43 protein-coding genes and 5 tRNA genes (2 of these 48 running past the window's edge) are annotated in these 57,671 nt (G+C 70.9%); 25 read left to right on the top strand and 23 right to left on the bottom strand.

Features of this window, described 5'->3' with window-relative positions; genetic code table 11:
* The 3 genes in view from ABZU91_RS04610 to bioB are tightly spaced (at most 5 nt apart) and all read right to left on the bottom strand, a layout consistent with a single transcriptional unit that may run on beyond the window.
* Positions 1–423, bottom strand: partial view of a GNAT family protein gene (locus ABZU91_RS04610; RefSeq protein WP_355233878.1) — the 5' portion only. 84 nt of this gene lie to the left of the window's left edge; the window shows 423 of its 507 coding nt (coding positions 1–423); the start codon lies at positions 421–423; its stop codon lies beyond the left edge, outside the window.
* A 4-nt stretch (positions 424–427) separates the two neighbouring features.
* Positions 428–664, bottom strand: coding sequence for a hypothetical protein (locus tag ABZU91_RS04605; RefSeq protein ID WP_355233876.1), 237 nt, complete (start codon positions 662–664; stop codon positions 428–430).
* Between the two features lie 5 nt (positions 665–669).
* Positions 670–1,665 (bottom strand): biotin synthase BioB, encoded by a 996-nt coding sequence (gene bioB, locus ABZU91_RS04600; RefSeq protein ID WP_355233874.1) that lies wholly within the window; start codon positions 1,663–1,665, stop codon positions 670–672.
* A gap of 290 nt (positions 1,666–1,955) precedes the next feature.
* Here bioB and ABZU91_RS04595 point away from each other — a divergent pair, with 290 nt between their 5' ends.
* From ABZU91_RS04595 to ABZU91_RS04580, 4 genes are read left to right on the top strand one after another with little or no spacing between them, the layout of a single operon-like run.
* The gene (locus ABZU91_RS04595; protein WP_355234795.1) at positions 1,956–3,092 is read left to right on the top strand and encodes an 8-amino-7-oxononanoate synthase; all 1,137 of its coding nucleotides are present in this window, start codon (positions 1,956–1,958) and stop codon (positions 3,090–3,092) included.
* Positions 3,080–3,820: a dethiobiotin synthase gene (bioD, locus tag ABZU91_RS04590; protein ID WP_355233872.1), complete on the top strand. Its 741-nt coding sequence runs from the start codon at positions 3,080–3,082 to the stop codon at positions 3,818–3,820. Before ABZU91_RS04595 ends, bioD begins: the two co-directional genes overlap by 13 nt.
* 60 nt (positions 3,821–3,880) lie before the next feature.
* Positions 3,881–5,449 (top strand): histidine kinase, encoded by a 1,569-nt coding sequence (locus tag ABZU91_RS04585; RefSeq protein ID WP_355234793.1) that lies wholly within the window; start codon positions 3,881–3,883, stop codon positions 5,447–5,449.
* Positions 5,449–6,126 (top strand): response regulator transcription factor, encoded by a 678-nt coding sequence (locus ABZU91_RS04580; protein ID WP_355233870.1) that lies wholly within the window; start codon positions 5,449–5,451, stop codon positions 6,124–6,126. Before ABZU91_RS04585 ends, ABZU91_RS04580 begins: the two co-directional genes overlap by 1 nt.
* 31 nt (positions 6,127–6,157) lie before the next feature.
* On the opposite strand, the gene ABZU91_RS04575 is transcribed toward ABZU91_RS04580, so the two are convergent.
* The 5 genes from ABZU91_RS04575 to ABZU91_RS04555 form a co-directional block, all read right to left on the bottom strand.
* Positions 6,158–6,979 (bottom strand): ABC transporter permease, encoded by an 822-nt coding sequence (locus tag ABZU91_RS04575; RefSeq protein WP_355233868.1) that lies wholly within the window; start codon positions 6,977–6,979, stop codon positions 6,158–6,160.
* The gene (locus ABZU91_RS04570) at positions 6,976–7,908 is read right to left on the bottom strand and encodes an ATP-binding cassette domain-containing protein (protein WP_355233866.1); all 933 of its coding nucleotides are present in this window, start codon (positions 7,906–7,908) and stop codon (positions 6,976–6,978) included. The genes ABZU91_RS04575 and ABZU91_RS04570 overlap by 4 nt, the downstream gene beginning before the upstream one ends.
* Positions 7,909–7,990: 82 nt before the next feature.
* Positions 7,991–8,830 (bottom strand): polysaccharide deacetylase family protein, encoded by an 840-nt coding sequence (locus tag ABZU91_RS04565; RefSeq protein ID WP_355233864.1) that lies wholly within the window; start codon positions 8,828–8,830, stop codon positions 7,991–7,993.
* A 35-nt stretch (positions 8,831–8,865) separates the two neighbouring features.
* The gene (locus tag ABZU91_RS04560) at positions 8,866–9,987 is read right to left on the bottom strand and encodes a cytochrome P450 (RefSeq protein ID WP_355234790.1); all 1,122 of its coding nucleotides are present in this window, start codon (positions 9,985–9,987) and stop codon (positions 8,866–8,868) included.
* A 66-nt stretch (positions 9,988–10,053) separates the two neighbouring features.
* Positions 10,054–10,722, bottom strand: coding sequence for a 50S ribosomal protein L11 methyltransferase (locus ABZU91_RS04555; RefSeq protein WP_355233862.1), 669 nt, complete (start codon positions 10,720–10,722; stop codon positions 10,054–10,056).
* Positions 10,723–10,908: 186 nt separating this feature from the next.
* On the opposite strand from ABZU91_RS04555, the gene ABZU91_RS04550 reads away from it, so the two are divergent.
* Entirely contained in the window at positions 10,909–11,757 is an 849-nt protein-coding gene (locus ABZU91_RS04550; protein ID WP_355234787.1) for a hypothetical protein, read from the top strand.
* Between the two features lie 46 nt (positions 11,758–11,803).
* Here the strand turns inward: ABZU91_RS04550 and ABZU91_RS04545 are convergent, their stop codons facing one another.
* Complete coding sequence (locus ABZU91_RS04545; RefSeq protein ID WP_355233860.1) at positions 11,804–14,725, bottom strand: M36 family metallopeptidase; 2,922 nt, start codon at positions 14,723–14,725, stop codon at positions 11,804–11,806.
* A 223-nt stretch (positions 14,726–14,948) separates the two neighbouring features.
* On the opposite strand from ABZU91_RS04545, the gene ABZU91_RS04540 reads away from it, so the two are divergent.
* Entirely contained in the window at positions 14,949–16,079 is a 1,131-nt protein-coding gene (locus ABZU91_RS04540) for an alkane 1-monooxygenase (RefSeq protein WP_355233858.1), read from the top strand.
* 4 nt (positions 16,080–16,083) lie between these two features.
* Here the strand turns inward: ABZU91_RS04540 and ABZU91_RS04535 are convergent, their stop codons facing one another.
* Both ABZU91_RS04535 and ABZU91_RS04530 read right to left on the bottom strand, forming a co-directional pair.
* A complete protein-coding gene (locus tag ABZU91_RS04535; RefSeq protein WP_355233856.1) occupies positions 16,084–16,665 on the bottom strand; it encodes a TIGR03086 family metal-binding protein in 582 nt (193 codons plus the stop codon).
* 80 nt (positions 16,666–16,745) lie between these two features.
* Positions 16,746–17,348 (bottom strand): TetR/AcrR family transcriptional regulator, encoded by a 603-nt coding sequence (locus tag ABZU91_RS04530; RefSeq protein WP_355233854.1) that lies wholly within the window; start codon positions 17,346–17,348, stop codon positions 16,746–16,748.
* Between the two features lie 431 nt (positions 17,349–17,779).
* On the opposite strand from ABZU91_RS04530, the gene ABZU91_RS04525 reads away from it, so the two are divergent.
* The 3 genes from ABZU91_RS04525 to ABZU91_RS04515 all read left to right on the top strand — a co-directional run bounded on the left by ABZU91_RS04525 (position 17,780) and on the right by ABZU91_RS04515 (position 18,048).
* Positions 17,780–17,852 (top strand) — tRNA-Gly (locus ABZU91_RS04525).
* A gap of 34 nt (positions 17,853–17,886) precedes the next feature.
* Positions 17,887–17,957, top strand: a tRNA-Cys gene (locus ABZU91_RS04520).
* Between the two features lie 16 nt (positions 17,958–17,973).
* Positions 17,974–18,048, top strand: a tRNA-Val gene (locus ABZU91_RS04515).
* A gap of 68 nt (positions 18,049–18,116) precedes the next feature.
* On the opposite strand, the gene ABZU91_RS04510 is transcribed toward ABZU91_RS04515, so the two are convergent.
* From ABZU91_RS04510 to ABZU91_RS04490, 5 genes are all read right to left on the bottom strand, one after another.
* Positions 18,117–20,879, bottom strand: coding sequence for an FtsX-like permease family protein (locus ABZU91_RS04510; protein ID WP_355233852.1), 2,763 nt, complete (start codon positions 20,877–20,879; stop codon positions 18,117–18,119).
* Positions 20,876–24,043 (bottom strand): FtsX-like permease family protein, encoded by a 3,168-nt coding sequence (locus ABZU91_RS04505; RefSeq protein ID WP_355233850.1) that lies wholly within the window; start codon positions 24,041–24,043, stop codon positions 20,876–20,878. The genes ABZU91_RS04510 and ABZU91_RS04505 overlap by 4 nt, the downstream gene beginning before the upstream one ends.
* Positions 24,044–24,050: 7 nt before the next feature.
* Entirely contained in the window at positions 24,051–24,773 is a 723-nt protein-coding gene (locus ABZU91_RS04500; RefSeq protein ID WP_355233848.1) for an ABC transporter ATP-binding protein, read from the bottom strand.
* Positions 24,770–25,702 carry an ABC transporter ATP-binding protein gene (locus ABZU91_RS04495; protein ID WP_355233846.1) on the bottom strand — a complete coding sequence of 311 codons (933 nt, stop codon included), beginning with the start codon at positions 25,700–25,702 and terminating at the stop codon, positions 24,770–24,772. The genes ABZU91_RS04500 and ABZU91_RS04495 overlap by 4 nt, the downstream gene beginning before the upstream one ends.
* A gap of 193 nt (positions 25,703–25,895) precedes the next feature.
* Positions 25,896–26,141, bottom strand: a complete 246-nt coding sequence (locus ABZU91_RS04490) for a DUF6458 family protein (protein WP_355233844.1) — start codon at positions 26,139–26,141, stop codon at positions 25,896–25,898.
* A gap of 149 nt (positions 26,142–26,290) precedes the next feature.
* Here ABZU91_RS04490 and ABZU91_RS04485 point away from each other — a divergent pair.
* A tRNA-Gly gene (locus ABZU91_RS04485) sits at positions 26,291–26,363 on the top strand.
* Between the two features lie 46 nt (positions 26,364–26,409).
* Positions 26,410–26,484 (top strand) — tRNA-Val (locus tag ABZU91_RS04480).
* A 259-nt stretch (positions 26,485–26,743) separates the two neighbouring features.
* Here the strand turns inward: ABZU91_RS04480 and ABZU91_RS04475 are convergent.
* From ABZU91_RS04475 to ABZU91_RS04455, 5 genes are all read right to left on the bottom strand, one after another.
* Positions 26,744–27,085 (bottom strand): hypothetical protein, encoded by a 342-nt coding sequence (locus ABZU91_RS04475; RefSeq protein WP_355233842.1) that lies wholly within the window; start codon positions 27,083–27,085, stop codon positions 26,744–26,746.
* A gap of 357 nt (positions 27,086–27,442) precedes the next feature.
* Complete coding sequence (locus ABZU91_RS04470) at positions 27,443–27,721, bottom strand: hypothetical protein (RefSeq protein WP_355234785.1); 279 nt, start codon at positions 27,719–27,721, stop codon at positions 27,443–27,445.
* Positions 27,722–28,197: 476 nt separating this feature from the next.
* Positions 28,198–29,052, bottom strand: coding sequence for a helix-turn-helix transcriptional regulator (locus tag ABZU91_RS04465; protein ID WP_355233840.1), 855 nt, complete (start codon positions 29,050–29,052; stop codon positions 28,198–28,200).
* Positions 29,033–29,551: a DUF6879 family protein gene (locus ABZU91_RS04460; RefSeq protein ID WP_355233838.1), complete on the bottom strand. Its 519-nt coding sequence runs from the start codon at positions 29,549–29,551 to the stop codon at positions 29,033–29,035. Before ABZU91_RS04460 ends, ABZU91_RS04465 begins: the two co-directional genes overlap by 20 nt.
* Positions 29,535–29,753: a hypothetical protein gene (locus tag ABZU91_RS04455; protein ID WP_355233836.1), complete on the bottom strand. Its 219-nt coding sequence runs from the start codon at positions 29,751–29,753 to the stop codon at positions 29,535–29,537. Before ABZU91_RS04455 ends, ABZU91_RS04460 begins: the two co-directional genes overlap by 17 nt.
* 578 nt (positions 29,754–30,331) lie before the next feature.
* Here ABZU91_RS04455 and ABZU91_RS04450 point away from each other — a divergent pair.
* On the top strand, positions 30,332–30,823 hold the full coding sequence (locus ABZU91_RS04450) for a hypothetical protein (RefSeq protein WP_355233834.1): 492 nt from the start codon (positions 30,332–30,334) through the stop codon (positions 30,821–30,823).
* Between the two features lie 223 nt (positions 30,824–31,046).
* On the opposite strand, the gene ABZU91_RS04445 is transcribed toward ABZU91_RS04450, so the two are convergent.
* Positions 31,047–31,748, bottom strand: coding sequence for a helix-turn-helix domain-containing protein (locus ABZU91_RS04445; RefSeq protein WP_355233832.1), 702 nt, complete (start codon positions 31,746–31,748; stop codon positions 31,047–31,049).
* A gap of 358 nt (positions 31,749–32,106) precedes the next feature.
* On the opposite strand from ABZU91_RS04445, the gene ABZU91_RS04440 reads away from it, so the two are divergent.
* From ABZU91_RS04440 to ABZU91_RS04380, 13 genes are all read left to right on the top strand, one after another.
* Positions 32,107–35,292 (top strand): sugar-binding protein, encoded by a 3,186-nt coding sequence (locus tag ABZU91_RS04440; RefSeq protein WP_355233830.1) that lies wholly within the window; start codon positions 32,107–32,109, stop codon positions 35,290–35,292.
* On the top strand, positions 35,289–36,185 hold the full coding sequence (locus ABZU91_RS04435) for an NAD(P)-dependent oxidoreductase (RefSeq protein WP_355233828.1): 897 nt from the start codon (positions 35,289–35,291) through the stop codon (positions 36,183–36,185). The genes ABZU91_RS04440 and ABZU91_RS04435 overlap by 4 nt, the downstream gene beginning before the upstream one ends.
* Complete coding sequence (locus tag ABZU91_RS04430; protein WP_355233826.1) at positions 36,182–37,492, top strand: extracellular solute-binding protein; 1,311 nt, start codon at positions 36,182–36,184, stop codon at positions 37,490–37,492. The genes ABZU91_RS04435 and ABZU91_RS04430 overlap by 4 nt, the downstream gene beginning before the upstream one ends.
* Positions 37,493–37,498: 6 nt before the next feature.
* Positions 37,499–38,446 carry a sugar ABC transporter permease gene (locus ABZU91_RS04425; RefSeq protein WP_355233824.1) on the top strand — a complete coding sequence of 316 codons (948 nt, stop codon included), beginning with the start codon at positions 37,499–37,501 and terminating at the stop codon, positions 38,444–38,446.
* Positions 38,443–39,282 carry a carbohydrate ABC transporter permease gene (locus ABZU91_RS04420; protein WP_355233822.1) on the top strand — a complete coding sequence of 280 codons (840 nt, stop codon included), beginning with the start codon at positions 38,443–38,445 and terminating at the stop codon, positions 39,280–39,282. Before ABZU91_RS04425 ends, ABZU91_RS04420 begins: the two co-directional genes overlap by 4 nt.
* Positions 39,283–39,303: 21 nt before the next feature.
* Entirely contained in the window at positions 39,304–41,526 is a 2,223-nt protein-coding gene (locus ABZU91_RS04415) for an FAD-dependent oxidoreductase (RefSeq protein ID WP_355233820.1), read from the top strand.
* Positions 41,519–42,847: an enolase C-terminal domain-like protein gene (locus ABZU91_RS04410; protein ID WP_355233818.1), complete on the top strand. Its 1,329-nt coding sequence runs from the start codon at positions 41,519–41,521 to the stop codon at positions 42,845–42,847. The genes ABZU91_RS04415 and ABZU91_RS04410 overlap by 8 nt, the downstream gene beginning before the upstream one ends.
* Entirely contained in the window at positions 42,844–43,989 is a 1,146-nt protein-coding gene (gene dgoD, locus ABZU91_RS04405) for a galactonate dehydratase (RefSeq protein ID WP_355233816.1), read from the top strand. The genes ABZU91_RS04410 and dgoD overlap by 4 nt, the downstream gene beginning before the upstream one ends.
* Positions 43,990–44,032: 43 nt before the next feature.
* Positions 44,033–45,004: an acetylxylan esterase gene (locus tag ABZU91_RS04400; RefSeq protein ID WP_355233814.1), complete on the top strand. Its 972-nt coding sequence runs from the start codon at positions 44,033–44,035 to the stop codon at positions 45,002–45,004.
* A 112-nt stretch (positions 45,005–45,116) separates the two neighbouring features.
* Positions 45,117–45,767 (top strand): ATP-dependent endonuclease, encoded by a 651-nt coding sequence (locus ABZU91_RS04395; RefSeq protein ID WP_355233812.1) that lies wholly within the window; start codon positions 45,117–45,119, stop codon positions 45,765–45,767.
* A gap of 184 nt (positions 45,768–45,951) precedes the next feature.
* A complete protein-coding gene (locus ABZU91_RS04390; protein ID WP_355233810.1) occupies positions 45,952–49,662 on the top strand; it encodes a LamG domain-containing protein in 3,711 nt (1,236 codons plus the stop codon).
* Positions 49,663–49,811: 149 nt separating this feature from the next.
* Positions 49,812–56,642, top strand: coding sequence for a polymorphic toxin-type HINT domain-containing protein (locus ABZU91_RS04385; protein WP_355233808.1), 6,831 nt, complete (start codon positions 49,812–49,814; stop codon positions 56,640–56,642).
* Between the two features lie 9 nt (positions 56,643–56,651).
* On the top strand, positions 56,652–56,912 hold the full coding sequence (locus tag ABZU91_RS04380) for a MafI family immunity protein (RefSeq protein ID WP_355233806.1): 261 nt from the start codon (positions 56,652–56,654) through the stop codon (positions 56,910–56,912).
* A gap of 371 nt (positions 56,913–57,283) precedes the next feature.
* On the opposite strand, the gene ABZU91_RS04375 is transcribed toward ABZU91_RS04380, so the two are convergent.
* A protein-coding gene (locus ABZU91_RS04375) for a universal stress protein (protein ID WP_355233804.1) crosses the window boundary here: on the bottom strand, positions 57,284–57,671 show its final stretch. The gene runs 458 nt beyond the window's last position; 388 of the gene's 846 nt are visible here — the last part of the coding sequence; its start codon lies beyond the right edge, outside the window; the stop codon is at positions 57,284–57,286.

Here is a 57,671-nt window from a genome sequence, read left to right as displayed (position 1 = left end):
GATGCCCACCGGACGAAAGCCCACCTTCGCGTACGCCCGGATGGCCGCGCTGTTCGCCGCCGCCGGGTCAATCGTGAACCGGTGGTGGCCGTACTCGTCGATCAGGTGCCGGGCCAGGGTGCGGATGGCGTCGACGCCGAGACCTGCACCGCGTGACTCGGGAGCGAGGAACACGTCCAGGCTGGCGTGGCGGTAATCCGGGTCCGGCTCGGAGTGCCACTGGATCGCGCCGATCACCCTGCCGTCGTGCTCGATGGCGTACAGGGCGAGGTCGTCGTCGTTCAGGTCGGCCTGGATGGACGCGGCCAGGTCGTCGCCGCCGCGCCACCACCGGCGTACCTCCGGCTGTGCCCGGATGGCCGCGAGGGCCGGCACGTCCGCGACCGTCGCCGGTCGCAGGGTCACCGCCCGCCCGTGCAGCATCGGCTCAGCCCCGGATCTCGCCGTGCTCGACGCAGATCGCCGACCAGCCGACCGGCAGCACCTGCACCTTCATCCGACGCCGGCAGTGCGCGCAGTAGCGCGGCGGCTCCAACTGGCGGGCCGTCGCGCAGCCCGGGTGGGGGCCGGCTGCCGCCGCCTCGCCGCACCTGTCGCACCAGAGCACGGCAGCCGTGGCCGACCGACCCTCGCGGGTCGGTTCGGCGTCGGAGGTCGTCGTCATGGTCGTCACAGCGTGGCGGAGAGGGCCTTGACCGGCATCTTCAGCTCGTCCAGCAGGTCGAGGTCGGCGGTCGCCGGTCGACCCAGCGTGGTCAGGTAGTTGCCGACGATCACCGCGTTGATGCCGCCCAGCAGGCCGTCGCGGGTGCCCAGGTCACCGAGGGTGATCTCGCGGCCGCCCGCGTACCGCAGGATGGTGCGCGGCATGGCCAGCCGGAACGCGGCGATGGCCCGCAGCGCGTCCTTGCCCTCGACCACCGGACGGTCGCCGAGCGGGGTGCCGGGGCGCGGGTTGAGGAAGTTCAGCGGCACCTCGTGCGGGTTGAGCTCGGCGAGCTGCGCGGCGAACTCCGCCCGCTGCTCGACGGTCTCGCCGAGGCCGAGGATGCCGCCGCAGCACACCTCCATGCCCGAGTCGCGGACCATGCGCAGCGTCTCCCACCGCTCCTCCCACGAGTGGGTGGTGACCACGTTCGGGAAGTACGACCGGCAGGTCTCCAGGTTGTGGTTGTAGCGGTGCACACCCATGTCGACCAGGTCGTCGACCTGCTCCTGGGAAAGCATGCCCAGCGACGCGGCGACCTGGATGTCGACCTCGGCCTTGATGGCGGCGACGCCTTCGCGCATCTGCTTCATCAGCCGCTCGTCGGGGCCGCGCACGGCGGCCACGATGCAGAACTCGGTGGCCCCGGTCTTCGCGGTCTGCTTCGCGGCCTCGACAAGCGACGGGATGTCCAGCCAGACCGAGCGCACCGGGGAGGTGAACAGACCGGACTGCGAGCAGAAGTGGCAGTCCTCCGGACAGCCGCCGGTCTTCAGCGAGACGATGCCCTCGACCTCGACCTCGGGGCCGCACCACCGCATCCGCACGTCGTGCGCGAGTTGGAGGGCGGCGGGCAGGTGCTCGTCGGGCAGGTTCAGCACGGCGAGGACGCCAGCCTGGTCGAGGCCGACGCCGTCACCCAGGACCTGGGTACGGGCCTGGTCGAGGATCTCTGGCATGGCTCGTACCCTACAAGGCCCCGGCTCCACCCGGTATGACCTGCCGGCGGCGTAGACGGACGCCGGGCCGCGCCCGGCGGACGACCGCGCAGGTCAGGCCGCGCGTCACCCGCACGGCGACCAGGAGTGACGATCTTTTGACGGTACGTGGTGGCCGATGTCGTCGGGTCGACGTTCGACGCCGCTGCGCGTCGCGTACCGAGTGGATTCGTCGAGTCGCGGGCGGCGGGTGGTAATTTCGCCCGGCGGACGTCGGCGTGACCGGCGCGGACGGCGGTGAAGGGGTGACGGTGGCGGACTGGCTGGCGGCGCTCGATCGTCGCGCGCAGTTGAGGGCGAAGGCCGGGTTGACCCGGCGACTGCTCCCGCGTCCCGCCGACGACCGGATGACCGACCTCGCCGGCAACGACTACCTCGGCCTGGCCACCCACCCGGAGGTCACCGCCGCGGCCACGGCGGCACTCTCGGCGTACGGGTTGGGCGCGACCGGGTCACGCCTGGTGCGCGGCTCGACCGACGCGCACCACGCCCTGGAGGACGAGCTGGCGCAGTGGCTGGGCACCGACCAGGCTCTCGTGTTCTCCTCCGGCTACCTGGCGAACATCGGCGCGTTGCGGGCTCTCGTGCAGCCCCGGACCCTGCTCGTCTCGGACGCGCACAACCACGCGTCGCTGATCGACGGCTGCCGGATCTCGGGCGCCGAGACGGTGGTCAGCGCGCACGCCGACGTGACGGCGGTGGCGGCCGCCCTGGCCGTGGCGCCGGGACGCCCGGCGGTCGTGGTCACCGAGTCGGTCTTCTCGGTCGACGGTGACCTCGCACCGCTGGCCGATCTGCACGCGGTCGCCCGCCGCTACGGCGCGCTGCTGCTCGTCGACGACGCGCACGCGCTCGGCGTGACCGGCCCGTCCGGTGCGGGCGCGGTGGCGGCCGCCGGTCTGGCCGGCGAACCGGACGTGGTGGTCACCGCCACCCTGTCCAAGGCGCTCGGCGGGGCGGGTGGCGTCGTCGCCGGTCCGGCCGAGTTCGTCCGGCACCTGGTCGAGACCGGTCGTACGTTCATCTTCGACACCGCGCTGCCGCCGGCCGTGGCGGCCGGGGTGCACGCCGCGCTGCGGCTGGCCCGGGCCGGCGACGACCTGCGCGCCGAGGTTGCCGACCGGGTGGCGCTGGCGGTCGGTCGACTGCGCGCGGCCGGGCTGGCCGTCTCCGCGCCGGACGCGGCGGTGATCTCGGTGGCGGCGCCCGGTCCGGAGGCCGCGACGACCTGGGCGGCCGACTGCCGGGACCGCGGTGTCGCGGTGGGCTGCTTCCGGCCGCCGTCGACCCCGGACAGCCGCTCCCGGCTGCGCCTGACCGTCAGCGCCGGGGTGCCGCGGGCCGACTTCGAGCGGGCGCTGGACGTCATCGTGGATTGTGCGCCATGAGTGATACGGCGTGGGAGGGGCCGGTGCTGGTCACCGGTACCGACACCGAGGTGGGCAAGACCGTGGTCACGGCGGCCATCGCGGCGGCCGCGCAGGCCGCCGGCCTCCGGGTGGCGGTGGTCAAACCCGGCCAGACCGGCACGGCCGGCGGTGAGCCGGGTGACGTGGACGTGGTCAATCGGCTGGCCGCGCCGCTGACCGGTCGTACCCTGGCGAGTTTTCCGGACCCGCTCGCCCCGTTGGCCGCGGCCCGGGTCGCGGACCTGCCGCCGCTGGAGCTGTACGCGGCGGTGGACGCGGTCCGCGAGGAGGCGGACAAGCACGACCTGGTTCTCGTCGAGGGCGCCGGTGGTCTGCTGGTGCCGATGGGCCTACGGCCGTCGGGTGAGCCGTGGACGATGGCCGACCTGGCGGTGTCCCTCGGCGCGCCCGCGGTGGTGGTGGCCCGTGCCGGGTTGGGCACGCTCAACCACACGGCGCTGACCCTGGAGGCGCTGGACCGTCGGGCGGTACCGGCCGGCGTGGTGATCGGCGCCTGGCCGGCGTCGCCGGAGCTGGTGCACTGGACGAACCTGACCGACCTGGTGCCGAACCTGCTGGGCGCGGTGCCGGCGGGCGCGGGCGCGATCGATCCGGGGGTGTTCCGGCGTTCGGCGCCGGGGTGGCTCACCCCGGCGTTGCACGGGGTGCTCGACGACTGGCGCGTCTGGGCCGAGGAGAGCAGCTGAACACCTGACTTTCGTCGGTGTCCGTGCAGGTCGAGCGTGGGTAGCCTGGCCGCCGTGAGGATGCTGGAGCCGTCGGTGCCCGGGGCGTCCCGGTGGCGGCGTCCGCTGCTGGACGTGTCGCTCTGGGCGGTGGTGGCCGCGCCGATCGTGGTCGCGCGGGTGACTCCGCCGTACCCGCGTTTCGGTGTGGCGCTGCTGCTCGGCTCGCTGGCGCTGCTGGCGGTCGCCGTGGCGTCGGCGCGACGGTGGCCGTTGGTGGGGTTGCTGCTGGTGGTGCTCGGCTCGCTGGTGGACGGCAACTTCGTCTTCGCCATCCCGGTGTTCAGCTACCTGAGCGGTCGACGCAGCGCGACCGCGATGCCGGCGGCCATGCTGTTCGGCGTCATCGCCCTCGGCGGCACGGTGCTGAACCTCGGGTTGCTCGGCACCGGGGCGGCGACCTGGTTCCTGCTGGCGTCGGTGCTGCTGTTCGCCGGGGTGTTTCCGTGGCTGGTGGGTCGGTATCGGCGGCAGCAGCAGGCGCTGACCGACGCCGGCCGCCGCCACGTCGAGGCGGTGGCGCGGGAGCGGCGTGGCGTCGCGGAGCGGATCCGGCTTCGGGAGCGGGCCCGCATCGCCGAGGAGATGCACGACTCGCTCGGTCACGATCTCAGCCTGATCGCGGTGCGGGCCGCCGCGTTGGAGCTGGCCGACGACCTTGCGCCGGCCCACCGGGAGGCCGTGGGGGAGCTGCGGGCCAGCGTCGCGGCGGCCACCGGACGGCTGCACGACATCATCGGCGTGCTGCGTGAGGAGGGCGACCCGGCCGGTGTCCGGCCGGTGGGGGAGACCGTCGTGGACCTGGTGTCCGGGGCCCGTGAGGCCGGGATGGCGGTACGGCTGGACGCGCCGCCCGACACCGTGCGACTGCCCGGCATGACCGGGTCCGCTGCCCACCAGGTGGTGCGGGAGGCGCTCACCAACGCGGCCCGGTACGCACCGGGCGCCCCGGTGGCCGTGACCCTGGCGACCGACCTGGACGGGGTCGACGTGCGGGTGCGCAACGCGGCGGCCCCGGCCGGTCCGCTGCCCCGACCGGCCTCCTCGGGGAGCGGCCTGCTCGCCCTCGCCGAGCGGGTACGGCTGGCCGGTGGTGTGCTGGAGGCCGGCCCGAGCCCCGACGGCGGGTTTGCGGTGCGCGCCCGGCTGCCGCTGTCGGCCGAACCGCTTTCCGGCGCGGGGTTGCCGGCTCTTTCCGCACCCGGGTTCGACGGCGGCCCTGCGCCCGACGGCGCCCCGGAACGCCCCGACGACGCCGAACGCCGGCTGCGCGAGGCCCGCCGTCGGGCGCGCAGGAGCCTGCTGACGGCGCTCGCCGCCCCGGCGGCGTTCGCGTCGGCCCTGTCGCTGGTCTACTACCCGTTCGCCACGGCCGGCACGGTGCTCGACGAGTCGACGTACGACCAGATGCGCCCCGGTACCGCGCGCGCCGACCTGCCCGGGCTGCCCCGCCGGCAGCTCGCCCCGCCGGTCGGTGTGTCGGCTGCGGGCTGCGAGTACTACACCGACGGCAACTTCCCCCTCGCCGAGGCGACGTGGCGGCTCTGCTTCACCGACGGCCGACTGGTCAGCAAGGAGCGCATCGCGTAGTGGACATCGACACGGTCCCGACCACGCCCGTCCGGGTGGTCCTGGCCGACGACGAGGCGATGATCCGGGCCGGAGTCCGGGCGATCCTCGCCACCGATCCCGATATCGAGGTGGTCGCCGAGGCCGGCGACGGGCGGGCGGCGGTGGAGCTGGTCCGCGCGCACCGACCGCGGGTGGCGTTGCTCGACATCCGGATGCCCCGCCTGGACGGCCTGGCCGCGGCGGCCGAGATCCGCCGGTTGGCGCCGGCCACGGCGACGGTCATGCTGACCACCTTCGGTGAGGACGACCACGTGGCTCGGGCTCTGGGGCACGGCGCGAGCGGTTTCCTGCTCAAGGCCGGCGATCCGCGTGAGTTGATCGCCGGCGTGCACGCCGTCGCCGACGGCGGGGCGTACCTGTCGCCGCAGGTGGCACGTCGGGTGATCGAGCTGGGCGCCGGGCGGTTGGCGCGGCGTCCCGCCGCCCGGGATCGGACGGCCGGGTTGACCGAGCGGGAACGCGAGGTGCTGGCGCTGGTCGGCGCGGGTCTGTCCAACGCGGAGATCGCTCGCCGGCTGCATCTGGTGGAGGGCACCGTGAAGAGCTATCTGACCAGCATCTTCACCCGGTTGGAGGTGCGCAACCGGGTGCAGGCGGCGATCCTCGCGTACGAGGCGGGGCTGGTCGAGCGGTGAGCGGGGGCCGCGAGAGCCCCCGCCCACCGCTTCAGGCGTCGCGACGGCGTAGGGCGGCGCGGCCGAGCAGCAGCGCGGCGCCGGCCCACCCGGCGAGCAGCAGCAATCCGACCCCACTGGGGTACGGGTCGGTGTCCCCGGCGAGGAAGTGTCCACCGGCGACGCCGGGGAACACGTCGGCGATCCGGTTCAGGACGGTGATGTCCGGCTCCTGGAGCGACAGCGGGACGATCATCAGGGTGGCGAAGAGCACGATGATCGTGAGCACCGCGCTGCGCAGTGCCGCGCCGAGGCCGAGCGCGAGGACGCTGATCAGGGCCAGGTAGGTCGCCACCGCCGCGATGTCGCCGATCGTGCCGGTGATCGGCGCGCTGCCCCAGTCGCCGAGAACCGGGCGGGCGACGAGGGCGCCGACACCGCCGAGCAGCAAGCCGAGGGCGAAGGTGACGGCGCCGGCCACCACGGCCTTGGCCAGGAGCACCCGACCGCGTGCCGGCGTGGACTGCAGGGTGGTCCGGATGGTGCCGCTGGTGAACTCGGTGGTGATGGCGAGCAGCCCCAGCGCCAGCACGGCGTACTGGGTCAGCTCGACGGAATCGATCAGCACGCTGCCGACGGTGACGATTCCCCTGTCGTCGAGCGGGTCGTCGTTGGTGTTGTCGTTGGCCGCGTAGATGGCGAGCTGGCCGGCGCTCGCGGCCATCAGGAGCAGCCCGGCCAGCATCGTCCACCAGGTGCTGCGCACCGAGACCAGCTTGGTCCACTCCGCCGCCATGGTGGCCCGGAAGGCGGCCGGGGCGCTGACGGCCGGTGCGGCGGTGGGACTGCTGGTCACCATTGTCTGCGTGCTCATCGGGTGCCACCTCCGGTCGAACCGCCGGCGTACTCGACGCTCTCGGCGGTCAGCTCCATGTACGCCTGCTCCAGTGACGCGCCGTGCGGGCTCAGCTCGTGCAACCGCACCCCCAGCTCGTACGCCAGGTCGCCGATCCGGTCCACCGTGGTGCCGGTGACGCTCAGCTCGTCGGGTCCGGCCTCCTCGACGGTCACGCCGGTCGCGGCGAGACGGGCGGCGAGCGTGTCGAGCCCTTCGCGGTGCGGGCTGCGGACCCGTACGACGACCGCGCTGCCCGCGATGACGTCGGTGACCGGGGCGTCGGCGAGCAGTCGTCCACGGCCGATCACCACGAGCTGGTCGGCGGTGAGCTGCATCTCGCTCATCAGGTGGCTGGAGACGAAGATCGTGCGGCCCTCCTCGGCGAGCGAGCGCATGAGCTGTCGCACCCAGCGAACCCCGTCCGGGTCGAGGCCGTTCACCGGCTCGTCGAACATCAGCACGGGCGGGTCGCCGAGCAGCGCGCCGGCGATGCCGAGCCGCTGCCCCATGCCCAGGGAGAGGGTACGGCCCGGTTTGGCGGCCGCACGCCCGTCGAGCCCCACGGTGTCGAGCACCTCGTCGACCCGGCGGGCGGGGATGCCGTTGCTGCGGGCCATCGCCAGCAGGTGGGCACGCCCGGACCGGGTCGGGTGGATGGCCCGGGCATCGAGCAGGGCGCCCACCTCGTGCAGCGGTCGCCGCAGCTCCCGGTACGACCGGCCGGCGACGAGCGCCTGTCCGGCGGTGGGACGGTCCAGGCCGAGGATCATCCGCATGGTGGTGGACTTGCCGGCCCCGTTGGGGCCGAGGAAGCCGGTGACCCGGCCGGGTGCGATGTCGACGGTCAGGGCGTCGACCGCGACGGTCGCCCCGAACCGTTTCGTCAACCCACGTAAAGTGATCATGCGTTGACGCTAGGCGTCCGCCGCCTCGGCCCACCGCGCCCGAACGGCACCGACCAGCACTGACTTTCGTCAGGTCATCCGGTCAGCGGATGTAGTCCTGTAGCAGCGCCGGGGTGAGCCCGGCCCGGTGGATGGCCTTCAACGCGGCGAGGAGGTCGTCCATCAGCGCCGGCCGGAAGTGCATCAGCAGCACGTCGCCGGGTCGGATCACCTTCTCCGGGGTCTGGTAGCGCACCTTGCCCTCGTGCACCGTCTCGGACCAGTGCAGGACCGCCTTCGCGCCGCAGTCCCGCGCGGCTTCGAGCGTGGTGCTGTCGTACTCGCCGAACGGTGGGCGGAACAGGGTCGGCCGCTTGCCGAACAGCGTCTCCAGCTTGTCCGCCGACCCGCAGATCTCCTGCTTCTGGTAGTCGTACGAGCGGCCGGCCAGCGAGGTGTGCCGGATGGTGTGGTTCTCGACGATCCCACCGGACGCCTGGATCTGGCGGAAGTAGTCGCCGTACTCCTCGGCGGCCGGGGAGTTCAGGAACATCGTGACGGGGATGCGCGCGCGCCAGATGAAGTCGGGCACCGCGGGCGGGCGGGCCAATCCACCGTCGTCGATGGTGATGAAGGCGACCTTCTGGTCGATCGGCAGGCGGTACCAGAACGGGATCGGGCCGGTCGCCGGCAGCGGTACGGGTTGCGGTGGCGGCGCCTCGGGAAAGGTCGGCACTTGGGACACGTACCAGTCCAGGCTCCCGGGCGTCGGCCGAGGCGTCGGGGACGGTGACGCCGACGGGGTGGGCGCCGGCGTGGACGGGGTCGGCTGGGCCGCGATCTGCCGGGCGTGGAACGCGGGTCCGGCTGCGCAGGCACTCAGCGTCAGCAGGGCCACAAGCGTTGTGGCGGCGATGATCCGACGGGTGGGGGTGGCGGACACGCCCGGAAACATACCGGGCGAATGTCAGGATCCGGTCAGCCCGGTGAGCCTGCCGGTCGTCGCACCACGAAGGCGTCCGGCATCCGGAAGGTGAGGTTGTCCGGGCACCAGGGCGGACGGACCACCGTCACCCCGTCGAGCAGTGACGTCGCCTCGGCCACCACGACGGCGGCCTCCATCCGGGCCAGCACGTCACCGACGCAGCGGTGCGCCCCCGCCCCGAACGCCAGGTGCCGCCGCGATCCACGCTGCCCCGGAAGGAACTCGTCCGGCGAGCTGACGACCGCCGGGTCCCGGCCGGCACGAGCCAGCCACAGCACGATGCTGGTGCCCGCCGGCACGGCCGTGTCGCCGAGTGTGCCGTCGGCCGCCGCCACGCGCCGCCAGGTGACGATCGGCGGTTCGAGGCGGAGACCCTCCTCCACGACGTCGGTCACCGTGACGTCGCCGGAGCGCAGCCCTGCGCGTACCGCGGGTTCGCCGGCCAGCCGGTGCAGCAGCAGGGTGAGGAACTGCGAGGTGGTCTCCTGGCCGGCGACCAGCAGGAAGAAGAGCGCGCCGACCACCACGTCGGGAGGGTGCCCGGCCGCGCGCAACTCGGCGGCCAGGCCGCCGCCGGTGGTCGCGAACTCCCGGAGTACGCGGTGGAAGCGGCCCACCTCGGCGGCGAGCGCCACCTGCCGGTCGGCGTCCAGGGGTGCCCAGAACAGCTCCAGCGCCGCCCGGGCGAACTCCTTCACCGCGCCGACCGGGGCGTCCGGCAGGTCGACCAGCCGGGCCAGCACCAGCAGGGGCAGGTCGGCGGCGAGGCCCGCGTACAGGTCGACAGGTGCGCCGGCATCGAGCGTGGCGCGCAGCCGGGTCACCCGTTCCCGGACCAGCGCCGTCAGCCACGGGCGCTGCGCGGCCACTCGCGTCGGGTGCAGTGCCTCCGCGACGATGGCCCGGATCTGCGGGTGGCTGGCGGTGGAGTTGTTCGCCAGGGTCGGCGGCAGCCGGAACCGGTGCCCGGCGAGCACCCGCAGCGCGGTCACCGGCATCGGGGTCACCGCGTCCAGGGCGTTGTCCGGCCGGTAACGCTCCGGATCGGCGAGGACCTGGCGGACCAGCGCGTGCCGGGTGACGACGAGGTGGCGTACGCCGACGTGGTCGGTCACCTCGGCGACGTCCGGCCAGGGTGCCTCGACCGCGGACGTCCAGCCGGAGAAGAGCACGCCGACACGCTAGCCGGCGGCTCCTGGCAGGCCGGGGCGCAGCTGCCAGACGGTGGTGCGCTTCACCCGGACGCTCTCCAGAGCCTCCGGCACCGGCACGTCGTAACTGGCCAGCTCGTCGAAACGCTCCCGGGGCAGGAACGCCCGGCCGGGATCACCGACCAGCGCCCGCGCTCCGGCCCGGGTGGCGCGCAGCAGGAACCGCAGCACCCGTCGTGCCATCGCGTCGCTGTAGAAGACGTCCCCGGCGAGCACCACCTCGGCGTCGCCCGCGTCGCCGTCGAGGATGTCGCCGAACTCGGCGTCGACGCGTACCCCGTTGGCCTCGGCATTGAGCGCGACGGCCGCGACGGCCAGTTCGTCGACCTCGACCGCCCGCACGGACGCCGCGCCGGCCCGGGCGGCGGCGATGGCCACCAGGCCGGAGCCGGAGGCGAGGTCGAGCACCCGCCGGCCGGTGACCAGCTCCGGGTGGTCGGTGACGTAGCGGGCGAGCGCCTGACCGCCGGCCCAGGCGAAGGCCCAGAACGGCGGCGGCCGGTCGCTGGAGAACTGGCCCTCGGTCAGCTCCCAGAGCCCGATCGGCTCGTCCGCCTGGTGCAGGCGCACCTCGGGGACGAAGGGAACCGGGGCCAGCCGGGCGTGCAGCCGGACGAACGTGCTGGAGAGCTCGGACACCTGCCCGATTGTTCCAGCGACCCGACGCCCGGCGTGTCGCGGGGGAGTGGTCACCGGTTCACCACTGTCGGTGAAAACACGCCCTCTGCTTGCCGTCCGGTGCGAACACACCCGTCTGTCGGCGGCGGTGTCCCGCTCCTAGCGTTGCGAGGTGGAGACGACCGAACGGAGGCGGCGGTGGTGGTGATGGTGTGGCGGTACGCGCTGCGGCTCGGGGCGTTGGTTGCCGGCGTTGCCGGGGTGACGCTGACCCTGGCGGCACCGGCGCAGGCGGCGTTCGCCACCGAGATGGGCGGCCTGCCGGCCCGGTTCACGGCCGGCGAGCAGGTGCGCACGATCTCCGCGGTGGTCTCGCAGACCGACCGGCGTGGCGGATGCGCGAAGGTGCGCTGGTCGATGGTGCTCCGGGTGCAGGGCATCCGGCTCGACCAGGTGAAGATGGACCGGGTGGAGGAGAACGGCGACTTCCCCGTGGAGGTCCGGACCGAGGGTGACGTGGCCCGGTTGACCGACCGGCAACTCGACCCCGGCACCCTCTGCCCGGGCCGTACGGTGACCGCCCGCTACCGGGTGGCCTTCGACGAGGACGTCACCGAGGGGCGGGTCACCCTCGCCGCCGAGGCGTACGACGCCAACCTGCGCCTGCTGGCCCGACAGACCGCCACCCGCTCGGTGGTGGGGGCGGGTGCCACCACATCCCGTACGCCGACGCCGAGCCCGACTCCGGCGAAGCCGAGCGATCCGCCGAGCGAACCGGCGCAGGAAGAGAGCACCCCGGCGGACGAAACGATCGCGGACCAGCCGGTCGACGCGGCGCCGCCGCCGGCTGGCCGTCCGGTCTCGCAGACCGGCGGGTTCGGCGTGGTGCAGGCGGCGTTCCTGCTCGGCGGGTTGCTGCTCTCGCTCGGGGTGGGCCTGCTGCTGCGACTGCGTCACCTGACCAGAGCCGCGAAGAACGAGGCCGAGGACCCGCCGGTGGACCGGCTGTGGGAGCGGCCCGCGTCGACCGGTCGCTGGCACCCGGCACGCCGCTGACCGGAGGGTTGCCGGGGCCGGCGGTCTCCCGCCGGCCCCGACGGTGTCACTTCGTGAACGCCTGGAACTCGGCGATCCTGACCTGCGTCCGGGCCGGGCTGGCCGTGGCGCAGTCCGTCGTCGTGGCCGGGTCGTCGTCCTGCTCACCGGCGTACTGCGGGCCGCCGGTGCACTGGCTGGCCAGCACCTCCAGCCGCAGGTGGGTGGCGGGGGTGGCGGGCACCGCGAACGTCCGGAGGTTGATGTCGCGGCTGTACGCCCGGTACGCCCCGCCGGGGAACGCGTCGGCCGCGCTGGTGTAGATGCGCCGCCAGCGCGCCGGATCGGCGCAGTCCGTGGTGGTCGCGTCGCAGGCGGACACCGCGAACGAGCGCAGCGCGGTGAGCGCGTTCTGACTGCCGGTGTCGGCGTCCCCGACGATCGCGGGTCGCAACATCGCGCTGACGTTCACGCGCTTGACCACCTGCGGGGCGTCACCGGCCAGCGCCACCGTGAGCTGCCGGCCGGCCACCCCGTCCAGCGAGGCCCAGTTCGTCGCCTCGGTGTCGTCGGCCACCCGGTCCAGGTTGACCCCGTCGCCGCTGATCGTGGCACCGGAGGCCGTGGACGCGAGGTTGCGGCTCAACCGCAGGTCCACGAAGCCGGTCCGGTCGGCGTCGGCGACGCCGCTGAGCCGCTGGTGCCCGAAGCCGGGCGCGACGGCCAGCAGGTCGTACGTGCCGGCGACCATCTCCACCGTGTCCGGGATCGGCGTCGCCGGGTCGGTGTCCGCGATCGGTACGGCCCGTGCCTCGTACGCCCCGACGTACACCCGGATCGGCGCGTCGGCGCTGTCTCCGCGCGGGCGCAGGGTGAGCGTCGCGTTGCCGCCCCGCGGGGAGGCGAAGCTCGGGGTCGGGTCGGTGTCCGCGGCGCCGTTGGTGACGGCGTCCCGGCCCATCCCGGAGCGGGCGAACTCGGCCCAGATCAGGTCCTGGTTGGCGCCCCCGAAGCGCAGCAGGTCGGCGGTGAGCATGTTGTCCCGCATGTCGAGCATGCTGACCTGGCTGGCGGCCTGGAGCAGGAACGAGTCGAAGACCAGTTGCGACCAGCGCCGGTTGCCCGGGCACCTGTCGGCGGGCACCGTGCCCTGCGCGCACTCCCGCTGCCGCTGCGGGGTGCCCAGGCCGTACCGCTTGACCAGCGCGGCGCGTACCCGATAGTTGGTGGCGCCCCAGATCTCGCCGTCGGCGTGCACGGCCGGACCGGCCGTGTTGTAGCCGATGTCGGAGTAGTTCAACGGACTGCGGCTCAGGTCGTAGTTGCGGATGCCGCTGACCAGGTTGCCGGTGACGTAGCCGCCGGTGACGAACGGCGTCTCGCCGGGGGCCCGCAGCCCGTTCTGGTAGAGGTACTCGGCGGCCATCAGGTCGCCCCACGACTCGCCCATCGACCCGCCCTGGTGGCCGCTGATTCCGGCGTCCGGGCCGGCGATCATCCGGTTGGTGATCGCGTGGGTGTACTCGTGGCCGATCACCGTCATGTCGTAGTCGCCGTCCACGCACGGCGGGTACGGCCCGCCGGCCTGCGGCTGCCACAGGTACATGTTGGTGGTCGGCGGTAGCCCGTCGCGCGGGGTGCCCTGGTTGGCGTTGTTCCGGTTGCCGGTCAGCGCGCCCTGCTGGGCGCGGCCCTGCTCGGCGTCACCGCCCAACCCGGACGGGGTGAGGTTGACCGCCTGGAGGTTCCACGCCGACTCGGTGAAGCCCAGTTGGTACGCCCAGTCGTGCATGCGGTTGTGCATGACGAAGAGGTTGGCGATCGCCGCGTCCGCGTCGTTGCGCTGCGCGGACGTGAACACCTCCGGGTTGCACCTGGCCTGGTGCCACTGGTCGGTGAACGGGTACTCGTAGCGGCGTTCCGCGCTGGGCGTGGCCGGGACGACCGGGGTGTTGTTGCCCCACGAGAGCACCGTGTTGGCCGAGTTGCCGCGTGAGGTGAAGGTGGGCGTGCCGGTGGCCGCGTCGACGTCCCAGGGCTGCCCGGTGGCCGGGTCACGGAAGGCGGCCTGGCAGTCGGGTGCCGGGTCGCCGCACCAGCGCACCCGGGGGTCCTGGCCGGCGGCGAGGTCCCGGGGTGGGGTGGCCGGGAAGACCGCCCAGCTCGGGTTGTCCGAGTCGAAGTCGACGAGGTCCTCGCGGACCAGCACCTTGCCCGTGCTGCCGTCCACGTAGCTGGTGAACGCCGCCGGGTGGTCGGCGTCCGCGCCGATCATGGTCACCTCGTAGGCGGCCCGGGGCCCGTCCAGCGGGGTGGGTACGGCCACGGCCCGCACGGTGTGGCTGGCCACCGTCGACGGGCTCAGCCCGGCGTCGGCGAGCGCGTCCGCGTACGCCTGCTCGGCCGTACGGGTGGCCGGCGTGGGCACGCTGGTGTCGCGGGCCAGCGAGGAGTTGACGGCGAGCACCGAGCCTCCCTGGACCGCGATGGTGACCAGGCCGTCAGGCCCGGCCGGCAGGTCGCCGAAGCGCTGCCGCAGGGTCACCACCGCGCCGCTGCCGATCGGCCTGACGAGCACCCGGTCCAGGCCGGCGACCGTCGCGGCGTCCATGCCGTACAGGTCGCGGTTGGCGGTTAGGTAGGCGCGCGCGGCGGCCTCCGGGTCGGACGGCAGACCGGTGGCGAGCGGGGTACGACCGGGGCCGAGCGCCTGCGGCGTGCCGAGCCGGTTCCACCGCACGTCGGGGTCGGCGGCGCGGGCCAGGCCACGCTGGCGGGCGTCGGGTGCCGCCGTACCGATGCGGTTGTCGAGGTCGGCGGGCTGGTGCCCCTCGGCGAACGGCCCGGACGAGCGCTCGGTGGACGCGGCGGGTGCGGCGTTGCTCGTGCCGGTGGGCAGCAGCGCGGCGACTGTCGCCGTCGTCGCCAGGACGGCGATGAGCCGGCGTCGACGCCGGCTCATCGGGGGTGACCACTGCGGTTGTGGCACGGAACCTCCTCGTGGGAGCGGGATGGCCGGCGGCTGCCGACCCTCGCGTGCGCGGTAACGCATGTGCATCTGTGGATATCAGCCGCTCGAAGACACGGCAAGGTCCACGACCGCCGACGCGCCGTTTGATCGAGATAAGTCGACTTTACAAAAGCTGCCCTCTTGTAAAAGAGCATGACGGCTGTCACTGTCGATGCCAGGACGCGAGACCCGGAGGTCCGCCATGGCTGTCGATGCCGATCCGACCGAGGCCGTTGTCTGGCGGGATGCTCGCAAACCCCTCTGGCCGCTGGCGCTGCTGGTGCCGGCGCTGCCCTTCGTCGGCCTCGCGCTGTGGCGGACCGGCGCCGGCGCCTGGGCGTGGTGGCTCACCCCCGTCGTCGTCTTCGGCCTGATCCCGGTGATCGACCTGCTGCTCGGCGACGACCGGCGCAACCCTCCCGAGGAGGTGGTGCCCCGGCTGGCCGCCGACGGTTACTACCGCTGGCTGACCTATCTCTATCTGCCGGCGCAGTACGCGGCCCTGGTGGTGTGCTGCGCCGTGTGGACCCGTGACGGTCTCTCCGTCGCGGGCGCGGCCGGCCTGGTCGCCACCGTGGGAGTGGTCAACGGCATCGCCATCAACACCGCCCACGAGCTGGGCCACAAGCGCGAGCGGGTCGAGCGGTGGCTGTCCAAGGTGGCCCTGGCGCCGGCCGCCTACGGGCACTTCCACGTCGAGCACAACCGCGGTCACCACGTACGGGTCGCCACGCCGGAGGATCCGGCCAGTTCGCGGCTGGGGGAGAGCTTCTGGGCGTTCTGGCCGCGTACCGTCCTCGGCAGCCTGCGATCGGCCTGGCGGCTGGAGACCGGTCGGTTCCGCGTCCGGGGTCGGTCCCCCTGGACGTACCGCAACGACGTGCTCAACGCCTGGGCGATGACCGTGGCGCTGTACGCGGCGCTGGCCGTGCTCTTCGGCCCTGCGGTGCTGCCGTTCCTTGTCCTGCAGGCGGTGGTCGGCTTCTCCCTGCTGGAGGTCGTCAACTACCTGGAGCACTACGGGCTGGCCCGGCAGCGCAGCACGGCCGGGCGCTACGAGAAGGTCGACGCCCGGCACAGCTGGAACAGCGACCGCACGGTCACCAACGTCTTCCTCTTCCAGCTCCAGCGGCACAGCGACCATCACGCGAACCCGTTGCGCCGCTACCAGACGTTGCGCAGCTTCGACAGCTCACCGCAGTTGCCCGCCGGGTACGCGACGATGGTGGTCGTGGCGCTGCTCCCGCCACTGTGGCGACGGGTGATGGACCACCGGGTGCTCGCCCACTACGGCGGCGATCGGGCACTGGCCAACACGCGGCCCCGGCGGTGACGGCTCAGTCGCCCGGTGCCCAGTCCGGGTCGCGGCCGAAGGCGGCCAACAGATGATCCTGCTCGTCGGCGTCGGCGGGCACCGGCGTGGTGTCACGAACCAGCTTGTCGCGCCGGTAGTCGTCGACCCGCCCGGAGAACCACCGGGCGCACACGTGCACCGCGTCCGGGTCCATCCGTGGGTCGGCGCCGATCGCCACCGCCAGGTCCCAGCCGTGCACCAGGTGTTCGGCGAGGAGCTGCTGGACGTACTCGGCGGCCGGAGTCGGACCGGCCGACAGGTGCACGGTGCGGTCGATCGTGCCGGGATGGGTGACGGCGATCTCGGCCTGCGCGGCGGCCTCCCGCGCCGTCGTGATCGGGTCGGCACCGAGCACGTCACCGTCGAAGCGGTCGCCGACCTCGTCGAGGGTGCGGCCGGCGAGCAGGGGGACGCTCCACCGGTCCTCGCCGACCACGTGGTTGACCAGGGTGCGCACGTCCCAGTCCGGGCAGGGTGTCTCCTCGGACCACTGGTCGGGCCCGATCTGGTCCACCCGGTCGACGAACTCGGCCAGGCTCCGGCGGTACGCGTCGAGCAGATCCATGCCGTCGATTGTTCACTTCGGCGCGCTGATTCGAGCCGTTTTGCCCTGGCTGGGCGTCCGGCGTCGGCGGCGGCCGTCGCTCAGTCCAGGTCGGCCGGAGCCAAGCCCAGCTCCCGAGCCGTGACCAGGCGTACCCATTCCCCGAACTGCCGGCGGGAGATGACCCGCTCGTGCACCGCGAGCTGCACGGCGAGGCCGTCCATGACGGCGCTGATCCGCCAGGCGGCCCCGTCCGGGTCGGCGCACTGGAAGGTGCCGTCGGCGACCCCGGCGGAGATCACGGCGGCGAGGTCCTGCCGCCAGCGCAGGTCGAGCCGGCGGGACACCTTCTCCAACTCGGGGGTACGCAGCGACTCGGACCACCCGTCGATCCACATCGACCAGGAGGTCGCCCGCCCGGCCGGCGTGTAGAGCTTGAGAATCCGGCGGAGCTTCGTCAGCGGCGGGGCGGAGGAGCGGATGACCGCGTCCAGGCGGGCCAGGTCCTGCTCGACGGCGTACGCGAAGGCCTGCGCGAGCAACCGCTCTTTCGTGGCGAAGTGGTAGAACACAAGTGCCTGGCTCACCCCGGCGGCCTGTGCCACGTCGGCCGTCCGGGTGTTGGCCAGACCACGTTCCACGATCACGTCGCAGGCCGTGCGCAGCAGGGCATCCAGGCGGATCTCGGCCGCACGTCTCGTCACGACCGTTACCGTAGCCCATCCACCCGAACACGAACAGTTACCGCCACCGTCCGATTCGTGGGGCAAGAGTCGGAAGTTGGACAATTCCGGGGGGTGTCATGGCTCGTTTGCCTAGCGGCATTCGTCGAGGTCGGCGGCTCGCTCTCCAGGCGCGTCGACCCCTGGCGGAGGGTGCCTCACATGCATCGATATCGACCGCTGGATGATGCCGGAGTGTGACGAGCGAAAGTCAATTGAGAAATCGGGCCAGCTTACTAGGAAGCCCGCGCCCGGTGTCCCTGACCTCCCGGTCGGTGGCTTCTGCGCCGTCTCGGAATGCCCGCCCGGTGCCAGGCCGGGCGGATGGGACGCGCCGACACGGACCCCGAGTTGGCAGTCGATCGCCAGCTCGGCTAAAGTTCTCATCCGTCACCCGGGAAAGCCGGGGACGTGCGGACGTAGCGCAGCTGGTAGCGCATCACCTTGCCAAGGTGAGGGTCGCGGGTTCGAATCCCGTCGTCCGCTCGGAGCTGCCGCCACGCATGACGGGGGCAACCTCGGTGGGGTGGCCGAGAGGCGAGGCAACGGCCTGCAAAGCCGTGTACGCGGGTTCAAATCCCGTCCCCACCTCGGCAATAAAGAGCACGGGCGATTGGCGCAGTGGGAGCGCGCTTCCTTGACACGGAAGAGGTCACTGGTTCAAACCCAGTATCGCCCACCAGGTGTAGAAGCGAATCGTCGAGGCCCGTTACCGGATGTCCGGTAACGGGCCTCGACGATTCCGCCCACCTACTCGCCGGCGCGGAGCACCTCGCTCAGCCGGTCGCGCCGCCGCAGCGCCGACTCGACAGGCACGATCAGGGCGGCCGCCGCCAGCAACGCCACGCTCACCAGGCCGAGCAGCCACCACGGCAGGACCGCCGCCGGGTCGGCGGCCTGACCGGTGATCAGCCGCAGGTCGAGCGGGCCGATCGTCAGGCGTGTGAGCAGGACCCCGAGGAGCGGTCCGCAGACCGCGGCGACCACCGCCGGCGGCAACACTTCACCAGCCGCCACCCAACGGGCGTCGCGTGGCCGCAGGCCGAGGGTCCGCAGCCGGGTCAGGGTCTGCCACCGCTCCGACGCGCTCGCGGCGGCGGCGAGCGCGAGGCCGAGCAGCCCCAGCGCCAGCAGCACCGCGGCGGCCGTCCACGCCAGCCTTAGCAGCCCCGCGGTCAGCGGCGCGACCCGCTGCGCCCGGAGGGCGTCCGCGCGCAGCACGACGTCGGCGGTCACGCCGCTTGCCGACAACGCCCGCGCCGCACCGGGGCCGGTCACCCAGACGGTGTTCGGGACGGCGGGCAGCCCGGCGGCGGCGAGGGCCCCGGCGTCCACGATGACGACGTCACCGGCACCGTCGACGGACGGCGCGGTACCGACGGCGGTGAGACGGATCGCCGGGGCGTCGTCCCGGGACAGCTGCAACCGCATCCCGGTCCGCAGGTCGCCGTTGCCCGACCGGACCAGCGCCGGGACGTCACCGCCGCCAGGACCGGGCACCGTGAGCCGGGCCAGTGCCGGCGCGTCCGGCAGCGGGGTGCTGGCCAGCAGACGCTGGAACGCGTCGGCATCCACGACTACCAGGCGTGGGGTGAACAGCGTCGACTCGGCGAAGACGTGCGCCGAGTCGGTCACCTGCGCGACGACCACCTGCTCCACCCCCGGTGCGGCGGCGACGCGTTCGGCGACGCCGGCCGTGGCGGCCTCGGCTTCGGCGCCGACGTCGAGGCGGGCGTCCGCACCGACGGTGCTCCACGCGCCGTCGGCCAGGCCCCGGCTGACCGTGGACCCGAGGATGAGCGCGAACGACGCGAGCGCCGTGGCACTCACCAGCACCAGCAGCGGCAGCGCGCGACCGGCCGTGGTGGTCGCCCGAGCGGCACCGAACACGGCCAGCGGGCGGCGCGAGCGCAGGGCCCGTCGAAGCGCCAACCGTGCCCCGACGGGCAGCAGGCGAAGCAGGACGAGCGCGCCGACGAGCACGCCCAGGGAGAGGGCGCTGATCGGCAGGATGAGGTCGCCCGTCAGCTCGCCGGTGCCGCTGCTGCCGGAGGCGACAGGCAGGAGACCGCCCTGGTGCAGCGTGACGAAGGCGGCGACTGCGGCGATCAGGACCGCGGCCTCCACGGCGAAGCGGCGCAGCTCGCCGGTGGCCCGGACCCAGCGCCGAGCGGCCGGGTTGGCGGGTTGACGCCGGTCCCGGCTGGCGCGGCCGGCGGCGAGGATGCCGAACGCCGGCGCGGCCACGGCCCCGGCCAGGACCACGGGAACAGCCCAGGGCCAGGAGACGTCCGGTGCCGCCACACGGGCGAGCGCGAGCCCGACCGCGGCGGCGGACAGGGAGACCGCGGTGGACTCCATGGCCAGTTCCGCACCGAGGTCGGGTAACGCCGCCCCACGCTGTCGGGCGACGCTCAGCGCCGGGCCACGGCGGGCGACCAGCAGGGCGGCGGCGAGCAGCAGGAGCAGTACCGTGGCGGTCAGCACGCCGGTGAGCAGGACGGCGGCCTGTGCCCAGGCGGCGCTGATCCGCCCACGGGCGTCGCGCAGGGCGGTGTCGAGCTGGGACTCCCACTTGAGGGAGTCGTCACGGGCGCCCGACGAGCCGGAGGTCGCCTTGAGTTCGACCACCCGGCTGGCGAGCGTCGCGGTGGTGTCCCAGGTGAGCGCGTCGGGTTCGGGCGTGAACTGGACGGTGCGCCGCAGTTGGTCCTGGTCGACGGCGAGTCGGGCGTCCGGCAACGACTCGCGCGACAACAGGCCGGCGAACCGGGTAATCCCCATGCCGTCGATGCCGGGCACGGGACGCAGGAGCGCCGGGGCGAGCAGCCAGGCGGGGTCGGCGCTGTCCGCGGGTCGGTAGATTCCGCTGATCCGGACGTCCTTCCCGCGACCGCGGCCGTCCTTGAGCGGGATCCGATCACCGGGGCCGAGGTCGAGCGCGGCGGCGTCCACTTCGGAGAGGCCGACCTGCACCGGCCAGGGCGGTCCGTTGTAGGGGGCTTCGACGAACTCGCCAGGGACGGCGGGGCCGGGCGCGCTCCCGGCGACCCAGGTCACGTCCGGGCCGTCGGCGTCACCGGCCAGGTAGGTGAACTGGAAGGTACGCGGCGCGTTGCCCTCGGTGACGTTGAGGATCGGACCGCTGACGACGGCGATGGGCGGCAGCAGTGCCGCGTCGAGGTCGGGCCCGAGCGCCCGTTTCGCCCGTACCCGGAAATTGTCGACGTCCTCGGCGAGGCCCGCAGTCCGGACCCGACCGCCGGTCGGGCCGTCGTCGCGTTCCCAGGCGGCGTGTGCGAGGACGTTCGAGTCCTGGCCGGCGCGGCGGACCGTGTCCCGGACGGCCTCGTCGGCGGCGGTGCGGAGCAGCACCGGCACCGCCCCGGCGAGCAGCGCGACGGCCGCGATGACGGCGGCGGTGAGCAGCAGCGGTCCGGCGTCGGCCCGGCCACGGCCACGGATGCTGGGCCAGTGCGGCGCGAGCCACCGGCGGGTCAGCCGCCGGTTCACGGCGCCACCCGCAGGTGCGCGGCGTCCGCCCGGCGGACCTGGACGGTGACCACGACCGCGACCGCCAGCAGACATCCGGCCAGCAGCACGGCGAGCAGTGCGGCCTCGGCCGACCACGGCCAGTGTGACTGGGCGACCGGGACGGGTGCGGCGCCGGTGTCGGAGCGGACGAGCAGGGGAGCGACAACGCGGGTGGCGAGCGCGCCGACGACCGTGCCCGCCGCGAGCAGGGGCAGCAGTACGCCGGCATGCTGGCCGAGCAGCACGGTCCGGATGCCGCGCCGGGACATCCCCAGGCCGCGCAGCCGAGCCACCTCGACGGCGCGGGCCTGCAGATCGCAGGTGACGTGCAGGACGACTCCGGCGAGCAGCAGCAGAGCCGCGGCCGGGACGATGAGCCGGAGCGCGCCCGGCAGCCCGGCCCGCAGCGGGCCGCCGGTGAGGCGGGCGGTCTCCGCCTCGCGGGTCGCGACGGTGCCCAGGTGCAGGGCGGCGGTCCGCTCGGCGGCGTCGGGGCCGGCGGGGTTGCCGACCCACCAGGCGTCGACCGGGAACGCCAGATCGCCGACGACGACACGTGCGCGGGACAGCGTGTCCAGGTCGGCCAGGACGGCGACGGCGCCGGGAGCGGACGGCACGGTCGGCACGACCTCGGTGACGACGATCGGGACGGGCGTGATGCCGACCATGACGCTGAGCTGGCTGCCGTTGTCGGCGCCGACCTCGTCGGCGAAGCGGGCGGAGACGGCGACGGGCACCGGGCCGGGGTCCGTGAAGGCGCTGGCGACGAGGGTTCGGGCGGCGTCCTCGGCGCCCCCGAGCTCGACGGTCGCGGCCATCCGCAGCGCGGTTCCCGTGGGCGTGCTGGAGAGCGTGACGCTCGGGTTGCCCACCTTGCTCGGGATCGGCGGCGCGGACGTGGCGGTCCAGGGTGATGCGTCGGTGGTCCTCTCCGTCGAGCCGGGTGCGGGCACGGTGAGCGTGACGGCTACGGCTACGGGTTCGCCGACCGTGTCGGCGGTGACCGGCAGGGCGACCGCGACGAGGCGTAACCCGTCAGCCGTCGCGCAGGCGGGCAGTCGAACCTCCCGACCGTCCAGCGGTACGACGGGACCGGTGCAGGACGTGCGGAGGCCTGTCGCGTCCTGCAACAGCACCCGGGGCGTCACGGCGAGCGGGACGTCACCGACCGCCGTACCGCTCAGGACGAGTGACGCCCCGGCCGCAGCGGCGATGCCGGTGACCCGGGTACGTGGCGCCAGCGTGGCGGCGACGTCCGCCCATCCCCGGTCGCCGTCCACCCGCCCGCGCAGCAGTGCCTCGGCGCGGGTGGTGTCGACGGCGACCAGGCGCGGCGCCTCGCCGTCGGTGCCGAGCCACTGACCGACGGTCGTGCCACGGTCGAGGGCCGGACTCACCGCCCCCGCGGTGGCCGCGCTGACCAGCCCGCCGTCTCCGGCCGCCGGCGCGGTACCGAGGGTGAGTGCGAGATCGGTGCCGACGGAGAGCGCGGCCTGGTCGCGCTGCGACTGGTGCCACGTCGTGTCGAAGGCGAGGCCGAAGGTCGCGGCAGCGCAGGCCAGCCCGACGAGCAGCCCGGCGGCGACCGCCTGGGGCCGGCGGGCGGCCTCGGCGACCGCCAGCGGCAGCGCCAGCCCGCGGGCGCGGTACGCCAGCCGGTCGACGCCGCGCAGTGCGGGCAGTACCACCCGGAGCGCCAGGGCGGCACCTGCGGTGAGCAGCAGCGCCGGCGCGAGCACCCGGACCGCGTCGGCGCGTGGACTGGCGGCGCTGGGCTGCGCGTACAGCTGCCACCATCCGATGGCGGCGAACACCGTGAGCATCAGGTCTGCGCCCGACCGGGCCAGCAGTTCGCGGCGGGTGCCCCGGTCGCCTGCCGTCGGGACGGCCCGGATCGCCAGGACGGTGAGCACGGCGGCGAGCACCAGCGCGCCGCCGACGACCGCGAGGACCTGGACGCCGACGATGGCCGGCCGGACGGTGAGGCCGGCGTGGTCCAGCGGCGGCAGGTGGGTCAGGCCGGCGTGCAGAGCCGACGAGGCCGGTATCGCCAGCGCGGCAGCGACGGCGGCGAGGAGCCCGGCCTCGAGTGTCGCGGTGGCGGCGAGTTGGCGACCGCTGGTGCCCACGGCGGACCGCAGGGCGGTCTCGTCGGCCCGTATGCCCGCCGTCAGCCGGCCGGCGAGGACGAGTGCCGTCGCGGCCAGGAAACCGCCGAGGACGGCGATGGCGAGCACGACGGCTGCGGTGACGTGCCGCTGGTCGTCGGCGGCCCGCAGGGTCAGCGGCAGGTCGGAGGCGACACGTGCGAGCGTGACCCGGTCGCCGAGGGTGCCGGCCAGCCGTCGGTCGGCCTCGCGGACGCCCCCGGCCACGGTCTCCAGGTCGCGGCGGTTCGTGTGGGACAGGTCCGGATGAGCGGTGATCTCCATCCGGTCGACGGTGGCGCCGGTGGTGAGCAGGTCGGCGAGGTCCATCAGGAAGGGGCCGTAGGCGTTTACCGGCTGGAGGAAACGGCCGTCCCGATAGCCGGTGGCGGAGCCGGCCGCGGCGAGGGGGTCACGGTCCCAGCCGCGCCCCGGCAGCGGGCGTACGACCCCGACGACTGTCACGTCGATGGCCGGGACGGGCGGGTGGGCCAACTCGGCACCGAGGTGCACCCGGCTACCGGGGATGAGGTCGAGCAGTTGGGCCGTGGACTCCAGCAGCACCGCGTCGCCGGGGTGCTGTGGCCAGCGTCCGGTGACCAGTTCGGCGCGGGCCGGCAGGTCGTCCAACCCCGACAGGTACGCCTGGGCTCCGACGGAGGTGCCCGGGGCGAGCGCGGGCGGCAGGGCCCGCAGCACCGTGGACGCCCGTGCGGTCGTCGTCACCGGTAGCGGTGCGAGCGCGGAGGTCACCACGCTGCGGGTGTCGGCGGCCACGGCCGGCACGTCCGGACCCTCGACGGCGCCGGTGTAGACGGTCGCGTCGACGGCGGCGGGGGCGGCGCGGGCCATGGCGACCTCCAGCGCCCGCTCGGCGGTGCGGGTGATCAGGAGGGTGCAGGTGCCGAGCAGGGTGGCGCCGATCGTGACGACCCCGAGGAGGGCTGCCAGCAGCGGCCACTGCGCGCGGGCGCGCCGGCTGACCAGCCTCAGCATCGTCGCGTCACCCGGCGTTCGGTGCGGACGTGGACGGTTGCCCGGTCGCCTGGTCGTCGAGGTGCCCGTCCTGGATGCGGATGACCCGGTCGGCCAGGGCCATCATCACCGCGTCGTGGGTCGACACCAGCACGGTGACGCCTTCGGACTCCGCGACCCCACGCAGCAGTGCCATCACCGACAGGCCCGTCTCGGCGTCCAGTTGCCCGGTGGGCTCGTCGGCGAGCAGGAGCCGGGGCGAGGCGGCCAGCGCGCGGGCGATCGCCACCCGCTGCTGTTGGCCGCCGGACAGCTCGGTCGGGCGCTGCTGGGCGTGGTCGGCCAGGCCGACCAGTTCCAGCAGCAACGCGACCCGCCGCTCGCGCTCGGCCGGGGCGACGCGGGCCAGCCGCAGCGGCGCGGCGACGTTCTCGGTGGCGGACAGCACCGGGATCAGCCCGAAGCTCTGGAAGACGTACGACACCTTCTCCCGCCGCAGCCGGGACAGGCCATCCTCGTCGAGCGCGGTGACGTCGGTCCCGTCGATGTGCACGGTGCCGGCGTCCGGGCGGTCCAGGCCGCCGATGACGTTGAGCAGGGTGGTCTTGCCCGAGCCGGACCGGCCGACGAGCGCCACCATCGAACCGGCGGTCACGTCGAACGACACGCCGCGCAGGGCGTGGACGACGGTCGGCCCGCTGCGGAAGCGTCGGTGCAGGTCGCGCACGCGCAGCAGCGGCTCGGTGCTCATTCGCCGCTTCGCGAGTCGGAGTGGATCGTGATGTGGTCGGGTTCCAGGGCCAGCCGGACCCGTCGGGTCAGCGCCAGCGCCTGGCGGAACTCGCGGGGCACCTGAACGCGTCCGGCCCGGTCCATCACGGCGTACTCCTCGGCGATCATGTGCGTGTCGCCCTCCGCGTCGGTGGTGGTGCGGCGCAGCACCTCGCTGCTGGTGCGACCGTCCCGGATCGCGACGGTCCGTTCTACCTGGCTGCTGACCTCCGGGTCGTGGGTCACCACGACGACGGTGACGCCGTACCGCCGGTTGACGTCCCGCAGCACACCGAAGACCTCCGCGGAGGTGGCCGCGTCCAACTCGCCGGTCGGTTCGTCGGCGAGCAGGACCCGCGGTTGGTTGGCCAGCGCCACGGCGATCGCGACCCGCATCTGCTGTCCTCCGGAGAGTTGTCCGGGGCGCCGCTCGGCGCAGTCGGCGACACCGAGGCTGTCCAGCAGTTCGGCGGCGCGCTCCCGGCGTTCCTTCTTCGCGGTGCGGGCCGCCGTCATCGGCAGGTCCACCATCTCCCGTGCGGTGAGGTAGGGGATCAGGTTGCTCGCCGTCTGCTGCCGTACGAAGCCGACGGTACGCCGTCGGTAGTCGACCCGGTCGGCGCGGGACATCGACAGCAGATTCCACTGTGCGACCCGGACCCGGCCGGCGGTGGGGGCGTCGATGCCGGCCAGGATGGAGAGCAGCGTCGACTTGCCCGATCCCGAGGCGCCGACGACGGCGATCAGCTCACCGCTCTCGACGGCCAGGTCCAGTCCCTGCAGGGCCTGGACCTCGATCGAACCGGTCTGGTAGATCCGGACCAGGTTCTCGCAGACGATGAGCGCGTCCCGGCCGAACTCGGGCGCCCGGGCGGACGGCTGCGGCAGGGAGAGCGGGGTGCTGGACATTGCCAGCAGTTTCGCAATCGGCGGCGTCGTTGACCATGCCCCCGGGCGGCTTTTCTGCGGTGGCGGCGAGGAATCTTCGCCGAAGGGCTGCGTACCCACGAAGTGGAGGGCGAGCCTGTCGGTGGTCTCCACCTGCGAAAACGGGACGGGCCGGCATCCTCGGGGAGGTCGCCGGCCCGTACACCGGATCGCGTCACAGCGGCGGGGCGATGTCCCGCCGCTCCTCGACCCGGCGGTACTCGACCGGCTGCTCGGTGGTGGTCACGACGGCGGTACGGCGGCGCTGGAAGATCAACGCAGTCATGATCAGCCCGAGCACGCCGGCGCCCATCAGGATCCAGCCGACCACGTCGAGGTTGATGCCGCCGACGCTCGCGTCGAGCGCGAAGGTGAGAATCGCGCCGAGCGCGATCAGGAAGATGCTGGTGCCGATACCCACGACAGCCTCCTTAGGGGGTGTGGTGTGCTGTCGAGGTTCATCAGTACCCCGCCGTCGAGCAGCGCAATCGCCGTCGTCCGAGGGTGCCGCGTCCACCGATCTTGGCATCGGGTAGAGTTCGCTTCGTCGCCGGCGCTTGTCGGCGGCGTGCGGACGTAGCGCAGCTGGTAGCGCATCACCTTGCCAAGGTGAGGGTCGCGGGTTCGAATCCCGTCGTCCGCTCGCGATCCGTCTCGACGGGCCCAGCGGCCAGGTCGAGCGGCAACACGGGCGATTGGCGCAGTGGGAGCGCGCTTCCCTGACACGGAAGAGGTCACTGGTTCAAACCCAGTATCGCCCACCAGCTCAGAGGCTACATCCCATCGATGGATGTGGCCTCTTGCCATTGCTGGGTGACTAACTGGGTGACTAAGCCCCAGTGCGGGTGTCCTCGCCGAAGGCCCGACCCGCCAGCGTTCGACCGTGCGTCAAGGCCGTCTTGACGTGGCGGGCCGGCGGCGGCCCGCTTCCAGGAGGGCGGTCGGCGGCAGACGGGATGGCAGGGTCGGGCGCAGGTTGAGTTCTGTCCGCAGGCAAAAAGGCACCTTCCAAACTGACGGTGCTCACTCAGTCGGATTGCTCTGCTCTGCGTAGCGGAAAGCAAGCCGTCTGATGATGGCCTCGCCCTCGGCTGCTGGTAGCCAGCTGGCATCTGTGCGCGATTCGCTCCCTTCCCACTCGGGGATGTCGGCGGGGTCGTCGCCTCCGATGCCCAGCGAGATATCGCTGTGGCGGGCGCGGAAGCAGAAGAGCTCATCATTCGGCAGAGAGCCTTCCACCTGCATAGGAGCTGCCGCACAGGTCAAATGCGCCTCCCAGCCCTCACTCCCGAGAGTGGCGATGAGCTGGAGCCAGGATCCCACGTGCTCCTGGTGCCACCGCTGGCGCGCAGTCTCCTGAATCATGACGTTCATGGTGCTGCATCGGGACCTGGCTTTGCCAGGTCGTGGAGCGCCGGCTGAGCGACTAGCTGAGTGACGACCGCGACGGACACACACGGACGCGCGGGATGGTGTCGGACGCGGTTCACTGCTCAGCGCTCGTCCCATGCCAGCTCACGAGATCGTGTTGGTTGCCTGGGGGTCAAGGGGTCTGTGAAGACCCGGTCCAGGCCGCAAGAGGAGTTCGTTCGCGTGGCTAAAAGCCTCGGTGGTGCCGATAAAATCGAATGCTTTGACCGAATGCTAAGTTAGCTGGTGAACGGAGTCCGCTGTGGTTGCTGGCGTGGTAGCAGGTCGAACGTAGATGCATCGGAATTCGGACTAGGACCCGATATTCAGTCCCTCCCGCTGCACAAATATCTCACGCCGCTCTCTGGCCTGCCCCTTGCTATCGAGCACGTACCCCGTCAGCCATAGCCATCCCCAGTACGTCGGCCTCGGGCAGACCTTGATGACCCGAAAGCGGAACCCTCGCTTGCCTGCAAACTGAACGCTGGCGGCCCCGCCAATCTCCAGCACATCGCCCGCCTTGGGTGCTGGCAGTTCCGGCGAGGCAGGCGGATGCTCGTGTCGTCTGCTCGGCCTACCGCTCGCGGTCATCGTGCCGACGAGCTGGCGCACCTGCCGTGCTGGTGGCGGTATCCCGGTTCCTGCAGGCGTCGGCCGGAGCCTTGCCCAAGGTGGCCGCGCCGCACTCCGGGCACCATCGCTCTTTGACCTTGAAGCTGAACAGTCCTGCCAGGAATCCCAGTAGTACGGCGCTGATCAGAGCACCAAGCATTATCACGGGCCACCCTTCCGCCTGCTTGAGGGTGGCTGCCGGACGGACACCGTTGCCGCGGACCGTCCGGCAGCCTCAAGGGAACCTCGTCACCGAACGGACAGACGTTTATACGTCATGGCCAGGCGAGTGGTCGGCCGTTCATCCGTTACCAGTGGGCACCCGGCTTGGGTGCCGTCGCCGGATCCACTGCAACGGCCGCCTTTCGTACCCTGCGTCCGTCTTACCGAAGTTCCGCAATGACGGTATGAGCGGGCCGTCAACGGTGTCCATGATGTTGCGAAGTGTTGCGACGCTACTGGCCGAGTTGATCGATCGTGCGCCCGATCAGCGCCCGCGCCTCGGGTCCGTACACAGCTGACACCTGGAGGCGGTCGAACATCCGGGCGTACAGCTCGATCTCGTGTGGCCGGGTGACCTCGATGCTCGCCGTGGGCGTCTCCAGCGCGACCAGCAGGTCGTCGAAGATCCAAAAGCCGGTGGACGCGACTGCCGGACGTTCGGTCATCAGGGGGATGATGCCCACCGAGACGTTCGGCAGGGACATCACCGCCAGCAGCCGGTCCATCTGCCCGGCCTGGATGGCGGCGTCACCGAACCAGGTGCGCAGCGACTGTTCCTCCAGCACCACCACGAACCGCTTGCCGCGCTGGTAGAGCACCTGCTGGCGTTCCATACGCACTGCCACGGCCTCGTCCAGGTCGTTGGGCGTCTCCAAAAAGTCGATCCAGAACGACAGCATCGCGGCGGTGTAGTCGGCGGTCTGGAACAGCCCGGGGATGGCGTTGTGCTCATAGATCCGGAACACCGACGTCTGCTCGTACAAGGCCAGGGTGTGCGCGCCGAGCACCCGCTTCATGCCCGCCCGGCTCTGGCGCCGGAACTCCAGGTACGCCGACTCCACCGCCCGCAGCGTGGCGGTCAGATCGGGGATCTGGTCTTCAGCGTTGCAGGCGTGGCACCAGGCCCGGATGTCCTTGTCGGTCGGCGGCTGGACGCCGTGCTCGATCTTGCTAACCCGAGTGAAGTGCTGGCCGGTCAAGGCCGCCAGCACCCGCCCCGTGAGCCCTGCTTCCTTGCGCAGCTCACGGAGACGGACACCGAGCGCCTCTTGGCCCTGGCGGGCAGCGCTAGACGGGTTGGTAGTCACGGTGCGGGATAGCCAACTGCCATACTGCCTCGAACGCCGACCGGCACAACTGCAAGTCAGCCGGGTCGGTGGACGCCACCCGATCCACAGCCAGACCGGTGCCTGCGTAAATCAGGAAGACCGCCAGGCGGTCGTCGAACAGGTAGTAGTCGTTGCCCGGCAGCGCCAGTGATGACACCAGGCGACGCGGCACCCAGCGGATGTCCTCGCCTGCGTCCACCATGGGCCCAGCGATGCTGTACGACCAGCGCTGGTAGTCGCTCAGCGGCTCAGAGACGATACGCGCGCGACGTACCAATCGCCCTGCCTTGACGTGCTCGCGCAAGCTCTCGCACCAGCCCTCCAGCCACGCCAGGTCATTCGGCTCGCCGGCGGCCCACTTGGCCATGTACGGCAACTCAACCGCGGTGCCGTAGGCGTCGCGCGTCTCCAGGTGGATGGCGTCGCGCTCGAAGCTCACCAACAACCGCTCGAACTCAGCCTCACTGATCGAGGTCACGATCCCCCTGCCTGAAGAACTGGAGCATCCGGTCTGGGATCTCCACGCAGGACTCACCCTCCGGCATGCTCATCTGTGCCAATACCGCCGGGTCCGACACCACCCAACCCTGCACCACCCAGCTCTCCCGGTCGGTGCGGTACACCGTAGGCGAGCCTGTCGGGTTCGACTCTGGATCCTTACCGATCAACGTTAGGCGCATGGTCCACTCCCTGTCCTGCCGGTTGCGGGATGTTGCGACGTGGCCATCCTGCGGACGACCGGGAGGTACGTCAAAGAGTAGGTGAAGAATTGCGGATGGTGACGAAAATTTGCGACTCCCGCCGAGGGCAATGGATGAGCACTTTCCCCCACCCCTCTGGATGCCTGACAAGCTGAACTGTTGGACCGTGCGCTACCGTCCGATGTGGAGCCCTGCCGGCGGGCGTCATGTCCTAGATCCGACATGATCGGCGGCTGTCATGCTGTGTGTTGGCCGCTTTACGTTCGGTCATGGCGCAGAGGCCGCGCAAGCAGAGGATCAAATGCCGGGGACCGCGTGATGAGGACGGGCGCGCCTGCCAACGTCCAGTCAGTCGCATCGGCCAGCGGTGTCCGCAGCACCTTGGTCGGCCGGAAGTGCCGCTGCGCGGGCGCTTGGCCGAGTACGCCAAGCAATCTCCTACGAAGGCCAAGCCGAAGTCACCGGCGCGAACTCGCCGAGCGGCAAGCTCACCGCGTACATCCAGGGTGTCGGATCGGCCGCGTCGCAGGCACTCACCCGCAGCGCGGGATGCCCTGGTGGCCGAAGCTGTCGACTATTTCGAGGCTACGTTGGCGGTCGGAGCGGTCGATGCCGCAGTGGCTCAGGCAGCCAGATACGCGGGGGACGGTGTCTGGAACCGGCTGACGGTCGACTGGTCGGGGCGAAACTGCAAGGGGCTTGCCCGTCTCGCCCGTGCTGCCTTGGACGGCAAGGACTGGCTCCATGACCGGATCGGCGACCTGGTGGGCTTCCTGCTGGAGTGGCTCAGCACGCCCCGCATCGTCAGGGTCTTCGGCAAGGAGATCGCCAAGCGACTACCGCTGCCCTGGGATCAGCAACTCGTAGCTGTGTCCAGGGGCATGCAGATCGCGGGTATCGCCGTGTGCATGATCAATGGTCGGGAGTTGACGAAGTGTGAGTGCTTCATCGATGTCGTGATCGAGGAAGGCAAGGAGCGCGTACGTCAGTTGATGGACTGGGCGGCCAGGGACTGGCGGAATCTGGAGCAGCTAATCCCCGCCGCCTGAGGTGTTTCTGCGCGGTCTATCGGTGGCCTTCATGCCGCTATGCCCGCCTCTTGGCCATGCCGAGCAGGCGTTTGGCCTCCCAACAGGGTGTGCAAGGGCCTCCACGAGTTCCACCACACAGATGAGCTCGTCGGCCGGCCGTTGTCGCGCCGGTCGGCCGGGCGTCGATCGTCTCCCGCGCGGCGTCGGCGCTGTGGCCGCCCTCGCGGCGCGGTGGGCCGCCTCAGCCCCTCTTGTCGATCTTCTCTGCCGCGTGCCGGAGTGCGCTGACGAGTTCAGGAATGTGCGCGTCGGGGAAGCGGCCGGACATGCCGATCGCGGCGTACGGTGCCGAGCCGACGGTGACGGCAACGGTGCGCTCGGTCTTGCCGGCGCGCAGGGCGAAACCGGCTTCGCGGATCTCCGCCAGGTCGGTGAGGACCTGCTCGACCGGGGTTTCGTTCGCGCTGGTCTCCCACATGGTGCGGACGTTCTCGTCGTCCTGGGAGGCCAGCAGCGCCATCCCGAGCCCGGAGCGGGTGACCGGGAAGAGGCCGATCCGGCCGAGGGCCGTGCTGGTGTCCATGCCCGGGTCGGCGTGGTACAGGTACGACATGTGGTCGCGCCAGAGCACACCCATGGCCACGGTGTGACCGTGGACGTGCAGCTCGCCGAGCGGCCCGAGCGCGCGGCGGATCAGGCCCGACCCGAAGAGGCTCTGCGCGGCCAGGGCATGGATTCCCGGGCCGGGACGATAGCGGCGCCGCTCGTCCTGTTCGATCAGTCGGATGTGCGCGAGGGTCTTGAGCAGCCGGTTTGCGCGAGAAGGTTCCAGCCCGAGCCGTCGTGCGACCTCGCGTGAGCCGAGGGCTTCAGCGGAACTGGCCAGCAACTGCAGGCAGTCGAGCCCATCCTGGAGCGATTTGTTCGGCTGAGACGGCAGCATGTTGCATTTATAGCATCACTCCGTTGCGGAGCGCTACGGGCTCGTGTCGCTCGGGTTTCATCGACGTGTCTTGACGGTGCTATTACTGCACCATTACGCTCGCCGCACTTGACCAACGATCCCGCCTGGTCGCCGCAGTCGACCCTGCTCGAGCAGGCGCGATGAGGGCTGCCCGGGTCGGTTTCCTCCATCACGGGGTGGGTCCGGCGGGCTGCCGCCAGGGACGGAAAGGCGCCACATGCTGCGAACCGTGGCGAGCCGGTCGGCTCGCCACGCGCCCAAGCCACGGGACGACGATGCGCCAACGAGCGGACTGTGGCTGAGCCGAGAGGTGACGAACTTGATACGACCCTCGAATGTGCACCGCCACAGGTGGCGGACGCACGTCGCGGCCGGACTGGCCGTTCTCATCGGTCTACCCATGATCGGCGTCGCGCCTCCAGCGTTCGCCGACGCCGCCGCGGCCTCCGCGGTGCTCTCGGCGACCCCGCAGTGGAACGGCATGGCCGGCAATCCCGGCGACGCCTCCGGCCAGATCTCCACGGCTGCCACGGAGCGGGGCGGCCGCCCCTGCTGGACCACCACGACGACGCCGATCACCAACGACTTCCTGTACTTCCGGGTCGATGCCGCCCGACAGCCGGCCACCACCGGGTACGCGTTCGTCAAGGTCAGCTACTTCGACGCCGGCCCCGGACACTTCACGATCCAGTACGACGGCACGGGGCAGAACCGGGCCGGCGACGCCGTCCCGCTGACCGGCGGGAACGTCTGGCGTTCCTACGTCTTCCAGTTGGCCGACGCCGAGTTCAAGGGCGACCTGCCGTCCGGCGCCGACTTCCGCATCGCCTCCTGGGACAGCCGGCTCGGGCGGTCGGCCACCGACCTGTGCGTCTCCGACGTCTCGGTCAGCTTCAGCACTGCCGAGGCGGTGCGCATCACCGCGACGAACCTGGTCTTCAGCGGATCCGAGCCGCGGACCATCCCGGTGACCTCCAGCGCGGCCAGCGTGAGCTGGGCGGTCGCCGACGAGCAGGGGGTGCCGGCGGCCAGCGGCACGGCCGCGGTGTCCGGTGGCACCGCGACGGTCAACCTCGCCACGGTCAAGCCCGGCTACTACACCCTCGGCGTCACTGCCGAGGTGGGTGGACTCCCGGTCACCCGGTACACGCCGGTGGCGCTGCTGGACGCGCTTCCCGCCGACGCCCGGAGACCCGGGGCGCCGTGGGGAGTCGGGACCCACTTCTCCCAGAGCGACCCGCCCAGTCTCATTCCCACGATGGCGAAGGTCGGTTACACCCACGTCCGCGACGCCCTGTCCTGGCAGCACGTGGAGAAGACCGCCGGCACCTACACCATGCCCACCTACGGCGCCCCGTTCCTCAACGGGCTGGCCGCCAACGGCATGGAGCCTCTGCTGGTCGCGGCGTTCGCCAATCCGCTCTACGACGGCGGAAAGACGCCGAGCACGCCGGAGGGCCACGCCGCCTTCGCCGCCTACGCCTCGGCGATGCTCGCCCTCTCCGGTACCAACAAGGTCGAGGTGTACAACGAGTTCGACGGCGGCTTCAACAACGGCCTGTGCGGTCGTACCCCGCAGTGCTACCTACCTCTGTTGCAGGCGACCTACGCCAAGGTGAAGGCCGACCACCCGCAGGCCGAGGTCGTCGCGCCGGCCGGCGGCGGACCCGCGTGGTGGGAGGAGCTGTTCCAGATCGGCGGCCTGCAGTACATGGACCGCTTCAGCGCGCACCTCTACGGCTTCCCGGCACCGCCGGAGGTCCGCGGCGTGACCATGATCCCGACGTTCAAGGACCTGATCCGCCGCTACAACAACGGTCGCGACATGCCGATCGACATCACCGAGAACGGATACCCGACCCACACCAGCGGTGGCGTCACCGAACTGCAGCAGGGCGACTACCTGGTGCGCACGGCCAGCCTGGCCGTGGCCAACGGGGCCAGCCGCTACTACTGGTACGACTTCCTCAACGACGGCACGACCGCGTCGAACCAGGAGTACAACTTCGGCGTGCTGCGCCGTCCCGGGTACCTGGGGATGAACGCCTACGCCCCGAAGCCGGCGCTGGTCACGCAGTCGGTGCTGATCCGCCAGCTCGCCGGTCTGGACTTCCGTGCCGCCGACAACCTGGGCTCGGGTGTCTACTCGTACGAGTTCGCCGGCGGGGCCGGCAAGACGCCGGTCCGGGTGATGTGGGCGACCACGCCGACCCAGGTGGAGCTGAGCACCACCACTCCCGTCACGGTCACCAACGCCTACGGCCGGTCGAACACCCTGGAACCCCTTCAGGGCAAGGTGACGCTGGACCTGACCGAGCACCCGGTCTTCACCAAGGGCAAGCCGACGGCCCTCGCGGTGAGCAACCCGAAGGTGTATTCCGTCTCGGTGCCGGACACGGTCGCCGTCGGCGACGACATCCCGGTGACGCTGAAGGTGGACCGGACCCACGGCGGTGGAGGCACGTGGACCAACTTCCAGATCGAGGACAGCACCTACGCGGTGTACGCGCCGGCCGGGCAGGTGGGAACGAAGACCGTCACCGTTCCTGGTAGCACGGTGAAGGGACCGCGAACGGTGCACGTGCGGGCCGGGTCCGGCGGATCGGCGTCGATGGTGCTGCGCGACGACGCGATGATCACCGATCCGGTCGTGGCGACCGTCGATCCGATCGTGACGTCGGTCGGGCCGCTCGGTGGGTCGCTGCGGGTCAAGATCACCAACAACAAGTCGGCGACGGCTCTGGACGTCTCCCAGATCGCCTGGACGGTGGGGACGCAGAGCGGCACGGTTACCGGCGTCGCCCCGGTCCCGCCGAACTCCGTCACCTCTGTCGACATACCGGTCGCGGGGATCGTCCCGTGGAAGTCCTACGACATGTCGGTGCGCGTGGACACGGCACAGTTGGGCGCGTTCCGGGCCGGTGGGACCGTCGGCTTCAACCCGATCGAGGCGGACGGACAGAACGCGGTCGTACCCGTGAATCTGGCGGCCGACGGTGCGGTCGACTACCGGCGGGTTCCCTACGGCGGCACGTCGGACCTGTCGGGCACCGTCAAGCTCACCCGCACCGCGGACGCCCTGTGGTTGACGGCCGACGTGACCGACAACGTCCACGCCCAGACGAAGACGGCCGGCAGTATGTGGGACGGCGACTCCATCCAACTGGCGATCAGCCCCGACCTTCCGGGGCGGTCGACCGCCCGCGTCGAGATCGGCGCGGCACTGCTGGGCACCGGTCCGGCCGTGTACACCTTCACGCCGCCGCCCGGCGGAGTGGCCGGGGCGACGCCCGGCGCGACGGCGGCGATCGTCCGGAACGGGACCACCACCTCCTACCGCGTGTCGGTGCCCTGGTCCGCACTCGGGCTCAGCGGTCCGCCCACCGCGCCGGTCGCCCTGTCCTTCGTGGTCAACGATGACGACGACGGCATCGGCCGGGCCGGCTGGATCCAGTGGGGCGGCGGCATCGTCCTGGCCAAGAACACCGCCGAGTTCCGGCCGGTGCAGGTGATGGCGCCGTGAGCGGGCCCCGGCGGATCCTGGTCACCGGTGCGGCCGGACGGCTGGGCCGGGCGGCCCTGACGCTCTTCGCCGACCAGCTCATCCCCACCACCGGTCTCGACCTGCACGACCCGGGCGACACCCGGGCGGACCGGATGGTGACCGGATCCGCCGGGGACCCCATCGTGGTACGCGACGCCCTCGCTGAGGTCGACGCCGTCTTCCACTGCGCGGCGATCCCCGCGCCCACTCTCGGCACACCGCACGAGGTGTTCACCACCAACACCCAGGCCACCTTCACCGTGTTGGAGGAGGCGGCTCAGCGGGGCGTCCGCCGGGCCGTGCTCGCCAGCAGCCTGTCGGTGACCGGTCTGCCCTGGTCGCCGCACCCGCAGACACCGGCCTACCTGCCCATCGACGAGGATCTGCCGCTGCAGGTGGCCGACCCGTACGCGCTGTCGAAGCAGACCGACGAGGCGATCGGCGCCATGATGGCCCGCCGGCACGGGATGACAGTCGTCGCACTGCGCCTGCCGCTGCTCGGCGGTCCCGGCGATCAATTCGAGAAGTACGCCCGCAACTACGTCGACCACCCGTCGTGGGGGGCCAAGGAGATGTGGGCGTACCTGGACACCCGCGACGCCGCCCGCGCCGGCCTGTTGGCCCTCACCGCCCCCGTGACGGGATTCCACGCGGTGTTCGTCGCCGCGCCGGACACCCTGAGCGCCACCGACACGGAGGCGCTGCTGGACGAACACCTACCGGGGGTGCCCCGGCGGACGCGATCGACCGGCCGGAGCGTCGCCATCGACACCGGTCGAGCCACGCGGCTGCTCGGCTTCACCCCCGAGCACCTCCATCCACTGTCCCCACCCGGACAGCCACCATCCTCAGATCAGGAAGTGACGCCATGACACGTACGATCAGCCGCCGGCGCCTGCTCGCGGGCGCGGCCGGACTGGGTTCCGCCGCCCTCCTCGCGGCCTGCGGCAAGGACGAGTCCGGTGACGCCGGCACGGTGACCCTCAACGTCTGGGGCGGAGTCCCTGCGGAGAACGGACCCGACGCCCTGTTCGCCGCGTTCACCGCGAAGCACCCGAACATCAAGGTCAAGTACACCCGTTTCGTCAACGATGATCAGGGCAACCTCAAGCTCGACACCGCGCTGCAGGGCGGTATCGACATCGACGTGGTCGTGTCGTACGCGCGCTCGGCCCTGGCCAAGCGCGTCGAGGCGGGTCTGCTCACCGACCTCACCGACCGACTCGCCGGTGACTCGGTGTTGAAGGTCTTCGCCCCCGGCGCGAATCCGGCCAGCAACTACTTCTTCGACGGCAAGGCGTACTCCGCCCCGGCCAGCCGCAGCGTCGAGACGGTGCTGGCGAACAAGAGCCTGCTCGACAAGGCCGGCGTCACCGTCCCGACGGACTGGACGACCGCCGACTTCCGCGCGATCGCGAAGCAGCTTTCCGGCAACGGCGTGTACGGGTCTCTCATCCCGCCGGACCTTGCCCGCCAGCAGCTCGGCCCGGACTTCACCTACAAGCCCGGCGGCCGCGAGTCCAATTTCGACCACCCGGCGTTCCGGGAGAACTTCCAACTCCGGCTGGACATGATGGCCGAGAAGTCCGCCGTCCCGATGACCGAGATCGTCGCGCAGAAGTGGGACGCGTTCGCCCAGACCCCGTTCCTCACGGGGAAGGTCGCGATGTGGATCTCCCAGCCGTTCGTCATGCGCTACATCAAGGACACCAAGGAGTATCCGCACGACTTCAAGACCGTTCTGCTGCCGATGCCGGCGCCGCAGAAGGGCGCGCAGTTCTGGAACACCGGTGCCTACGGCGACAACGTGGCCATCACCAAGAAGTCCAAGCACCAGGACGCCGCCTTCACGCTCCTGCAGTTCTGGCTCGGCGAAGGCGCGGCACACATGGTGCCCGGCGGCCGGCTCCCGTCGCTGCCCGGGGGCGACACCGCCAAACTGGCCGTCGATCTGGGCGGACCCGACGCCGCGAAGCTGTTCGACGAGCAGTCGCTGGTCACCAACCTGCTGACCTCGGACGCGCGGATTCCCGTGGACGCCATCCAGACGGCGCACGCGGAGATCTCCACGATCATGAACGGGCTCAACCAGCGGGTCCTGCTCGGGAACATCAGCATCGACCAGTGGGCCCGGACCGCCAAGGAACAGTGCGACGCCGCGATCAAAAAGGCGGCCTAGAGACACATGCAGACTCTGGTTGGGTCGGCCCGGTCACCGGTACCGCCCGTCGTACGGGAGAAGAAGCGCCGGCCCGCCGGGGTCCGTTCCTGGTTGCCGTGGCTGTTCATCGGCCCCAATCTCGTCGGACTGATCGCCTTCACCCTCGGTCCGATGCTGGCCGGGCTGGGCATCGCGTTCACCCGCTGGAACGTGCTGTCCGGCCTGGGCGGGATCGAGTGGGTGGGCCTGGACAACTTCGCGGAGCTGTTCGCCGACCCCAAGTTCTGGAAAGCCCTGGGCCGCACCGTGTTCTTCGCCGGCCTCGGCGTTCCGCTGTCGATCGCGTTCGGCCTGCTGCTCGCGCTGGCCCTCAACCGGCCGCTGGTCGGCCGGGCCGCGCTGCGGGTCGTGTTCTTCGTACCCAGCATGGTCAACACGGTCGCCATCGGTATGGTCTGGCTGCTCGTGCTCAACCCCAGCGCCGGGCTGCTCAACCAGGCCCTGCGGTTCCTGGGCCTGTCCGAGCCGCCGACCTGGCTGGTGTCCGAGGACTGGGCTCTGCCGGCGCTCGTGCTCATCCAGGTGTGGGCCGGCATGGGCTATCAAGCGGTGATCTACCTGGCCGCTCTGCAGGAACTGCCCCAGGACCTGCACGAGGCGGCGATGATCGACGGCGCTGGCGCATGGCGCCGGTTCCGCGCGATCACGTGGCCGAGCCTCATGCCGACCACGGTCTTCCTGGCGATCACGTCGTTCATCGGCACGTCGCAGGGGTTCGGGTTGATCGCCTTCCTGACCGGCGGCGGCCCGGGGGAGTCCACCACCGTGCTGGCCTACTACATGTACCAGTCCGGATTCCAGGCCTACAAGTTCGGCTATGCCGCGGCGATAGGCGTCGTCACGTTCGCCGCGGTACTGCTGCTGACGCTGCTGCTGTGGCGGTTCCAGAAGGGACGGGGGCTCTACACATGACCCGCAGCCGTACGGACCGAACCCTGCGCACCTGGGTGCTGAGCGTCGTCATGTGGGCGATCGCGGTGCTCTTCGCCCTCCCGCTGCTGTGGATGATCTCGGCTTCGCTCAAACGCAACATCGACGTGTTCACGCTTCCGGTGACGTGGATTCCCGACCCGGTCCGGTGGGTCAACTACGCCGAGGTGTGGGCCGGCGATCCACCCCTGCTGCGCTACTTCGGCAACTCCCTGATCGTGGCCACCGTTGCCGTCGCCGGCGAGCTGTTCACGTCCTCCCTCGCCGGGTACGCCTTCGCCCGCATGCGGTTCAAGGGTCGCGACCGCCTCTTCCTGCTCTACATCGCGACCTCGATCGTGCCGACCCAGTTGCTGCTCGTGCCCCGGTTCATGTTCTTCCAGGCCGTCGGCCTGTACGACACCCTGTGGGCGCTGATCCTGCCGAGCATGTTCACCGTCTTCGGCACATTCCTGATGCGTCAGCACTTCTCCGCCGTACCCGGAGAACTCGCCGAGGCCGCACGCATCGACGGTGCCGGCGAGTGGTCGATCTACTGGCGTATCTACCTCCCGATGGCCAAGCCGGTCCTCGCCGCACTGGCGATTCTCGGCTTCGTGTGGTCGTGGAACAGCTACGAGACGCCGCTGATCATGCTCTCCAGCGACGAGAACTACACGCTTCCCGTCGGCCTGACCCGTTTCGTCGACGGCGACGGCGGCCTCGCCGGTGGCCTGTCCATGGCCGCGGCCACCTCGTCGGTCGTACCGATGATCATCGTGTTCCTCGTGTTCCAGCGCCAGTTCCTGTCCGCACTGAGCCGCACCGGGCTCAAGTGACACCGCCGGAGGCTCACGACAATGCGTGTTGAACACGCCGGACACGACATCACGGTGGTCGGCGGTGGTCTGGCGGGGGTGTGCGCCGCCATCGCCGCCGCCCGCCTCGGCCGGACGGTCGCGCTGATCAACAACCGGCCGGTGCTGGGCGGCAACTCCAGCAGCGAGGTGCGGGTCTGGGTGGTGGGTGCCACGAGCCACGGCGACAACCACTATGCCCGCGAAGGCGGGATCATGGGCGAGCTGTTCGTCGAGAACCAGTACCGCAACCCGCAGGGCAACCCGTACGTGTGGGACACGGTCGTGCTCGACGCCGTACGGGCGGAACCGAACATCTCCCTGTATCTCAACACCGACGTCCGGGACGTCGAGGCGGACGGGCCGCCCGAGGCGCGGCAGATCCACACCGTCACGGGATGGATGATGGGCTCGGAACGGCTCATCCACTTCTCGTCGCCGATCTTCCTCGACTGCACGGGCGACGGACTGGTCGGACACCTGGCCGGCGCCGAGTACCGCATCGGCCGGGAGGCCCGCGGCCAGTACGGCGAACCCTGGGCGCCCGCCGAGGCCGACGACATCACCCTCGGCAGCACCCTGCTTTTCTACACCAAGGACGCCGGTGAGCCGGTCACCTACGTGGCGCCGTCGTTCGCCAAGGACATCACGCAGACCAGCATCCCGCAGCAGCGCCTCATCCGGGCCGGCGACAACGGCACCGCGTACTGGTGGATCGAGTACGGCGGGGAGCTGGACACCGTCCACGACAACGACGTCATCCGGGACGAACTCTGGTCGGTCACCTACGGCATCTGGGACCACATCAAGAACTCGGGCCGGTTCGACGCGGACACGATGACGCTGGAATGGGTCGGGGCCGTTCCCGGCAAGCGGGAGTACCGCAGGTTCATCGGCGACTACGTGTTGACCCAGAACGACATCATGGGCCAGACGGAGTTTCCCGACCAGGTCGCCTTCGGCGGATGGTCCATCGACATGCATCCGCCGCAGGGCATGTACGCGACGGAGGCCGCCTCCAAGCACCTGCACCCGGACGGCGTCTACCCCATCCCCTACCGCTGCCTGTACTCGGTGAACACCACGAACCTGCTGTTCGCCGGGCGCAACGTCTCGGCCAGCCACATCGCGTTCGGGTCGACCCGGGTGATGGCCACCTGCGCGACGCTGGGCCAGGCGGCGGGGACCGCCGCCGCCCTGTGTCTCGACGCAAAGGTGGCCCCACGTGAACTCGACGCGGGTCACCTCCAGCAGACCCTGTTGCGCTCCGACGCGTCGCTCATGGGCGTGGCCGCGGCCGACCCGACCGATCAGGCCCGCACGGCGCTGGTGACGGCGTCCTCGACGCTGGACGGGATCGACGTGACCGAACCGGGTGCCCAGTGGCCGCTGACCGCCGACGCCGGCATCGTGCTGCCGGTCGATCCCGCCCTGGCGGGGCCGGAACTCCTCGTCGACGCGGCCGAGGCCACGACGCTCGTGGTGGACCTCCACGACCCCGGCCTCGGACAGAACTACGTACCGGGCACGCTTGTCGACAGCGTGCAGGTCCCGGTCGGGGCGGGCGCCCGGCAGTGGGTCCGTCTTCCGCTGGACTGGACGCCGCCCACCGCGCGCAACGCCTTCCTGCGGGTACGCGCCAACCGCGCCGTGACCCTGCACGTCGCGGACACGACAGTCCCCGGCGTCCTGTCCCTGTCCCACGTTCCGCCGGCGACGGACCCGAAGGAGCGGCAGCCGGTGCTCGAGTGGAAGAGCAGGGCCCTGCGCCGCCGGACCTTCTGCCTACGCACCGGTCCGACGGCGGCCTACTCCGCCGACAAGGTGGTCGACGGGTACCTGCGCCCCTTCGCCGGACCGCACCTGTGGATGTCGCGGCCCCTCGCCACGGACGGCGAGCCGTGGTTGCAGTTGGCCTGGGCCGAGCCGGTGACGGTGAGCCAGGTCGAGATCATCGCCAACGACGACGTCAACGAGGACCTGATCAATCTGCCCCATCACCGGATGCCGTTCACGCTCCTGCCGACGCTCGTGCGCGACTACCGGATCGAGGCCCGCGTCGCCGGGGCCGGCTGGCAACCGCTCGTGTCGGTGGTCGACAACCGGCAGCGACGCCGTACGCACGGTCTCGCGGCCCCGATCGTGACCGACCGGATCAGGGTCGTCGTCACCGCCACCAACGGCACCGGCTCGGCCCAGCTGATCGCCGTGCGGGCCTATGCCTGACGGGCTGCCGTCGCAGGCCACCGAAGCAACGATCCTCGAACAGGAGACCACGTTCGTGCCCTTCAATCCCATGCCGGAGACGCAGGCGCCCTGGCCCGGCCGTGACCGGCTGCGCATCACCGGCGTCCGGTCGATCGTCACCGCCCCGGAGGGCGTGCCGCTCGTCGTCGTCCGGGTCGACACCACCGATCCCGGCCTGTACGGGCTCGGATGCGCGACATTCACCCAGCGGTTCCACGCCGTCGCCGCCACCGTCGACAGTCATGTCGCGCCGCTGCTCGTCGGTCGCCATCCGGCCGACATCGAGGACATCTTCCGGATGATCCATTTCTCGTCGTACTGGCGCAGCGGCCCGGTCACCAACAACGCCCTGTCCGGCGTCGACCAGGCGCTGTGGGACATCGCCGGCAAACGGGCCGGCATGCCCGTCTACGAGTTGCTCGGCGGGCGGGTCCGAGCGGCGGCCGACACGTACCTGCACGCCGGCGGGGCCACCGTCGACGACACCCTGGAGCAGGCCCGCGTCCTGCTCGCCCGGGGCTACCGGCACGTCCGGCTGCAGGTCGGCAGTCCCGGGGTGGGCACCTACGGCGCTCCGGCCACGCCGGGCGAGTACACCGGGACACCGCACCCCGGCGGGTGGGACGTGCACCGTTACCTGCGTGACACTCCGGACCTGTTCGCGCAGGCCCGCGCAGCCCTCGGGCCCGAGCCGCACCTGATGCACGACGTCCATTCCCGGCTGACCGTCAAGCAGGCTGTCGGACTGGTCCGCCAGCTCGAGGAGTACCGCTTGTTCTTCCTGGAGGATCCCATCGCCCCGGAGTTCTACGACCGGCTCGGCGAGGTCCGCGCGGCCGCACCCATGCCCATCGCCGTCGGGGAACAGGTGGCGTCGGTGGCCGACGCGGCCCGGCTCGTGACGGGTGGCGGTGTCGATCTGCTGCGTCTGCACATCTCCTCGATCGGTGGCCTGAGCCCGGCGCGCAAGCTCGTCGCCCTGTGCGAACTGCACGGTGTGGGGACCGCCTGGCACGCGCCGGCCGACGTGTCCCCGGTCGGCGCGGCGGCGAACGTCGCGCTCGACGTGACAAGCGCGGCCTTCGTCGTCCAGGAGGGCCACGAGTACGCGCCGGCCGTCCACGAGGTGTTCCCGGGCACGCTCGCACCCCGCAACGGCTTCCTCTATCCGTCGGACGCGCCCGGGTGGGGCATCGACCTCGACGAGGCGGAGGCGGCCAAGTACCCGCCCGTGGAGCACCTCCACGAACGGTGGTCGGCCCAGGTACGGCACCTCGACGGCGGGATCGTGGCCCCGTGAAGATCGACCGTGTCGAGACCTTCCTCGTGGCGCCCCGCTGGCTCTTTCTGAAGATCACCACCGATGACGGTGTCGTCGGCTGGGGCGAACCGGTCGTGGAAGGCCGCGCCGAGACCGTCCGGGCCGCGATCGGTGAGTTGTCCGACCTGCTCATCGGCAGCGATCCGATGCGCATCGAGGACCACTGGCAGGTCCTCACCCGCGGTGGCTTCTACCGCGGCGGCCCGGTGCTGTCCAGCGCCGTCGCCGGCATCGACCAGGCGCTGTGGGACATCGCCGGAAAGGTCCGGGGGGCGCCCGTCCACGAACTGCTCGGCGGCCCGGTGCGCGACCGCGTCCGGATGTACGGCTGGGCGTACGGCGACACCGCCGAACAGGTCGCCGAATCCGCGGCGACGGCGATCGCCGCTGGATACACAGCCGTCAAGATCGCACCACCGGGCGCGATGGCGTTCCTGGACACCCCCGCGGGCGTGAAATCCGTCGTCGATCTCCTGGCCAAGGTCCGCGACGCGATCGGCCCCGACAACGACGTGGCGATCGACCTGCACGGCCGGGCCTCGATCGCCGCCAGCCGTCGCCTCCTGCCACTGCTGGAGCCGTACCTGCCGCTGTTCGTCGAGGAACCGCTGCGGCCGGAGTACTCCGGCGACATCGCCCGGATCGTCACGGCGACCGCACTGCCGATCGCCACCGGCGAGCGGCTCTACACGCGGCGCGAGTTCCGGGACGTCCTGGACGCCGGCGTGGCCGTCGTCCAACCCGACCTATCGCACGCCGGAGGCATCTCCGAGGTCCGGCGCATCGCCGCGGTCGCCGAGATGTACGACTCCGTCCTGGCCCCGCACTGCCCGCTCGGCCCCATCGCCCTGGCCGCATGCCTGCAGATCGACCTGGCCGTACCGAACTTCCTCATCCAGGAACAGGCCCTGGGCATCCACTACAACAACGGCCAGGACGGCCTGAACTATCTCGTCGACGCCGACGTCCTGCGGTTGCGCGATGGGCACGTGGAGCGACTCGGCGGGCCCGGCCTCGGCATCGACGTCGACGAGAACGCGGTGCGCGAGGCGGCGGCACGAGGCCACCGGTTCCGTTCCCCCATCTGGCGCGGGCCGGACGGCGCGTTCACCGAGTGGTGACGACCCATCCGACCTCCGACCACCCCGCGAACGTGGAGATGCCATGGCACTGTTCGACCTGCCCGAAGACCTTCTGCGCAGCTATCGGCCCGCTGTCGCGGAGCCGGAAGACTTCGACAGCTTCTGGACCGCGACACTCCAGGACGCGCGAGCCCATCATCTGAATCTGACCGTCACGCCTGTCGACAACGGCCTCGCACTGATCGACACCCTTGACGTCACCTTCGCCGGCTACGACGGCAACCCGGTCAAGGCCTGGCTGCACCTGCCCGTCACCCGCAGCGGTCCACTGCCCGCCGTGGTGGAGTACGTCGGATACGGCGGAGGCCGCGGCCTGCCGCATGAGAGACCTCTGTGGGCCATGGCCGGATACGCCCACCTCATCATGGACACCCGAGGTCAGGGCGCGAAGGGCCCCAGGGGGGACACACCCGATCCCGACCCCACCGGTGACCCCGCGATCGCGGGCTTCACCACCCGAGGCATCGCCAGTCCGGAAACCTACTACTACCGCCGGGTCTTCACCGACGGGGTCCGCGCCATCGACGCCGTACGGAAGCTGTCCGAGGTGGACCCGAGCAGAGTGGCCGTCACCGGGACCAGCCAGGGCGGGGGAATCGCCACCGCCGTGGCCGGCCTCGCGTCAGGTCTGGTGGCCGCCATGCCCGACGTCCCGTTCCTCGCCGACTTTTCCCGTGCGTTGACCATCACCGACGCCTCGCCGTACGCCGAGATCGCCGCCTATCTCAAGGTCCGCCGGGACGAACGGGACCAGGTGATGCGGACGCTCTCGTACTTCGACACGGTCAACCACGCCAAGCGGGCCAGCGCCTCGGCGCTGTACTCCGTCGGGCTGATGGACCAGGCCTGCCCGCCCTCGACCGTGTTCGCCTCGTACAACCACTACGCGGGACCGAAGGAGATCCGCGTCTACCCGTTCAACGGCCACGAAGGGGGCCAGGCTTTCCACGAGATCGAGAAGCTGAGGTTCGCCGCCAAGCCGCTCAGCGGGTGAGCGGGGCACAGGCGACCCGGCGGTGACCGCCGGGGTGCCCGGGTCATTCGACGCCGGCCCGCCGTCGAGAATCCAGTGGCGGGGCGGACCACCCGTTGCGAGACTCGGTCCCGTGCGCGAGCTGGACCGCTTCCGAGCCGCCGTACACCTGTGGGCGGCCGGCGGTCCCGCCGCGGCGACGGCCGCCGCCGAGGCCCGGGGGTCGGCGGCCGGTCTGCGGACGGTCGTCCTCGTCGAGGGGGTCAGCGACCAGCGCGCGGTCGAGGCCCTGGCGGAACGACGGCAGCGCGATCTTGCCGGCGAAGGTGTCTGCGTGGTGCCGCTGGGCGGTGCGATGAGCGTCGGTCGGTACCTGCGGCTGTTCGGACCGCAGGGCCTCGCCGTTCCGGTACGCGGGCTGTGCGACGAGGCCGAGGAGAGTTTCTTCCGCCGTGGACTGGAGCAGGCCGGCCTCGGCACCGCTCCGGACCGGCCGGCGCTGGAGGCGCTCGGCTTCGGTGTGTGCGTGGCCGACCTGGAGGAGGAGTTGATCCGCGCGCTCGGCAGTGACGGCGTGCTGCGGGTCATCGCGGATCAGGGGGACCTGGCCCGGCTGCGGGTCTTCCAGAACCAGCCCGCCCAACGTGAACGCTCGACCGAGCGGCAACTGCGTCGTTTCCTGGGCACGATGAGTGGTCGCAAGGCCCGCTACGCCGAGGCGCTCGTGCGGGCGCTCGACCCGGACGCCGTGCCCCGACCGCTGGACCGGATACTCGCCGACTGACCCGTCGCGTCGCTGGTGAGGGCACGGTGAACAGTGCGCTCACCAGTCACAGCGGGTGCCGCGGCGGCGATCATTGAGGGCCGCCGTCCCATTTGTTATCGCGCTCCGTAGTGGACATAGACAAACCTGTCACCCACCCCTACAGTTCGGCCGACTAGTTCTCATCAGTACGGGGGTAATGGTGATGACCACTGGCCGCTGGATGCTGCCTGCGTTCCTCAAGAAACGTTCCCTTCTCACAGTCGGTTGCGCCGTCGCGCTGCTCGGCACCTCGGTCGCCGTGCCCGCGCAGGCCACGCCGGCACCCGTGCCGAAGCCGGCGACGGGTGCCTCCGAGGCCGCCGATCCCGAGTCCGCGTCCGCCGCCGCCCGTCGCTCGGGCGAGCGGGTGGAGGTCGCATCCGCCCGTACCGAACTGACGCAGGTGTTCGCCAACCCGTCCGGCGGTTTCACGGCGGAGATGGCCGTTCAGCCGCAGCGGGTCAAGCGAGCTGACGGCTCCTGGGCGACCGTCGACCTGGCGCTCGGGCGAGCGGCGGATGGTTGGCGGCCGACGTCGTCGGTCGCGGACGTACGGTTCTCCGCCGGCGGCGATGCCGCCGCGGTGGTCCTGTCCCGCAACGGCCGGTCGTTCTCCCTGTCCTGGCCGGGCGGTCTGCCCCAACCGGCGGTGTCCGGTGACGCCGCCACCTACGCCGACGTGCTGCCGGGCACGGACCTGGTGCTGCGGGCCACGCGGACCGGGTTCACCCACGTCCTGGTGGTCAAGACGCCGGAGGCGGCGGCGAACCCCCGTCTGCGCGAACTCCGCTTCGACCTGGGCGGCGATGCGCGCGTGGTTCGGGGGCCGAACGGTCGCCTGTCGGCGCTCGCCGGCGACGAGCTCCTCGCCGCCGCCGACACCGCCGTCATGTGGGACTCCCGCGCCGATGTCGTACCGTCGGGTCAGCGATCGGCTACGGCCTCGGGCGGCTCGTCCGAGCCGTCGTCGTCGGCGGCGCCGGGTGACCGAGCGCGTATCGCGCCGGTCGGCGTCGAGGTCGCCGACGGTGACCTGGTGCTCCGGCCGGACGTCGCGCTGCTCGCACCGGCCGGCGCCACCTTCCCGGTCTACATCGATCCGGCCTGGTCCACGGGCAAGTCGCGGTGGGCGTACTCGACAAACAACAACAGCAACAACACGGACACCTCGGTGGCCCGGGTGGGCCGTGACCCGGATTCGGGAAAACTGTACCGGTCCTACTTCGACTTTCCGTTGACCACCGTGCGCGGCAAGCACATCGAGTCGGCGTACGTGCAGATGAAGCTGGACCATTCCTGGTCGTGCGGCAACACGCCGACCTACCTGTACCACTCGGGTGTCATCGCCTCGACCCCCCGGACGAACTGGGCGCCGAAGCTGATCGGCCTGAAGTCCTCGGCCAGCTCACACGCCAACGAGGGCTCAGGCTGTTCGGACTCGCCGCAGCCGGACATGACCGTCAACTTCCAGGGGTCCGCGGTGACCAGCGTGATCCAGTCCTCCGCGACGAGCAACGCCACCAACATCACGTTCGGTTTCTGTGCGTGCAGCGCCACCGACGGCTCGGGGGAGTCCACCACCGACCGGTACAAGAAGTTCTTCCCCGGCAACGCCAAGCTGGTGGTCGACTTCGATGCCATCCCCGGTAAGCCGAACAACCTGCAGGCGGCCGGTGTGGCCTGCTCGGCCAGCACGACGCTGGTCATCGGGACGCTGAAGCCGACGTTCTCCGCGATCTTTCCGGACGCGGACGGCACGCAGGCGCTGACGACCGGGTACGAGTGGGTCCAGGTGCCCACCAACGGGGTGATCGACGCGTCGACCCCGCGCCGGTCGGCGCCCGCCGGGGCATCGGTTCCGGCCGGAGGCCGCTCGACGACTGCCGCGGTGACGGCCAGCGAGGGAGTGACGTACGCGTTCCGCGCCAAGGCGACGGACCCCGCCCCGTACAGCCGGACCAGTGTCTGGTCGGACTGGTGCAAGTTCATCGCCGACACCAAGGTGCCGCCGGTGACCGCGACGCTGACCTCCGGAACGGGGATGCCGGGCAGCACGGCGACCTTCACGATCAGGTCCACCGACACCACGGTGACGAAGTTCCGGTACGGCTGGGTCGACCCGGCCGTCACCGAGATCGCGGCGACCAGCGGTACGTGGACCGATCCGTCGAACGTCACGGTCAACGTGAAGCAGGCGGCCGTGTCGCTCGTGATTCCCAAGTTCGGACTGAACACACTCTTCGTCTCGGCGACCGACGGCGCCGGCAACATCGGCCGCGGTTCACAGGAGTTCACGGCGCTCAGGCCGGCGCCGGCGAGGGCCCGCTGGGGTCTGGAGACGTACCCCGGGGTCACGGCCGCGCAGGCTCTGGACGACACGCAGCAGTCACCCCCCTCCGGCAGGACCCCGCTGTCCTCGGGAAGCGTTTCCTGGACCGGGGATCTGCGCCTGATCCGTGGCGAGACAGCCTCGTTCAACGGCACCTCGTCCAGCCTCGCCACGGCCGGACCGGTGGTGGACACCACGAAGTCGTTCAGCGTCGCGGGTTGGGTGCGCCTGGCGGCGCTGCCCACCACGACGGACATGGCGGTCGCCGCGCAGGCCGGCGCCGGCACGGCCGGCTTCGTGTTGGGTACCCGGTTGGAGGGCTCCCCGGCGACATCGCGCTGGTCGTTCCTCATGAAGGACACCGACGTGCAGAGCAGCACGACCCGGGCAGCGGTCGGCACCGCCCTGACGACAGCGGACGTCGGCAGGTGGACCCACATCGCCGGTGTCTACGACAAGACCGCGGGGAAGGTTCGGCTCTACGTCAACGGCAAGTTCACCGCCGAGACCGATCGGACCGCGACGGCGTGGGCCGCCAACGGCGCGTTCAGCCTCGGCCGGGGATGGGCCTTCGGCGGGCCGGGCAACTTCCTCAAGGGCAACCTGGCCGACGTCCAGGTGTACGACCGCGTCCTGGTCGAGCACGACTTCACCGGTCAGCTCGCCGAGGACCCGAACTCCGGGGGTGTCGACGAGCCGGGCATGCTGTCAGCCGTTCGAGTGGGTGACTGGGGCTTCGGCAACGGCATCGCGTGCTACGTGGAGTCCACCGACCCCACGCTGTGCAGCGCGCCGGAGGACGGCCAGTTCGGTCGACGTCTCGCGCTGACGGCGGGGGCCGACTTCGGCTCCCTCTCCGACGACCGGTTCCTGACGTTGGACCGTAAGGGCATCGACGATCCGGCCCAGTACACGACGGAGTACGGGCGCTCACAGGACAATCTCGCCGAGCCGCAGAACCCGGTGTGGCAGGACGGTCGCGTGCTGCGTACGGACCAGTCCTTCTCGGTGTCGGTCTGGGTGCGACCCGACGTGGAGGCGACCGGCACCATGACCGCCGTCAGCCAGGTCGGCACCCAACAGTCGGCCTTCTTCCTCGGTCAGCGCACCTTCACCGTGGGCAGCACTGTCGAGTCCCGTTGGTGTGTCAGCGTCTTCGGTGTCGACGACGACGTCATCTCGGGTCAGACCGTGGAGGTTCCGATGACGTCGGCGGTCCTGGCGGAGGACGACCGGGCCCGCTGGACCCATCTTGTCGCCGTCTACGACGTCACCCGGCGCGAGGTCCGGCTCTATGTGAACGGTAAGCAGGAGGGCATCAAGGGCTACGGCAGTGGCACCTTCACCGGTGCCTTCGACGCGACAGGTCCGCTCGTCGTCGGTGCCGGCCGGTTCAGCCCGGTGGGCGGAGCAGCACGGTGGGTGGACCTCTGGCAGGGCGACATCGACAAGCTCGGCCTTTACCAGGGAGCGCTGACCGACGTGGCGGTCAAGACGCTCTTCGACGCGGAGTCACCCGAGCCGGTGGAAGCACCCGAGGACTGACCGCTCCGCAGCCCCTGACCACATCCCGTTCGTCAACCCTCGTCTGTGGAGGCATGGTGACCCCCTACCCGAAAACGGTCCGCAAATCCCCTCATAAAGCCTATAACTCCGGCAAGGCGCTGGTGGCAGGGCTCCTCAGCACCGCCTTGGTGATCACAGGACTGTCGGTTCCCGCGCAGGCCGCGCCGCTCAGCTCCAAGCCCCAGACCGGTCAGCGGGAGAAGCTCGACAAGGACGGCGGTCCGGCGGTCGGTCGTGCCCGGGCGATGAAGGCCGTACCGAACGCCAAGCCCGCCGCGCCCGTGTGGCCCGGCCCGGGCGAGGCGACGGTGACCCTGCCGACGGACGACGCGGCCGGTCAGCGCCGCTCCTCGTCCTCGCCGGTGCGGGCTGGTGGGCTGCCGGTGTCGGTCCAGCGGGCGACCGGCACGGCAGGTGCCCGAACCTCGGCGGTCTCCGTCGAGCTGCTCGACCGGGCGGCGGTGCCGGCTCGGTGGCGCGACGGACTGATGCTGCGAGTCGAGGACGCCGGTCAGTCCGCCGCGCGGTCGACGACACCGGCTCAGCCCGGCGCGGCCACCGTCTCGGTGGACTACCGCGGGTTCCGGGACGCCGTCGGCGGTGACTGGGCATCTCGGCTGCGACTGTGGCAGGTCCCCGAGTGCGGACTGCGCGACCCGCAGCGGGCCGAGTGCGCGGCCAAGCCCCTGATCTCGAAGAACGACGGCAGCTCGGTGACCGCCGAGGTGCCGGTGGCCGCCGACGGCGCGGCGGCGCGTACCGCCGGGCAGGGCGGGACGCTCGTCGCGCTTGCCGCCGGCAGCTCGGGTCCGGAGGGCGACTTCTCCGCGACCCCGATGTCGCCGAGCGCCACCTGGTCAGCGGGTACGTCGACTGGCGGCTTCGCCTGGTCGTACCCGATGCGGATGCCGCCGGCCATCGGCGGCCCGGCACCCAGCCTCGGCCTCTCCTACACCTCGGACGCGGTCGACGGCCAGTCGGACGCGTCGAACAGTCAGCCGTCGTGGGCCGGTGAGGGCTTCAGCCTCTGGTCCGGCTACATCGAGCGCAGCTACGTGGCGTGCGCCGACGACATGAGCGGCGGTAACAACAGCTCCAACCGCACCGGGGACCAGTGCTGGCGCTCGGACAACGCGACGATGTCGCTGAACGGCCGGGGCGGCGAACTGATCTTCGAGGCCGGCAAGGGCTGGCACAGCCGCAACGAGGACGGCACCAAGATCGAGAAGTTGACCGGCACCGCCAACGGCGACGACGACGGTGAGTACTGGAAGGCGACCACGCCCGATGGCACGCAGTACTTCTTCGGCCGCAACACGCTGCCCGGTCAGAGCGGCACCACCGAATCCGCCTGGACCGTTCCGGTCGCGGGCAACCACACGAAGGAGCCGTGCAACGGCTCCTCGTTCGCCTCGTCGTTCTGTGACCAGACCTGGCGGTGGAACCTCGACTACGTCGTCGATCCGCGCGGCAACACGCTGTCCTACTGGTACGAGAAGGAATCCAACTACTACGCCAAGCTCGCCACCTCCACCAACAAGGCGTCCTACGTCCGCGGCGGTGCGCTGCGGCGGATCGACTACGGCACCTGGGACCGCAGTTCCACCGACCGCTCGGTCAAGCCCCTGGCCCAGGTCGTCCTCGACGTGGCGGACCGCTGCGTGACCGACTGCTCCAACCGGGGCAACTGGAAGGACGTTCCCTGGGACCAGGAGTGCACGGCGGCCGCGGCGAACTGCAAGGAGAACTACGGTCCGACGTTCTGGACGACGAAGCGACTCTCGACGGTCACCACTCGCGTCTGGGACACCACCAAGAGCACTGCCGACTGGCAGCCGGTGGACTCATGGACCCTGGTCCACTCCTACCCGGCGGTCGGCGACGGCAGCGACCACGCGGGCATGTGGCTGACCTCGCTGGTGCACCGGGGCCTGGTCGGGGACACCGTCGTCATGCCGCCGGTGACCTTCGAGCCGGTGTCGAAGCCGAACCGGGTGTTGAGCAAGAACAACACCAGCAACAACCGGATGCGGATCGGCAACATCTTCACCGAGACCGGCGGGCAGATCCAGGTCACGTACAGCCAGGCCGACTGCAAGAGCAGCAGTCTGCCGTCGTCGCCGTCGTCCAACACGCGCCTCTGCTACCCGGTGGTCGGCCCGGACCCGTACGAACCGGGTAAGGAGCTCACCGAGTACTGGCACAAGTACGTCGTCACGCAGGTGTCCGAGTCCGACATCAAGGTGATGGCCGGTGGCACCGACCACGGTCAGCCGGTGCAGAACACCTACTACAAGTACCTGGGCAGTCCCGCCTGGCACTACGCCGATGACAACGGGCTGGTGCAGCCCAAGCGCAAGACCTGGAACCAGTTCCGCGGCTTCGGCCAGGTCGAGGTCCGCAAGGGTGACGCGCCGGCCCAGACGCTGACGCTGACGACGTTCCTGCGCGGCATGCACGGTGACCGGGCGGCGCCGTCCGGCGGCACCCGCACCGTCACCGTCGACGCCTCGCTCGGCAGCGAGACGGTGTACGACGAGGACCAGTTCGCGGGGATGGTCCGCGAACAGGTGGTCTACAACGGCGTCACGACCAAGCCGGTCAGCAAGACGGTCAACGTGCCGTGGCGATCGAAGGCGCTCGCGACCCGCACCATCAACAGCGACGTGGTCTCCGCCCACTTCACGAACACCCGGGTCACCTACGAGGCGGTGGCGTTGGGGGTCAACGGCGCGTCCGGTTGGCGGACCGCACGGACGGTGAAGGACTTGGACGAGGACTACGGCAGCACGAAGTCGGTCCAGTCCGACGGCGATGTCGCCAAGACCGGTGACGAGAGCTGCTCGACCTACCTCTACAACCGCAACACCGGCGCGAACCTGATCGAGACGGTCAAGCAGATCACCGTCAAGGCCGTGCCGTGCGCCACCGCGCCGACCAGCCAGGACGACATCGTGGCGGACGAGCGCAAGTTCTACGACGGCGCGACGGACGTCGACGCCGCGCCGACCCGGGGCGAGGTCACCCGGATCGACAGGCTCAAGGACTGGTCCGCCGCGGGCGGCACCGTCTGGCAGACCATCAGCCAGGCCACCTTCGACGGGTACGGCCGTCCGAAGACCGCCACCGACGCGCGTGGCCGCACGGTCACCACGGCGTACACCCCCGCGACCGGTGGGCCCGTCACGACGGTGACCACCAGGACGCCGGATCCGAACGGCGGCACCGTCGACTGGGAGACCACCATCGAGGTACGCCCCTACTGGGGCCAGCCGATCCGCACGAAGGACTACAACGGCAAGCAGTCCGACATGGTGTACGACGCGATGGGCCGGCTCGCCAAGGGCTGGAAGGTGGGCTGGCCGCAGGCCACCTACCCGAACAGCCCGTCGGTCGAGTACACGTACTACTACGCGCCCAACCGGGACGCCTATCCGTACACCAAGAGCCGGGTCCTCAACGCCGGCGGCGGGTACCTGACGTCGTACGAGATCAAGGACGCCTTCCTGCGGCCCCGCCAGACGCAGGCCGCCGGGGTGGGCGGTGGCCGGGTGGTCGCCGACACCCTCTACGACGCGACCGGTCGGGCCGTGACCAGCTACCAGGCTCACGCCGAGCCGGGCACGCCCGACGGCGCGCTCTGGTGGGAGCCCGAGTGGTCGGTGCCGGCGCTGTCGAAGGCCATCTACGACAACGCGTCCCGCGTCACCGACCAGGTCTTCTTCGGCACCGACGGGGTCACCAACCTGGTCGAGAAGTGGCGTACCAGAACCGACTACCTGGGTGACGCCACGAAGGTGACCCCGCCGACGGGCGGCACCGTCACCACCACCAAGACCGATGTCCAGGGCCGGGCCGTCGAGCTGCGGCAGCAGACCGACCGGACCCAGGTCACGCCGGACCACGTGACGACCTACACCTACAACCGCAAGGGGCAGCTCACCCTCGTCAAGGACACCGCCGCCAACGAGTGGGTCAACACGTACGACGTCAAGGGCCGCCAGACGAGCGCGAAGGACCCGGACAAGGGCACCACCACGACCACCTTCACCCAGTACGACCAGGTGGAGACGGTCACCGACGCCAACGGCGTGCTCGTCAACGAGTACGACACGTTGGGGCGGCGCAAGGGCCTCTACGCCGGCAGCGTCAGCGCCGCGAACAAGCTGGCCGAGTGGAAGTACGACCAGCTCTACACCGGTCAGGTGGTACGCGGTCAGCTCACCCAGAGCATCCGTTACGAGTCGGCCGGCTCCTCGAACGCCTACAAGTGGCAGGTGCGCGGCTTCAGTGACCGCTACCAGCCCACCGGCACCAACTACGTCATCCCCACCAACGAGGCGGACAAGCTCGCCGGCACCTGGACCTACGGCTACGAGTACTCGCCCTACGACGGCAGTCCGACGGCGGTCACCTATCCCGAAGGCGGGGGTCTGACCACCGAGAAGGTGCAGACGACGTACGACTCGACGACCGGCCTGCCGAAGGAACTCACCACCAATCTGATCAACGTGGGCCGCTACGTGATCGGTCAGCAGTACACCCAGTACGGCGAGCCGACACTGACCACCCGCAAGACCGACGGCGGTGTGTACGTCGAGGACAACACCTACTACGACCTCACCACCCGGCGCGTCGACCGGATGACGGTCAAGCCGGAGACCGCCGCCGGCACGGTGGTGGACACCAACTACCAACACGACGCTTCCGGCAACATCCTCCAGATCAAGGACACCCCGCAGGTCGGCTCGGCGGACACCCAGTGCTTCCGCTACGACGACCTGCGCAGGATGACGAACGCGTGGACGCCCAAGGCGGGTGTCGAGTGCACGACGAGCCCGAGCGTGGCCAACCTGGGCGGGCCCGCTCCGTACTGGCACGAGTGGACCGTCGACGCCGTCGGCAACCGCAGCACCGAGAAGGTGCACACGGCGGCGGGGGACACCACCCGCACGTACACGTCACCGGCCAGCGGCAAGACCGCCGTACGGCCGCACGCGGTCACCTCGGTCCTGACCGAGGCGCCCGGTCAGGCCGCCGTCACCACCCAGTACGCCTACGACAACGTCGGCAACATGACCTGCCGGCCGGTCGCCGCCACCGCGAACAACTGCGCCAACGGGACAAGCTCCCAGACGCTCAAGTGGAACACCGAGGGCAAGCTCGCCTCGGTGAGCGCTGGTGGGCAGACCGTCGAGACCAACATCTACGACGCCGACGGCACGCGTCTGATCCGTCGCGACTCCACCGGGAGCACGCTCTACCTGCCGGGCCAGGAGATCCGGCGCGACAACAACTCCGTCGTCACCGGCACCCGCTACTACAGCTTCGCCGGCCAGATGGTCGCCAACCGTACGCCGAGCGCCTTGACCTGGCTCTACTCCGACCACCAGGGCACCCAGCAGACCGGCATCAACGCGGCGTCCCAGGCCGTCACCATCCGACGCCAGACGCCGTATGGCGATCCTCGTGGCACCCAGCCGCAGTGGACGAACAGCAAGGGCTTCGTCGGAGGCGACAAGGACCCGACAGGCCTGACCAATGTCGGGGCCCGGCAGTACGACACCGCTCTGGGACGGTTCATCTCGGTCGACCCGGTGCAGGACCTGGCCGACCCGCAGCAGTGGAACGCGTACGCCTACAGCAACAACAACCCGATCACGTTCTCCGACCCGAGCGGCCTGCGCGCGTGCTCGGACGACGCCTGCGGTCCGGGCGCCGACTACGAGGACATGTACGGCAACTACGTCGAGGTCAAGGGCGACAACGACGGTTGCGGTGGTAGCTGCGGCGACGACGACTGGGCCGAAGCCCGCGCGGCACACGAGGCCGGCGGTGGCAACGGCGGCGGTAGCAAGGGCGGCAAGGGCGGCGGCAAGAACGGCGGCCCCACCGACGAGGAGGTCAAGCGGGCCAAGGAGGTCAAGAAGCAGAACGCCATCTCGATCATCATCGAGGCCGGCGGAAAGCTCCTGCTCGACTTCTTCGGCATCAACGACATCCTGGACTGCATCCACGGCGACCTGATGGCCTGTGCCTGGACGCTCGCCGGGATGCTGCCCGTGGGCAAGGCGCTCCAGTTCCTGCGCAAGGCCAAGCCCATGGCCAGCACGATCACCCGGGCCTTCAAGGCCGTGTTGAAGTGGAGCAACGAAACGAAGTGGGCCGACGACGTCCTCAAGGCAGCCGAGAGTTGCCTGACGAAGCGGCACAGTTTCGCTCCCGGGACGAAGGTGGTGCTGGCCTCGGGCGGCTACAAGGCCATCGAGGAGTTGCGCGAGGGTGACATGGTCCTCGCCACCGACCCGGAGACCGGAAAGACAGAGGCACGTGAGGTCACCCGTACGCATCGCAACGAGGACGCGGACCTGACGGACCTGACGGTCAAGGCTGACGGCGCCGAGGCGACGGTCATCAAGACCACTCAGCACCACCCGTTCTGGAGCGAGGACCGCAAGGACTGGATCGACGCGGCCGACGTGCGGGTCGGCGAGGGGCTACGGGCGCTCGACGGCACGGCCATCACGGTCCAGGCCGTCCGGTCATACGCCGGCCTCGAGGCGATGCATGACCTCACGGTTGCCGACATCCACACGTACTATGTGGTAGCTGGTGTCACACCCGTCCTCGTCCATAACTGTGGTGTTGGCCGTGACCTTCTTGGAGACGATGCGCAGCACATCCTCGACGGACATGCCTTTCCGGGGAAGCCCGGAAAGACGGTCTTTCCCGAGGCGTGGAGTCATGATGACGTCTTGGACGCTGTGGCGGATGTACTCACTGATCCGAGAAGTGCGCGTAGTTGGAAGACTGGCTCTGCCCACTATGCTGAGAAGACCCTTCGAACGAGGAAGGGTGACCCAGCCGTTCAGGAGATTGTCGGAGAGGTGCGGGGAGTGGTCATTGAAGTTCGCTTTGAGCCGCTAACCGGTAAGGTCCTCACTGCCTTCCCTCGATGAGGAGGAAATGTGGAGGGGTATCAACACCTGCGTGCTCTCATTTCAGATCTGCTTGAGGAGTCCCCGCTGACTTCGGCTGAGGTCATCGCCGACGTTCGTCATCTGATGAGCGTAGGTGAGGAGGAACTGGCGTTCGATACCATGTGCTCGTGGATCTATGAGGACGATCTCACGATTACCGCTCGCTACTATGACCGCCTCGTGTCAGCCGCCGAAGAAATGGGAACTCCGGATTCGATCAGGAAGCTGGACGAGCTCGTAGAGGATTGAGGCGTTTCAGGGCATCATTTGCCCACCCGTGTCGCGCATTTCGGGGGCGGACGCGGTTGCGGATGGCGTGGATGTCGGGTGGGCTATCGAGATCAGAGAGCCCACCCGACCGGTCATTACAAAATCGCTCGCCGCTGCTCACCGGGCGCAGACGCGTGACGCAGCCACCTTTCCCGTTCGGCGCGGTAGGCCGGGTCGCACTCCAGCACCCGGTGCGCGCTGCAGACTCTGCCTTCCCGTCTTGGTCACCTTGGCCGTCCCGGCGCTGCCGCACCGGGTGTCGTCGCCCCATCGTGAGCGTCGGCGGGCCGCGCACACGGACCACAGGTCCCGACGCGCGGGCCGGTCGGCTCGGCCGGCGGCGGAGGCTGTCAGCGTTCCCGGACCACGGCGACCGGGCAGCCGGCGTGCTGGATGACCTGCTGGCTGACCGAGCCGAGCAGCATCCCGGCCAACCCACCCCGGCCCCGGCTGCCGACCACCACCAACTGGGCGGACCGGCTCGCCTCGATCAGCGTCGCCGCCGAGCCGCCCCCGACGAGGTCGACCGTGAGGTCCAGTTCGGGGAACGTCCGCCGCCACGGCTCCACCGCCTCCTCGACGGCCGCCCGCTCGTCGGCTTTTCCGGCTGCCCCATTCGGGCCGGGCGTCCAGGCGTGCAGCACCCGCAGCGGTACCCGTCGCTGGGCGGCCCGTTCGGCGGCGAACCCGAGCGCCACCAGTGACGGCTCCGAACCGTCCACGCCGACCGTCACCGGG

This window comes from Micromonospora sp. NPDC005174 (genome assembly GCF_040608495.1).
Lineage (GTDB): Bacteria > Actinomycetota > Actinomycetes > Mycobacteriales > Micromonosporaceae > Micromonospora.
This window is presented reverse-complemented; position numbering and strand designations above follow the sequence as displayed.

What these genes read in the sequence shown, in the direction of transcription:
- ABZU91_RS04400 (WP_355233814.1), top strand. Translation starts at nt 44,033, where the DNA reads ATGGCACTGTTCGACCTGCCCGAAGACCTTCTGCGCAGCTATCGGCCC.
- ABZU91_RS04495 (WP_355233846.1), bottom strand. Translation starts at nt 25,702, where the DNA reads ATGTCCAGCACCCCGCTCTCCCTGCCGCAGCCGTCCGCCCGGGCGCCC.
- ABZU91_RS04455 (WP_355233836.1), bottom strand. Translation starts at nt 29,753, where the DNA reads ATGCGCCTAACGTTGATCGGTAAGGATCCAGAGTCGAACCCGACAGGC.
- ABZU91_RS04535 (WP_355233856.1), bottom strand. Translation starts at nt 16,665, where the DNA reads ATGGATCTGCTCGACGCGTACCGCCGGAGCCTGGCCGAGTTCGTCGAC.
- ABZU91_RS04475 (WP_355233842.1), bottom strand. Translation starts at nt 27,085, where the DNA reads ATGATTCAGGAGACTGCGCGCCAGCGGTGGCACCAGGAGCACGTGGGA.
- ABZU91_RS04430 (WP_355233826.1), top strand. Translation starts at nt 36,182, where the DNA reads ATGACACGTACGATCAGCCGCCGGCGCCTGCTCGCGGGCGCGGCCGGA.
- ABZU91_RS04500 (WP_355233848.1), bottom strand. Translation starts at nt 24,773, where the DNA reads ATGAGCACCGAGCCGCTGCTGCGCGTGCGCGACCTGCACCGACGCTTC.
- ABZU91_RS04470 (WP_355234785.1), bottom strand. Translation starts at nt 27,721, where the DNA reads ATGACCGCGAGCGGTAGGCCGAGCAGACGACACGAGCATCCGCCTGCC.
- ABZU91_RS04605 (WP_355233876.1), bottom strand. Translation starts at nt 664, where the DNA reads ATGACGACGACCTCCGACGCCGAACCGACCCGCGAGGGTCGGTCGGCC.
- ABZU91_RS04550 (WP_355234787.1), top strand. Translation starts at nt 10,909, where the DNA reads ATGGTGTGGCGGTACGCGCTGCGGCTCGGGGCGTTGGTTGCCGGCGTT.
- bioB (WP_355233874.1), bottom strand. Translation starts at nt 1,665, where the DNA reads ATGCCAGAGATCCTCGACCAGGCCCGTACCCAGGTCCTGGGTGACGGC.
- ABZU91_RS04415 (WP_355233820.1), top strand. Translation starts at nt 39,304, where the DNA reads ATGCGTGTTGAACACGCCGGACACGACATCACGGTGGTCGGCGGTGGT.
- ABZU91_RS04505 (WP_355233850.1), bottom strand. Translation starts at nt 24,043, where the DNA reads ATGCTGAGGCTGGTCAGCCGGCGCGCCCGCGCGCAGTGGCCGCTGCTG.
- ABZU91_RS04540 (WP_355233858.1), top strand. Translation starts at nt 14,949, where the DNA reads ATGGCTGTCGATGCCGATCCGACCGAGGCCGTTGTCTGGCGGGATGCT.
- ABZU91_RS04410 (WP_355233818.1), top strand. Translation starts at nt 41,519, where the DNA reads ATGCCTGACGGGCTGCCGTCGCAGGCCACCGAAGCAACGATCCTCGAA.
- ABZU91_RS04575 (WP_355233868.1), bottom strand. Translation starts at nt 6,979, where the DNA reads ATGAGCACGCAGACAATGGTGACCAGCAGTCCCACCGCCGCACCGGCC.
- ABZU91_RS04585 (WP_355234793.1), top strand. Translation starts at nt 3,881, where the DNA reads ATGCTGGAGCCGTCGGTGCCCGGGGCGTCCCGGTGGCGGCGTCCGCTG.
- ABZU91_RS04425 (WP_355233824.1), top strand. Translation starts at nt 37,499, where the DNA reads ATGCAGACTCTGGTTGGGTCGGCCCGGTCACCGGTACCGCCCGTCGTA.
- ABZU91_RS04445 (WP_355233832.1), bottom strand. Translation starts at nt 31,748, where the DNA reads ATGCTGCCGTCTCAGCCGAACAAATCGCTCCAGGATGGGCTCGACTGC.
- ABZU91_RS04570 (WP_355233866.1), bottom strand. Translation starts at nt 7,908, where the DNA reads ATGATCACTTTACGTGGGTTGACGAAACGGTTCGGGGCGACCGTCGCG.
- ABZU91_RS04420 (WP_355233822.1), top strand. Translation starts at nt 38,443, where the DNA reads ATGACCCGCAGCCGTACGGACCGAACCCTGCGCACCTGGGTGCTGAGC.
- ABZU91_RS04390 (WP_355233810.1), top strand. Translation starts at nt 45,952, where the DNA reads ATGACCACTGGCCGCTGGATGCTGCCTGCGTTCCTCAAGAAACGTTCC.